Source organism: Pseudomonas sp. Soil_N_39, from assembly GCF_057655955.1.
On record NZ_JBDGLI010000001.1, the window covers coordinates 446174 to 502959 of the forward strand.

Consider the following 56786-nt stretch of genomic DNA (forward strand, 5'->3'; position numbering starts at 1 on the left):
TGGGCGGCAACACCGGGTCCACTATCGGCGCGGCGCTGGGCGGTGCGGGCGGTAGTGCAGTCGGTGCAGACAAACACAGCCGCGGCGAAGCGGCGATCGGCGGCGCACTGGGCGCAGCCGGCGGTAACGTGGTCGGCCGTAGCGTCGGCGGCAGCACCGGCAGCCTGATCGGTGCGGCAGCGGGCGGTGGTGCCGGTGGTGCCCTGGGTAACTACATGGGCAAGGACGATGACGACGATCGTTATGAAGGTCGTCGTGGCGATCGTCGCTACTATCGCGACGGCCATCCGGGTCGCGGCCATGCCTATGGGCATCGCAAGCACAAGCATAAGCATCGCTATCACGATGACTGACCGCTGGCTTTAACTACCCGCCGGTAAAAGATCGCAGCCTACGGCAGCTCTTCCCAGAGTCTGACCGAAGGCTGCGATTTTTCGTTTCAGACCACCAACTGCTCCAATGCCCCGCGCAGCCGATCCGGAATCGCCACCGGCCGATTCGTTGCCCGATCCACGAATACGTGAACAAAACGCCCCGCCGCGCAAGCCTCCTCCTCGCCCGCCTTGAACACCGCCAGCTCATACTGCACCGAACTGCTGCCCAGCTTGCCGACCCGCAGGCCGATTTCAATCCGGTCCGGAAAGGCGATCGAGGCGAAGTAGTCGCAGGCCGAACTCACCACGAACCCCACCACGTCTCCATCATGGATATCCAGGCCGCCGACTTCGATCAGGTAGGTATTCACAGCGGTATCGAAAAAGCTGTAGTAGGTGACGTTGTTGACGTGACCGTACACATCGTTGTCGTGCCAGCGCGTGGTGATGGGCTGCAGGTGTGGGTATTCGTTGCGTTGGGGCATCAGGTGTCCTTTACGGTTGTTCAATGATCTTAGCGTGGCCAGGCCTTAGGCCTGCGCGAATCCCTTGCCCCGCGCCGCCAGCTCGCCGATCAGCCGCGCGGGCTTCCACTGGTCGCCCTGCTTCGTTTCGAGCGCCAGCAGTCGTGCGTGGATGGCTTCCAACCCCTGCCCGTCAGCCCAGGCCATCGGCCCGCCCTTGTCCGCAGGGAAGCCGTAGCCGTTGAGGTAGACCAGGTCGATATCGTGGGCCGACTCGGCAATGCCTTCCTGCAGGATCTTCGCCCCCTCGTTGACCAACGCCAGCAAGCAGCGCTCAAGGATTTCCTCCGGGCCGATCTCGCGCCGCTGGAAACCCAGCGTTTCACTGACCCGCAGCACCAGCGCATCGACCTCGACATCATGCTCGGCCTGTCGACTACCCGGCTCGTAGTGATAATACCCATTGCCGCTTTTCTGGCCGAACCGTCCCAGCTCGCACAAACGATTGTCCACCTGCACCTCGGGCGCATCCTGGCCCTGGCCCGCCAACTCACGGGCGCGCCACTCCAGGTCGATGCCCACGACGTCGTACATGCGAAACGGCCCCATGGCGAAGCCGAAACCTTGCAACGCCGCATCCACCTGATGGGGGAACGCCCCCTCCAGCAGCATCTTGCGCGCTTCCAACACATAAGGATGAAGCATCCGGTTGCCGATGAAGCCATGGCAGTTGCCCGATATCACGCTGACCTTACCCATGCGCTTGCCCAGCACCAGGGCCGCATCCAGCACCGCTTTGGAGGTGTGTGCGCCGCGAACGATCTCCAGCAGCTTCATGATGTGCGCCGGGCTGAAGAAATGCAGGCCCAGAACCTGAGCTGGCCTGCGCGTGACGGCGGCGATGGCATCGATGTCCAGCGCCGACGTGTTGCTCGCCAGGATGGCCTCGGGCTTGAGCAGGCCGTCCAGCTCGCGAAAGATTTTCTGTTTGAGTTCCAGGTTTTCGTAGACCGCTTCGATCACCAGATCCACGTCACGGATCGCCGCATAATCATCCGCCCGTGTCACCCGGGCGATCCGCGCATCGGCCTCACCCTGGTCGATACGGCCCTGGCGTACGCCATGGGCATAGGTCTCGGCCACGGCGACCAGTGCCTGCTCGAGCATCTGCGGATTGTTGTCGACCCACTGCACCGCCACGCCGGCGTTGGCCAGGCACATCACGATGCCCCGCCCCATGGTGCCTGCACCGACCACCGCGGCGCGCTGAATATCGAAAGGTGTCTGGCTCATGTTGGCTCTCTTATTGGCGATCCGAAGACAGCCTTCACCTTAGTCAGCCGCCGAATGTTTTTGAAATTTATTCGTGTGATGAGGGGCATTCAGCGGATGGATGCAGCTCACAGGTGCGCTTGGGCCCATTGGCGAACCTCAGCGTATGGATACGCTTCCAGTGCGGCATACCCAGGGATCTTCCGCGCCTTCAATCGGGTAAACAGCGGCACGCTGATCCCGCACAGGAAGCGAGTCAGGCGCTCGGCAGACGGCACGTTGCCGCTGTGCTGCTCATGCTTGTGGATAAAGTCGCCACACAGCGCCTCGAAATTTTTATCCACAAGCGCCGGCAACGCAGGCGGCTCCGGCAGGCGAGCGACATGCCCATGGCACACCGAACAATGGCCACACGGGCGTGGCGCATTGTCGTCACCGAAATACTGCGCCAAGCGATGACCCAGGCAACGGTCGGTGGCGAACAATTCGAGCATGGCGTGGATCCGCGCGATTTCACCCTGTTCATGCCGAGAGAAATAAGCATGTAGCTCGGCGCTCAAGACCGGCACATCCAGGTCCGCTTCCAGCACGCTGTACACCTCGGTCATCTGCTTGCTTTCCAGCTCGATCCAGCCTTTTTCCTGGAAATAATCCAGCGCCTTGACCACGCGATTACGCTCAGCGTGATACTGCTGGTACATCCCATCGAAATCCACCGTGGCCCAGGCCCGGGCGCGACTGGAGGTCTGGATGATGGCCGCGACAAAGTCCCTTCGCTCACCTTCGAAGCGCTCCAGCAGCTCGTGCGGCTCGGTCAGGTACTTGAAGCGATACTCCGCGAAATAGGCATAGCGCGGCGCGATCAACCGGCGCAACTCCAACTGGACCAACAACGTCTTGAGCGGCAATTGCCGGACGTTGCTCTGATCCGCCAGCGGGCCCAGCAAGAACTCCCATTGCCCATCGGCGGCGGCAGCCTTCAGTTCATCGAGCACGCAACGAATACCTGCAAGCTCCGGCGTATCGCCATACACAAAATTTTCCAGCACATTGAGGCTGTCGCGGTTGGCCAGCACCAGGCAATCGGACGGCTGCCCATCCCGTCCGGCACGGCCGATCTCCTGGCTGTAGTTTTCGATGGACTTGGGCAGGTCGAAGTGCACGACGTTGCGAATGTCGCTCTTGTCGATGCCCATGCCGAAAGCGATGGTCGCGACGATGCAATTGGATTGCCCACCCATGAATCGCCGCTGGATGGCTTCACGTTGGTCATGGGGCAAACCGGCGTGATAGGCCTCGGCCTCGATACCGTGCCGGCCCAGGTGTTCGGCGATCTGCTCGGCGGTTCGCTGCAAGGTGACGTAGACGATGCTCGGCTGCCCGGTACGCTCGCCCAACCACTGCACCAGCCGTTCGCGCTTATCGGCACCCCGCACGGGCTCGACCAGCAGATTGAGGTTCGGTCGGTAGAAGCCGGTCGTCACCACATCGGCGGCGGCAATGGCGAATTTCGCCTGCATGTCAGCGATGACCTTGGGTGTCGCGGTAGCCGTCAGCAGCAATACCTGGGGAATGTTGAACTGGTGCTGGTAATCGGGGAGCTTGAGGTAGTCAGGTCGGAAGTTATGCCCCCATTCCGAAATACAGTGGGCCTCGTCCACCACCAACAACGAGATCGGCACCTGCTGCAGGAAATTGCGAAAACGCTCGTTCTTCAGGCGCTCCACGGAAATCATCAGGATTTTCAGCTCACCCGAACGGGCCCGCGCCATGGCGTCGTTGGTTTCGTCACGGCTCTGGGCCGAATCGATACTGGCCGCCGCGATGCCGTGGCGCTTGAGGAACGCCAACTGGTCCTGCATCAACGCCAGCAGTGGCGAAACCACCAGGGTCAGGTGCGGCAGGAGTAAGGCTGGCAATTGATAACACAGGGACTTGCCCGAGCCGGTGGGGAAGATGGCCGCCGCCGACCGACCGGCCAGTACAGCGCCAATGGCTGCCTCCTGACCGGGACGAAACTGTGGATAACCGAAAACCTGTTCCAGGGTGCTGTGCATGCGCGGTCGCTCCTTTGACTGCTGCGATGCCCAAAGCCTAGCGGGACAACGCAGCGAGTCGAGAAAAGGTCGGGGTCAAAAACGATACCGGATGATACAGCCTCGGCGTCCTTGCGCCCTGCCACGAAGTGATACAAACCCGGGCACTTTGATGCCTCGTTCCCCTTCCGTTTGCAGTTTAAGGTTCGCGTCCAACTCATGCGTTACATCGAGGCCAGGAGGCCTGGTGCTCAAGACGATGTTCAAGGAACGAACGATGCCATACCCAATTTCCGCGCTGCGCGCCCTGGCGATAACCTCGGTCTCACTACTGGTCGGTTGCTGTCCATTCCCGAACGACCCGGCGTAGAACCGGCGGTGTTCGAAACCCCGGAATATCACGCGCAGCGAGGCTTGGCCGTGGTCAAGGCTTCGGCGTTGTATGCACGCGGCGGCACGGGCCAGGACGTGACCGTGGCGCTGATCGACTCAGGGCTCAGCACCGGCCTGAAGGAGTTCGAAGGCCGGCTGAGTGATCCGGGATTCGATTACGTCGAGAACCGTCCCGGCACGGTTGACCGCGTTGGTCATGGCACGCAAATGGCCGGCATGGCCGAGGGTTGATGGACCTTGAGGCGGCTTCGCGGCATGCTCCTGGGCCCATGGTTGACTGAGTCGTTGCATGGGGTCGGAGCAGGGGAAAAATATTCATCGTTGCGTTGAGGATTGGGTGCAAGTTTGGTGGTTACCAAACATCCCGATAATCAAAAGACACTTGATAGTCATACATTGATAAATCCAACGAACCTCTCCCAACAATTTTCACTGCGTGTAATCATTGCAACTAATTTGAAAAATGTAGTCAGGATCGTAAATACGCTTTCCTAAAATTCCTTCCAATTCATTAAGCTGTGAGTTTGTGAGGTCATAGCCCTCCCAGCCCTGCTGTTCGTTAGTCCACCCCATAATCTTCTTTAGATGTTCGTCATGCCCCTCCGGTAACCGTTCCTCAAAAGCGAGGAATCCGGTTTTTTTCTCAAAGGCTTCAATTATATAAATCATGGCTCAACGCTCCTGGTTTTATCTGCGGGCTTGGTTTGTTCTCCTGTAGTCGGATCATACTCACCGAGATGTAATCCACGCTTGTTATACATCTCGACTGTTCCGTGCTGTGAATCCCATTCAAGAATAGTTCCCTTAAGTGTTTTCCAGCGTTTTCTGAGGGCGCCACCACCTTTAACCCGAGTTTTACGGTCGGTGCGCACAGCATCAGGAAAGGCAATCAATTTTTCTGGAGCTTTATAATATTTATGATCCCCCGGAAGATTTAAAACAATATAAAGCGGCGAAACCCCAGAATCCGCCGGAAACACAAGAATGAAATCCTTGTACTCAGGTGGATAAATCGGGTTTACGATGATGCTGTCCGCCGCAAGCGTTGGCGGAAAAATCCAGATATGGGGAGCCTGTGGCGCGGCCTCCAGCGCTGGGATGCCCAACGTCGCGGAAGGGTCGATCGCCGGCGTCCAGATCAACTCCACCCCATCGCCAAAGTCCGCCACTTGCTGATCGCCGCGAGCCTGGAACGTCACGACGGGAATCATTTCCCACTCACGTCGCGTCTGGGTGTTGTAGCCGTATCCCTTGAGCGTGCCATCAGCCTGGGTTTCGACATGCAACCGAACCCGCGTACGAGCCTGCTCCAAGGAGCGCAGTTGCTCTTCGGTGTACAACGAACCGTCACCTAGGTTGGTGGGCATCAGCAATCCCACCAGGCCGATCAGTACACCCGCCGCCACCGGCGCCGTGACCGCGCCAGCAGCCCCGGCCGCCGCACTATAGCCGGCCGGCATCGTCCTACCCAAGACAAACGTGCCGAAACTTGCCGGCAACGACCCGCTGATGCGCTTAAGTTGAATGAGCTCTGAGTCGTCGGTCTGACGCCCACCCAACAAGGTAAATTGGCCGTACTCCCTCAGGGCTTCAGTCGGGATGTAACCGGTCGGGTTGTGGTAGTCGATCACCGAATCAGGCAGCTTGCAGGACTTGGCAAATACGCAGCCCTTCAAGTCTGAAGGTGGCGCTTCGCGAACCTGGACCAGACGCTTGCGCATGTACGCCGCTTGCCTGGCGAGCATGTCCTCATAGGCCTGTTGATCGGCGTCTCTTTTCTCCAGTTCACTCGGGGTCATGTCCCGCAGGATCCTGTAGCCCCGATCACCACCGTAATGCTCCCAGACCTGCGGAACACCAGTCTTTCCTTTTGTCATGCTTCGCCCTTGCTCGGTCGTCTTTAACCCATTGAAAGGGCGTGGCAAACCTTACCGGGCGACTAAAGGTTTACTCAGCAGACGGTTCCTAGACGGCTGTGAGATCTTTCTTCTTTTCCAATGAGCAACGATTTCCCCCTAAACTTTCCCTCCAGACGGACGCGCACCAATACCCCGGAACCCTCGCCATGCACCTCGCCCCAGACTTCCCCGACGATCACACCATGCGCCAGCTCATGGAACTGCTGCACGAAGAGATCGGCCTACCGGAGCGCAAGACGATCCGCCTGGGCACCGCGATCAATCTCGACTTGGGTTGCGATGGCGCGGATGCCCGCCACTTGATGGAGGCATTGGAGGAACGGTTCGCCATCGAGCTCATCGACTACGACGCCTACCGCTATTTTCAACCTGAAGGGTTCGATGTGTTTCAAAAACGCAGGGCCAAGGGCCGGGGGAACAAGATGCCACTGACCATCGGCATGCTTTACAAGGCAATCAAGGCGCAGAGATGGGACACGCGGGAAGTGGAGGAGAATGAGGTGACTTGAGCACCTTAAGTGGCATTATTCTGGCTGTCTGGGTCGATTTTCAGCTGGAATAATGGCAGTTTCCAGCCCTGCACACATAACTAACCGCCCATAAAAAACCGCCCATAAAGGGCGGTTTTTCATTCAACAACCAAGCCTTACAGCTGCGGACCCGCAGCCTTGATCGCGTCGCTCACGTCGAACTTCTTGAAGTTCTCGGTGAACAGACCGGCCAGTGCCTTGGCCGCTTCGTCGTAGGCGGCTTTGTCGGCCCAGGTGTTGCGTGGGTTCAACAGGCCAGTCTCGACGCCCGGAACAGCCAGCGGCACGTCCAGATTGATGATGTCCAGGTGTTCGGTTTCAGCACCGATCAGCGCGCCGCTCTGGATGGCTGCGATCACCGCACGGGTGGTCGGGATGTTGAAGCGCTTGCCAACGCCGTAGCCACCGCCGGTCCAACCGGTGTTGACCAGGTAGACCTTGGAGCCGAAACCGCGGATGCGCTTGATCAGCAGCTCAGCGTACTCACCGGCTGGACGCGGGAAGAACGGGGCGCCAAAGCAGGTGGAGAAGGTCGACTTGATGCCGCTGCCCGAACCCATTTCGGTCGAGCCCACCAGTGCGGTGTAGCCGGACAGGAAGTGGTAGGCGGCTTGTTCTTCGCTGAGGATCGACACCGGCGGCAGTACGCCGGTCAGGTCGCAGGTCAGGAAGATCACGGCGTTTGGCTCGCCACCGAGGTTCTTCGGTGCGCGTTTTTCGATCAGCTCACGCGGGTAGGCGGCGCGGCTGTTCTGGGTCAGGCTATCGTCGGCGTAGTCGGCTTTCTTGGTGACCGGGTCCAGGACAACGTTTTCCAGTACGGCGCCATGCTGGATGGCCTTCCAGATGACCGGCTCGTTCTTCTCGGACAGGTCGATGCACTTGGCGTAGCAGCCACCTTCGATGTTGAAGACTACGCCCACGCCCCAGCCGTGTTCGTCGTCACCGATCAGGTAACGGCTTTCGTCGGCGGACAGGGTGGTCTTGCCGGTGCCCGACAGGCCGAAGAACAGGGTCACGTCGCCCTCTTCGCCCATGTTGGCAGCGCAGTGCATCGGCAGCACGTCAACCGCTGGCAGCAGGAAGTTCTGCACGGAGAACAGGGCTTTTTTCATTTCACCGGCGTAGCGCATGCCGGCGATCAGCACTTTCTTGGCCGCGAAATTGATGATCACGGTGCCGTCGGAGTTGGTGCCGTCGCGCTCAGGCTCGCAAACGAAATTCGGCGCGTTGAGGATCTGCCACTCGTCCTTGCCGCCGGCGTTGTATTGCTCGGGGTTGATGAACAGGCAGCGGCCAAACAGGTTGTGCCACGCCGTCTCGGTGGTCATCTTGACCGGCAGGTAGTGCGCAGGATCGGAACCTACATGCACGTGGGAGACAAAACGCTCGCGCTCGCCCAGATAGGCTTCGACGCGGTTCCACAGGGCATCGAATTTGTCGGCCGGGAACTTGCGGTTGATCGGGCCCCAGGCGATGGCGTCCTGGGTGGTTGGCTCTTCCACAATGAAACGGTCGACTGGCGAGCGACCGGTACGATGACCGGTACGAACAACCAGCGCGCCAGTATCGGCAAGCTCGCCTTCACCGCGATTCAGGGCTTCTTTGACCAGTTCATCGACACTCAGATCGGTGTACACGGCGTTATTGGCTTGCGTCATGAGATTCCCCGTCGGCCCGTGGCCGAGTGCTCCAAACGTTTTGTAGTAGGAAGTCGCGCACTACTACCCGAAAAAAGTGGGCCGGATTATGCCAGAAAAGCCCAAAAAAAGTAGGGCCCTCCCGTCAGTACGGCGTAAATCCGGCGTTTGCCAGGAGATTTACCTGCGCTGAACCGTTTTAGTGTCGAGTATCTGACGGTGTGTCGACACCCGCACCGGCGAACAATTGAGCGATGTCGGCCGCGTCGAACAGGTAGCGCTCGTTGCAAAACTGGCAGTCGACCTCGATGGCGCCACCATGCTCGATCACCAGTTGCTGCGCATCTTCCAGACCCAGACTGACCAGCGCATTGCCGGAACGTTCACGAGAGCAGCTGCATTGGAAGCGCAACGGCTGGCCGTCGAACAAGCGTACCTGCTCCTCGTGATAGAGGCGATGCAACACGGTTTCGTTGTCCAGGCTCAGCAGCTCATCGGCGCTCAAGGTACTGGCCAGAGCGGTGATGTGCTGCCAGCTGGCGTCACGTTCTTCCGGGTCGCGCAGGCGATCGGCGGGCAGTTGTTGCAACAGTAAACCCCGCGCGCGCCGCCCGTCGGCGTAGAGCCAGAACCGGGTATTGGTCTGCTGGGACATGACGAAGTAGTTGGTGAAGCAATCGGCCAGGGTTGCGCCGTCCAGATCGACGATGCCCTGGTAACGCTGGCCTTGGGTCGGATCGACCGTCAGGGCCAACACGCCATTGGGCATCATGTCGGCCAGGGTCGCGTCGGGCGCGATCTGTTCGGCGTCATAACGGGCCAGGCCGCGGATTTCGCGCTCGCTGGAGCACTCGATCATCAGCAACGGCACCGGGCCATCGGAGCGGGCCTGAAGAATCAACAAGCCATCGAACTTCAAGGTGCCCACCAGCAACGCCGCAGCCGCCATCAGCTCGCCGAGCAGCTGTGCGACCGGCTCCGGATAGGGGTGCTTGGCAAGGACTTCGGCGTAGCTACGCTCCAACGCCACTAGCTCGCCACGGGCGTCGCTGTCATCGAAGATGAAACGTTGGGTGAAGTCAGTATCCGGTAAATCAGTCATAAGGTCTGGTATCTGAGGTGATGACAAATGATGGCGGGCATTTTATGGCCATTCCGGGTGGGTTCCAAGCAAGGCGGGGTTTTCTGACGGGAAGGCGCTGCCAACTCATCTGAATGTGTGGCCTGACACATTGTGGCGAGGGAGCTTGCTCCCGCTGGGCTGCGCAGCAGCCCCAAAATCTTACGGTCGCTACGCAACCGAGTGGGAGCAAGCTCCCTCGCCACGGATGATCTCCAATGGCCGGTGCCTTATTCGCTGTTGCTGCCATGAAACTTGAACAGGTCCCGGCGCTGCTTCTTGCTCGGCTTGCCGTCAGTGCTGACACCCAGGGCGCCGGCCTTGCGTTGCGCGGCGGCGGTTTCGCGCTTGGCGATGCTGGCCTCGGTTTCGCGATACAGCGCCTGCGCTTCAGGTGCACCGCGACGCACGATCGACAGGGCCTCGACCACCACGGTCTTTTCATCGAACCCGGTGCGGATGACGAACTCATCGCCGATGCGAGGCTCCTTGCCCGGCTTGCAACGCTCTCCCCGGTGATGGACCTTGCCGCTTTCGATGGCGGTCTTGGCCAGGGCCCGCGTCTTGTAGAAGCGCGCCGCCCACAACCATTTATCGAGACGAACCTTGTCGTCCTCTTCCTTTTTTTGTGCCACTGCCATTCCTCTTTCTGCCGATAGCCGGAACTGTACTACCGTTTTTGTCGGGCGCACGAATCCGGCCCGACGGATAGAATGCCCGCCAAACCGACGCCACACCTATCGCCTGGGTCGGAATCGGTTACAAGCACACACAAGTGCGTAGATAACTGTCGCCATTTTGTGATTATTCTGCGTGAATACCGCGATTCGCGGAGTCCACGATCCGATGCACTGATCGCAGGTTTTTTTATTGAAGACTTTTGACCATTTGACCGTTGTCGGTCTGCGCGAGTGGGTGGCGCTCCCGGACCTGGGAGTCGCGGGCCTGCGGGCAAAAATCGACACCGGGGCCAGCACCTCCAGCCTGCATGCCACTGACATCGAGCCGTTCGAGCGCGATGGCGAAAAGTGGGTGCGCTTCACGGCGCACCTCGGCACGGTGGTGCAGTTGCGCCATCGTCGCTGCGAAGCCCCGCTGGTGGCGCGCAAGACCATAAAGAGTTCCAACGGCCACGCTCAGGTCCGCTACGTGATCAGCACCACGTTGGCGCTGGGTGACAGGGTCTGGCGGGTCGAGTTCACCCTCGCCTGCCGCAAATCCATGCGATATCGCCTGTTACTGGGTTCCAAAGCCTTGATCGACGGCCAACTGGTGGTCAATCCGGGTACCAAATACGTTCAAGAAAAGCCGGTATTCCCGGTGTCCACTACCTCTGCCACAGGTGTTGCATGAAGATCGCTGTGCTGTCGCGTAATCCGCGTCTGTATTCCACTCGTCGCCTGGTTGAAGCCGGGACCGAACGAGGCCACGAAATGGTGGTGATCGATACCCTGCGCGCCTACATGAACATCGCCAGCCACAAGCCGCAGATCCATTATCGTGGCAAGCCGCTGGAAGGGTTCGACGCGGTGATCCCCCGCATCGGCGCATCGGTGACGTTCTATGGTTGCGCGGTGTTGCGCCAGTTCGAAATGATGGGGGTGTTTCCCCTCAACGAGTCGGTGGCCATCGCCCGCTCCCGGGACAAACTACGCTCGCTGCAACTGCTGTCGCGGCGCGGGATCGGCCTGCCAGTCACCGGTTTCGCCCACTCCCCCGACGACATTCCCGACCTGATCGCGATGGTCAACGGCGCACCGCTGGTGATCAAGGTGCTGGAAGGCACCCAGGGCATCGGCGTGGTCCTGTGTGAAACCGCGACGGCGGCGGAGTCGGTGATCGAAGCGTTCATGGGTCTGAAGCAGAACATCATGGTCCAGGAATACATCAAGGAAGCCGGTGGCGCGGATATTCGCTGCTTCGTGGTCGGCGACAAAGTGATTGCCTCGATGAAGCGCCAGGCCAAGCCCGGTGAGTTCCGCTCCAACCTGCATCGCGGTGGTAGCGCCAGCCTGATCAAGATCACCCCGGAAGAACGCATGACCGCCCTGCGGGCCGCAAAAGTCATGGGCCTTGCCGTGGCCGGCGTGGATATCCTGCGCTCCAATCACGGACCGCTGGTGATGGAGGTCAACTCCTCGCCAGGCCTGGAAGGCATCGAGACCACCACGAGCAAGAACGTGGCGGGGATCATCATCGAGCACCTGGAAAAGAATGGCGGGCCGAACATGACCCGGACCAAGGGCAAGGGCTGACTCAATACAAGACCCTGTGGGAGCGAGCTTTTGTGGGAGCCGAGCTTGCTCGCGATGGCGGTGAATCAGTAAAGTTGATCTTGACTGACACACCGCCATCGCGAGCAAGCTCGGCTCCCACAGGGCCCGCTCCCACAAAGTTCTCTGTCTTACTTGAGAGAGATCGCTACACCGCATCCCGAGGCAGCATCAAGCCCAACGGCAACCGTACCCGAGCCTCCAACCCGCCACCGGCGCGGTTGCGCAGCTCGACATTGCCGCCGTGCATCGAGGCGATGCGCTTGACGATGGCCAGGCCCAGCCCCGTGCCTTTCCCACCCCGGGCGCGATCGCCCCGGGTGAAGGGGTTGAAAATGGCTTCCAGCTCCGAGGGATCGATGCCGGCGCCACGGTCCATGACGCTTAGCACCACGTAAGGCGCGCTGGTGTCGCCGGAGACATAGGCCGCGACTTCGACGCCAGCACCGGCATGGTTCAGGGCATTGCCGATCAAGTTGTTCAGCAAACGTTTCATCGACACCCGGCGCAACGGGAACGGCTGGATCGGCTCCAGGCGCAGGTGCACTTTCTCGTCGTTCTGGTTATAGGGCGCAACCACTTCCCGCACCAGCTCGCTGAGGTCCACCTCCTCCACGGATTCATCACGACCGTCGCGAATGAACGCCAGGAACTGGTCGAGAATCGCGTCCATGTCCTCGATGTCGCGGACCATCTCGTCGGTCAGGTCGGTATGTTCGCCCATCAACTCCAGCGACAACCGCAGCCGGGTCAGCGGCGTGCGCAGGTCATGGGAGACGCCCGCGAGCATCAGTTCGCGCTCCCGCCCGGCCTGTTCCACATCCTCGGCCATCTGGTTGAAGGCGCGGTAGACCTCGGTCATCTCGCTGGGCGTATCGCTGATGGGCAGTCGCACGCTGCGTCCCTGACCCAGCTGGCGGGCAGCGTAGACCAGGCGTTTCAACGGTTGGTTGAGCTGGCTGACGAAGATCCACGCCGACGCCGTCGACAGCAGGCCGATGGCCAGGAACCAGCCAAGCACGTTCCAGATTTTCTGGCCGCGCAGCGGATGCGGGTACAACGGCACTTTCAGCCAGCCGTCCCCCAGGCTCGGGGCCCGCACCCAAAGCGCCGGCGGCGAGTGCATGCGCAATCGCACCTCGGTATCGGCGCCCAGTTCGGCCTGCATCTGGCGTTGATAAATCTCGCTGTAGGGCCAGTGCTGCTCACCCTCCGGCACGCCGGCGCCAACGACACGGATCAGCGTCGCCGCCTCGGCAATTTTCGCCCGGTTGGTTTCGTCCGCCGCCCAATACGCCCGCAGGGTCAAGGCAACGCCGTGGCTGTACTGCCGGTCCACGAGCACGTCCTCGTTCATCAGCAGGTACACCAACGTCAGTGCCTTGGAGAAGAGCACGACGATCAGCACCAGCCAGAGGGTGCGGGAGAAGAAACTCTGGGGGAACCAAACGGGGGTTTTCATGAATAACCGCTACACACTTGCAGGAGCGAGCGATGCTCGCACAATGACAGACCGCGAGTCGCCTGGAAGAAGACATTTCAACCGGCCAGACCACCCGCTCCTACAAATCGCCGATCACTTGCTGGCGGCGCCATCCGGCACGAACACGTAACCCACGCCCCACACGGTCTGGATATACCGCGGCTTGGAAGGATCAGGCTCGATCATCCGGCGCAGGCGGGAAATCTGCACGTCGATGGAACGCTCCAGCGCATCCCATTCACGACCACGGGCCAGGTTCATCAGCTTGTCGCGGGTCAGCGGCTGACGGGCGTTCATCACCAGGGCCTTGAGCACGGCGAACTCACCGGTGGTGAGCATGTGGACCTCATCGCCGCGCTTGAGCTCGCGGGTGGCCAGGGACAGTTCATAGTCGCCGAAGGTCACGCTTTCGTCTTCGCTGCCCGGCGCGCCAGGCACCGGCGCCGACTGACGACGCAGCACCGCCTTGACGCGGGCCATCAGCTCGTCGGGGTTGAACGGCTTGGCCAGGTAATCGTCGGCGCCCAGTTCAAGGCCCTTGATACGGCTCAACTCGTCGCCCTTGGCGGTGAGCATGATGATCGGGATCTGGTTGTTGGCACCGCGCAGGCGGCGGCAGGCGGTCAGGCCGTCTTCACCGGGCAGCATCAGGTCGAGTACCACCAGGTTGAACACTTCACGGGCCAGCAACCGATCCATTTGCTCGGTGTTCGGTACGGTGCGGGCGCGGTAGCCCTTGCTGACGAAAAAGCGTTCCAGCAGGCTGCTCAGCCCCGGATCGTCGTCAACAATAAGAATTTTTTCGCCTTCAGCAGTTTGTGCTGTGCTGCTCATAGGAAGCTCCTTTGATCTCGGCGCGCATTATGGCCTAGCTGCCGTTATACGCACCGTGTGCATTGTTAGCAGATTTTTCCTCTATCTCCACAAATCCGGGTATCAAGCCTACAGACCCTGTCACCCCCTCAGGACGGAACGCTGGTTATAATGCCCGGCCTTTTGTGCCAGGGAATGCCGGATCGTGATCCCGGCGTGCCATTTTTTAGCGTTGGCCAGGCAGTACTTTTTGAATTTCGCGGGTCAACAAGCAGCCTTTTGACCCAGGCAGCGGCGCACGCCAGGCCGCTCAACCAGTCTCGCCGAGCCCGGTTTCTGTGGTGGCGAGCCTGATTTCACAATTTTTCAGGTGGTTTTATGGACAGCATCAACAGCCGCATCGCCGAGGAACTCGGTGTACGCCCACAACAGGTCGAAGCGGCCGTCGCGCTACTCGATGAAGGTTCCACGGTGCCTTTTATCGCCCGTTACCGGAAAGAAGTGACCGGCAGCCTCGATGACACCCAATTGCGGCATCTGGAAGAGCGCCTGCGCTACCTGCGAGAACTCGACGAACGGCGCATCAGCATCCTGGCCAGCATCCAGGAGCAAGGCAAGCTGACCCCGCAACTCGAGCGCGACATCAAGTTGGCCGACACCAAGACCCGCCTCGAAGACTTGTACCTGCCCTACAAGCAAAAGCGCCGCACCAAGGGCCAGATCGCCCTGGAAGCCGGCCTCGGCGAGCTGGCCGACGGCCTGTTCAACGACCCGACCCTGGCCCCGGAAACCGAAGCCGCGCGCTTCGTCGATGCCGAAAAAGGCGTGGCGGACGTGAAGGCGGCGCTGGAGGGTGCCAAGTACATCCTCATGGAGCGTTTCGCCGAGGACGCCAACCTGTTGGAAAAACTGCGCAACTTCCTCAAACAGGAAGCCATCCTCAGCGCCCGGGTAATCGCCGGCAAGGAAGAGGAAGGCGCGAAGTTCCGCGACTACTTCGAACACGACGAACCGCTCAAGAGCATGCCGTCCCACCGCGCACTGGCGATTTTCCGCGGACGCAACGAAGGCATCCTCAGCTCCGCGCTGAAGGTCGGTGAAGAATTGCCCGGCACCATGCACCCGTGCGAAGGCATGATCGGCCAGCAGTTCGGCATCCAGAACCAGAACCGCGCCGCCGACAAATGGCTGGCTGAAGTGGTGCGCTGGACTTGGAAGGTCAAGCTCTACACCCACCTGGAAACCGACCTGCTGGGCGAGTTGCGCGACAACGCCGAGACCGAGGCGATCAACGTATTCGCCCACAACCTGCACGACCTGCTGCTGGCCGCACCGGCCGGCCCGCGCGCCACCCTGGGCCTGGACCCGGGCCTGCGCACCGGTTGCAAGGTGGCGGTAGTTGATTCCACCGGCAAACTGCTGGACCACGCCACGGTCTACCCACACGTGCCACACAACAAGTGGGACCAGACCCTCGCCGTGCTCGCCGCCCTGTGCGCCAAGCATTCGGTGGATCTGATCGCCATCGGCAACGGCACCGCCAGCCGCGAGACCGACAAACTGGCCGCCGAGCTGATCAAGAAATACCCGGCCATGAAAATGACCAAGGTCATGGTCTCCGAGGCCGGCGCTTCGGTTTACTCGGCCTCGGAGCTGGCCTCCAAGGAATTCCCCGACCTCGACGTGTCGATCCGTGGCGCGGTGTCCATCGCCCGTCGCCTGCAGGATCCACTGGCGGAGCTGGTGAAGATCGACCCCAAATCCATCGGTGTCGGCCAGTACCAGCACGACGTTTCCCAACTGAAACTGGCGCGCGGCCTGGACGCGGTGGTGGAGGACTGCGTGAACGCCGTGGGCGTGGACGTGAACACCGCTTCGGTGGCGTTGCTGGCGCGGATCTCCGGCCTGAACGCCACGCTGGCGCAGAACATCGTCACCCACCGTGACGAACATGGCGCGTTCAAGACCCGCGCCGCGTTGAAGAAAGTCCCGCGCCTGGGTGAAAAAACCTTCGAACAGGCCGCCGGCTTCCTGCGGGTCATGAACGGCGACAACCCACTGGACTCTTCGGCTGTCCACCCTGAAGCCTACCCGCTGGTGCAACGCATCGCCGCCCAGACCGACCGCGACATCCGCTCGCTGATCGGTGATGCCGCGTTCCTCAAGCGCCTGGACCCGAAGAAATTCACCGACGAAACCTTCGGCCTGCCCACCGTCACCGACATCCTTCAGGAACTGGAAAAACCGGGCCGCGACCCGCGCCCCGAGTTCAAGACCGCCGAGTTCCAGGACGGCGTCGAAGACCTCAAGGACCTGCAACCGGGCATGATCCTCGAAGGCGTGGTGACCAACGTCACCAACTTCGGTGCCTTCGTCGACATCGGTGTGCACCAGGACGGTCTGGTGCACATCTCGGCGTTGTCCGAGAAGTTCATCAAGGACCCGCGCGAAGCGGTGAAGGCCGGCGATGTGGTGAAAGTGAAGGTCATGGAAGTCGACATCCCGCGCAAACGCGTCGGCCTGTCGATGCGCATGAGCGACACACCGGGCGAGAAAATCGACGGTGCCCGCGGTGCGCGCCCTGGCTCGACACCCCGCCAGTCGCAAAACACCGCGCCGCGCAAGGAAACCGCCACGGCGGCCCCGGCCAATAACGCCATGGCCTCGCTGTTCGCCAACGCCAAGCAGTTGAAGAAACGCTGATGGACGCGCCAGCCGGGTTGGTGGAGAGCGCGTTCTTCAAGCTGCTCGGCTGCCGTCTGCAGAGCCTGGGGGACGGGGTGGCGCAAGTCGCCCTGAGCCTTGAGCCGCCGTTGCGCAACCGCGGCGGCAAGCTGCACGGCGGCGCGCTGTTCAGCCTGGTGGACATCGCCATGGGCCTGGCCTGTTCCAGTGTCCATGGCTTTGACCAGCAGAGCGCGACCATCGAATGCAAGATCAACTACATTCGCGCCGTGTCCGACGGCGACGTGTTGTGCACCGCCCGGGTCATCCACCCCGGTCGGCGCACGCTGGTGGTCGAGGCCGAGGTGATGCAAGGCGACAAACTGGTCGCAAAAGCGCAAGGCACGTTCGCTGTCCTATAGCTCCCTGTCATCGATTTGAGTTAATTTCGACGCCATGAATGCGGCATCGAACTTCCCTGTGGGAGCGAGCTTGCTCGCGATAGCGGTATGTCAGTTGGCTCGTTATTGACTGCTCCACCGCCATCGCGAGCAAGCTCGCTCCCACAGTGGGGTTGCGGTGGCGAGTCTTTGGCACGAAAACCAGGCGAAAACGCCAGTTTTAACTTCACCCTTGTAGACCGTCTTGCCCACCCCCATATTGGGGCGACTGACGCGTGAAGGAATTCAACTTGAGCGACCTTTTAAACCGCCGCCTGGCCCTGCTCGGCGAGCGCGCCAACCTCTCCCTGCTCGAACAGTGCCTGCATGGCATCGAGCGTGAATGCCTGCGCGTCACGGACGATGGACGTCTGGCGCAGACCCCGCATCCCAAGGCCCTGGGTTCGGCGCTGACCAACGAACAGATCACTACCGACTATTCCGAGTCGCTGCTGGAGTTCATCACGCCGGCCCTGGCCAACCCGGCCGATACCCTGCGCAGCCTCGACAAGATCCACCGGTTTGCCTACAGCAAACTTGGCGACGAGTACTTGTGGAGCCCGTCGATGCCGTGCCCGCTGCCGGCGGAAGAGGACATCCCTATCGCGTATTACGGCACCTCGAACATCGGCCGGCTCAAGTACGTCTACCGCAAGGGCCTGGCCCTGCGCTACGGCAAGACCATGCAATGCATTGCCGGGATCCACTACAACTTTTCCCTGCCGGAAAAACTCTGGCCCCTGCTCCGCCAGAACGAAGCGGCCGAAGTGAGCGACCGTGACTTCCAGTCGTCGGCCTATATCGCGCTGATCCGTAATTTCCGCCGCTACAGCTGGTTGCTGATGTACCTGTTCGGTGCCTCGCCGGCCCTGGACATCGGTTTCCTGCGGGGCCGCCCGCACCAGTTGGAACAACTGGACCCGGACACCTTGTACCTGCCCTACGCCACCAGCCTGCGCATGAGCGACCTGGGTTACCAGAGCAACGCCCAGGCAGGGCTCACGCCTTGCTACAACGACCTGGCGAGCTACACCGACAGCCTGCGCAAAGCGGTGGCAACGCCCTACGCGCCGTACGTCGAAGTCGGCACTCACCAGAACGGCGAGTGGGTGCAGCTCAATACCAACATCTTGCAGATCGAAAACGAGTACTACTCCAACATCCGCCCCAAACGCGTGACCTACACCGGAGAGCGGCCGATCCAGGCCTTGATGGCCCGGGGTATCCAGTACGTCGAAGTGCGTTGCCTGGACATCAACCCGTTCCTGCCGATGGGCATCGACCTCACCGAGTCGCGCTTCCTCGATGCGTTCCTGCTGTATTGCGGCCTCAATCACAGCCCGCAGCTGGAAAACAACGAATGCGGCAACGCCACGAGCAACTTCCTGACCGTGGTCAAGGAAGGTCGCAAGCCAGGCCTGCAATTGCAGCGCCAGGGTCAAGCGGTGGACATGCAGGCCTGGGCCGTGGAATTGCTGGAAAAAATCGCCCCGCTGGCCTCGCTGCTCGACCAGAGCCAAGGTGGCGATGCCCATCGCCAGGCGCTGGACGCGCAATTGGCGAAAGTCCGCGATCCGTCCCTGACGCCCTCCGCCCAGGTGCTGGCCGCGATGGCCGAACACCAGGAAAGCTTCGCCCAGTTCTCCCTGCGCCAAAGCAAGGCCCACGCCGAATTCTTCCGCGCCGAGCCGTTGCCTGCCCAGGAGCAGACAGCCTTCGAAGCAACCGCCCGGGAATCACTGGTCCAGCAAGCCGAGCTGGAGCAGAACGAGGTGGGGGATTTCGATGTGTTCGTGGGTTCGTATCAGGCGAGCATCCTGGCGATCAGTAACTGATCAAGCATTCCCATGGCCCCGCATGGGAGTGCAGCTTTGTGGCGAGGGGTTTAGCGAAACGTCGCACCGCCCCGCCGGGTTGCGAAGCGACCCCAAAACGGCGGGAAGTGATCTGTCTGACACACCGAAGAAGAGCTTTAGGGCTGCTACGCAGCCCAGCGGGGATAAATCCCCTCGCCACAAAAGCCATGTACAACTCCCATTTCTGCCCCTCGCATAGAATTTTTCGAAAATAAGCTCATTCGAAAAAGTTATTTATTTTCCAATTCTTAGATCATTTAGTCTCCTTCAACGCCGAACATCCGGCGGCCTGTTGAGGAGATTTTCCATGTCTTTGCGTTTCCCCCTTCGCCTTCTCGCGGCCGCCTCCCTGGCCGCAACGAGTCTTTTTGCCCAGGCGGTCGACCTGACCGTCGCTTACCAGACCACCGTCGACCCGGCCAAAGTCGCCCAGGCCGATGGCGTCTATGAAAAAGCCACCCAAGCCAAGATCGACTGGCGCAAGTTCGACAACGGCGCCGATGTCATCAGCGCCATCGCCTCGGGCGACGTGCAGATCGGCTACCTCGGCTCCAGCCCATTGACGGCCGCAATCACCCGCCAGGTCCCGGTGGAAACCTTCCTCATCGCCACCCAGATCGGCGCCGCCGAGGCCTTGGTGGTTCGTGATGGCTCCGGCATTAATTCCCCGCAAGATCTGATCGGCAAGAAGATCGCCGTGCCGTTCGTGTCCACCGGGCACTACAGCCTGCTCGCCGCGTTGAAGCATTGGAACATCGACCCGTCGAAAGTCACCGTGCTCAACCTGGCGCCACCGGCCATCATCGCCGCCTGGAAGCGCGGCGACATCGATGCCACGTACGTCTGGGACCCGGCCCTGGGCGTGGCCAAGGAAAACGGCAAGGTGCTGATCACCTCCGCGGAACTGGCCAAGTTCGGCGCACCAACCTTCGATGCCTGGATCGTGCGCAAGGACTTCGCCCAGAAGCATCCTGAAATTGTCACCGCCTTCGCCAAAGTGACCCTGGACGCCTACGCCCAATACCGCAAGGACCCACAAGCCTGGCTGGCCGATGCGTCCAATGTCGACAAACTGGTGAAGCTCTCCGGCGCCAAGGCCAGTGATATCCCGCTGTTGCTGCAAGGCAACGTCTTTCCCCTGGCGGCCGATCAGGTCGTGAGCCTCGGCACACCGACTACCCAAGCCATCAGCGACACCGCCGCGTTCCTCAAGGAGCAGGGCAAGGTCGACGCCGTACTGCCGGACTACGCGCCTTACGTCAGCGCCAAATACATCACTCACTGATCAAAAAAAGGGAGACAGGCGATGGCCTTGCTACAGCTGGAGCGCATCAGCGCACAGTACCCCGGCGCGGCGGAACCGGTGCTGGCGGATATTTCCCTGACCCTGGGGCCGAAGCAGTTGCTGGTTGCCCTTGGCCCGTCCGGCAGTGGCAAGACATCGCTGTTGAACCTGATTGCCGGGTTCGTCGAGCCCAGCGCCGGGCAGATCACCCTCGACGGTACGCCGGTCAAGGGCCCGAGCGCCGAGCGCGGCGTGGTGTTCCAGGATGATGCGCTGCTGCCCTGGCAGGACGTGCTGGCAAACGTTGGGTTCGGCCTGGAACTGGCCGGGGTCGCCAAGCAAAAGCGTGAGGCTCGCGCCCGGGAAATGCTTGCCCTCGTGGACCTGGCCGGTTTCGAGCAACGCCGCGTCTGGCAGCTCTCCGGCGGCCAGAAGCAACGCGTCGGCCTGGCCCGGGCATTGGCGGCCGACCCGCGTGTGCTGTTGATGGACGAACCCTTCGGTGCGCTGGACGCCTTCACCCGTGAGCAGATGCAGGAACTGTTGCTGCAGGTCTGGCAGCGCACCGCCAAGCCGGTGTTTCTGATCACCCATGACATTGAAGAAGCCGTCTTCCTTGCCACTGACTTGATTCTGCTGGCACCGAACCCGGGGCAGATCGTCGAGCGCCTGAGCCTGGATTTCGGTCAGCGCTACGAGGCAGGGGAGTCGGCGCGGTCGATCAAGTCCGACCCGCGCTTCATCGAAACCCGCGAGCATGTGCTCGCCAAAGTGTTCTCCCAACGCAGCGCCACTCGACCCCAGGAGCGCGCATGAGCAGCTACGAAATTCCAGCCGTGATCCGTGATGCGGCGAACAAGCCCACGGCCAGCGACTTGAGACCCCATCTGAGTACGCGCTGGATCAGTGGCTTGACCTTGATCGCCTTGCTGGCAGCCTGGTGGGCCGTCACCGCCAGCGGTCTGATCGAACCACTGTTCCTGCCCCCGCCGTCGGCCGTGCTGCAAAAAGGCTGGTTGCTGGTGACCCATGGCTACATGGACTCCACTCTCTGGCAACACTTGGCCGCCAGCCTTGAACGCATCGGCCTGGGCCTGTTGTTCGCAGTGCTGACGGCGGTGCCGGTGGGCATCGCCATTGGCGCCAACCGCATCGCGCGCGGCGTGCTCGATCCGTTGATCGAGTTCTACCGGCCGATTCCACCGTTGGCGTACCTGCCGTTGATCGTGATCTGGTGCGGCATCGGCGAGTTGTCGAAGGTGCTGCTGATCTACCTGGCGATCTTCGCCCCAATCGCCATTGCCACCGCCACCGGCGTGCGCACCGTCGACCGGGCCAAGCTGCGCGCGGCCCAATCGCTGGGCGCCACACGGGCACAGTTGATTCGCCATGTGATCGTGCCCAGTGCCCTGCCGGACATCCTCACCGGTATTCGCATTGGCCTGGGCGTAGGTTGGTCGACGTTGGTGGCCGCCGAGCTGATTGCCGCCACCAGCGGCCTGGGGTTCATGGTGCAGTCAGCGGCGCAGTTCCTGGTCACCGATGTGGTGGTGCTGGGGATCCTGGTGATCGCACTGATCGCCTTCGCCATGGAAATGGGCTTGCGCGCCCTGCAACGCAAACTGGTGCCCTGGCACGGCCAGACCCATTGAGACCCAATGACCACGCCGTCCATTCGGCGCCCCACCGCGAGAACACGACAATGAGCCGCCCGATCATTACCCCTTTGAGCATCGCCCTTGGCGCGCAGATCAGCGGGATCGATATTAGCCAGCCACTGAGCTCGGAACATCGTGATGTCATCGAGCAGGCCCTGCTTGAGCATCAGGTGCTGTTCTTTCGCGACCAACCAATCGAGCCGACGCAGCAAGCGCGTTTCGCCGCCTATTTTGGTGACCTGCACATTCACCCGATCTACCCCAACGTGCCGGAGCAGCCTGAAGTATTGGTGCTCGACACCGCCGTCACCGATGTCCGCGACAACGCCGTGTGGCACACCGACGTGACCTTCCTCCCGACGCCCGCCCTGGGCGCGGTGCTCAGCGCCAAACTGCTGCCGACGGTGGGCGGCGATACCTTGTGGGCCAGCGGCATCGCCGCCTACGAAGCCTTGTCGACACCGTTGAAACACTTGCTGGAAGGCCTGACGGCGACTCATGACTTCACCCGTTCCTTTCCATTGGAACGGTTTGGTAACACCGCCGAGGACCTGGAACGCTGGGAACAAGCACGACGGAAAAACCCGCCGCTGTCCCACCCGGTGATCCGCACCCATCCGGTGAGCGGGCGTCGGTCGCTGTTCGTCAATGAAGGCTTCACCACGCGCATCAACGAACTGTCGGAGACCGAAAGCGAGGCGATCCTGAAACTGCTCTTTGCCCACGCCACTCGCCCGGAGTTCACCCTGCGCTGGCGTTGGCAGGTCAACGACGTGGCGTTCTGGGACAACCGCGTCACCCAGCATTTTGCCGTGGACGACTACCGCCCCGCCCGGCGGGTAATGCACCGGGCGACGGTGTTGGGGGATGTGCCGTTTTTCAAGTAAGGCACTGAATCTGAATTGCTCTTGTGGCGAGGGGATTTATCCCCGCTGGGCTGCGAAGCAGCCCTAAACCTGAGCATGCGGTGTATCAGGTTGATCCAGTTGGCTGCTTGGGGGGGGCCGCTTCGCAGCCCAGCGGGGATAAATCCCCTCGCCACAGATCATCTCCAGTCACAGGATTGTATGTTCAGCCGAACATCGCTGATCGGCTGATTCATTACTCCGCCGACGAAGGTTTCTCCCAAAGATTGATCCCGCCTTCCTGGGCAAACCGGTCGATCTCGGCCAGTTCTTCGGCGCTGAAGTTCAGGTTCTGCAAGGCGGCGACGTTCTCGATGATCTGCTCCGGCCGACTGGCGCCGATCAGGGCGCTGGTCACGCGGGGATCGCGCAAGGTCCAGGCCAGCGCCATCTGGGCCAGGCTCTGGCCGCGACGCTGGGCGATCTCATTGAGCGCACGCACGTGGGCGAGGTTCTCCTCTGACAAGTGCGAAGCCTGCAACGAGCCACCGCCCGGACGATTCACCCGCGCGTCGGCCGGAACGCCCTTGAGGTACTTGTCGGTCAGCAGGCCTTGGGCCAGTGGGGTGAAGGCAATCACACCGGTACCCAATTCGTCGGTGGCGTCCAGCAGGTCTTTTTCCACCCAGCGGTTGAGCAGGTTGTAGGCCGGCTGGTGGATCAGCAGCGGGACTTTCCACTCCTTGAGCAGCGCCGCCATTTCCCGGGTCTTCACCCCGGAATACGAGGAAATACCGATGTACAACGCCTTGCCCTGCTGCACCGCAGTGGCCAGCGCACTGGCGGTTTCTTCCAGTGGCGTATCGGGGTCGAAACGGTGGGAATAGAAGATATCCACATAGTCCAGCCCCAGGCGTTGCAGACTCTGGTCGAGGCTGGCCAGCACGTATTTGCGCGAACCACCGCCCTGGCCGTAAGGCCCCGGCCACATGTCCCAACCGGCCTTGCTGGAGATGATCAACTCATCGCGGTACTGCTTGAAATCTTCGCGCAGCAATCGGCCGAAATTGATCTCGGCGCTGCCGTAGGGCGGGCCGTAGTTGTTCGCCAGGTCGAAGTGGTTGATCCCCAGGTCGAACGCCGTGCGCAGCAAGGCGCGCTGGGTGTCGATGGGCGTACTGTCGCCAAAGTTGTGCCACAACCCCAGCGACAACGCCGGCAGCACCAGACCGCTGCGACCGACGCGGCGGTAAGGAATGGACTCGTAGCGGTTTTGCGCAGCGGTGTAGGTCATCGAAAAGGCTCTCTGTTCGGACGGCTGGTGGCAGAAGCTAACATTTCACAGACGCCTCGGTCAGGCTGAAAGTTCGCATATCAGGTGTGGGAGCGGGCTTGCTCGCGAAAGCGGTGTGTCAGTCAGCACAAATTTCGAATTTGCCGACGCATTCGCGAGCAAGCCCGCTCCCACAGGGTTTTGCAGTGCCAGGAAGTCGGAGGGCACACTAACGCGCCTGCGCAAACACCTCCGCCACCCAATCCACGAATACGCGAACCCGTGGCGACATGAGTCGGTTGTGCGGATAAAGCACCGAGACCGGCATGGACGGTGGTGGGGTGGCAGGGAGGACTTCCTGGATCAGGCCCTGCTGGATCTGCTCTTGCATTCGGTAATGCGGGCATTGGATCAGGCCCAGGCCGGCGATGGCCGAGGCGGCATAGATTTCGGCGCCGGACACCGACAACGAGCCCCCGATCGGCACCTCCTTGAGTTCGCCATCGACCATGAACTCAAACGGATAGAGCTTGCCGGTGGTCCGCGAGACGTAATTCACCGCCCTGTGATGTTTCAAGTCATCGAGGCTTGTCGGTACGCCGTGCTGGCGCAGGTAACCGGGACTGGCACAGGTGATTTGCCGAAGGTTGGCGACACGCCGGCCGATCAATGACGAGTCCGTCAGCGCACCGGAGCGCAGCACGCAATCGACGCCCTCGGCAATCAGGTCGACAAACCGATCCGCCTCGCTGATGAACAGTTCTATTTCGGGGTAGCGGGCCATGAATTGTGGTAACGCCGGAATGACGAAATACCTGGCCTGGGTGCCGTGCAGGTCTACTCTCAGTTTGCCTTTGGGCGCCACGCCGCGAAACGCCAGTTCGGCTTCTTCGAGCTCCGCCAGCAATTGCACGCAGCGTGGGTAGTAGGCTTCGCCATCGAGGGTCGGGCGCACCTTGCGAGTGCTGCGCTCCAGCAAACGAACGCCCAGCCAGGCTTCGAATTGATTGAGCGTGTGGGTCAACGTGGCCCGGGGCATGTTCAAGTCTTCAGCGGCCAGGGTGAAGCTGCTGCGCTCGTAGATGCGGACAAACACCCTCATCGCCTTGACTTGGTCCATCTGAGCCCCACGCACTGATTGTTGGAAAAAATTGAACAGTCAAGGCAACTCTCGTGCATTTATCGCCAAGAGTAAACATGTGAATCTGGCCTCAACGGATCCCAACCCCTCAACCTCAAAGGAACCCTCACATGACTGTTCAAAACTCGAAAGTTGCCATCGTGACCGGCGCCTCCCGCGGCATTGGCGCCGAAATCGCCAAGCAACTGGCCAGCGATGGTTTTGCCGTTGTCGTCAATTACGCCAACAGCGCCAGCGAGGCGTCCAGGTTGGTGGTGCAATTGCGCCAGGCTGGCCACCAAGCCATAGCGGTCAAGGCGGACGTATCTTCCGCCGCCGATGTGCGGCGGATGTTCGATGAAACCGAAGCGCAGTTGGGCAAGGTCGATGTGTTGATCAACAACGCTGGCATTCTCCAGGTGATGCCCCTGGCGCAGCACAGCGACGAGCTGTTCGAGCAGACGTTCGCCATCAACACCCGTGGCACCTTCAACACCCTGCGCGAAGCCGCGACCCGGCTGAACGACGGCGGCCGGATCGTGAATTTTTCCAGCAGTACCGTAGGCCTGAACCTACCCGGCTACTCGGTGTACATCGCCAGCAAGGCGGCGGTGGAATCCCTGACCCAGGTGTTTGCCAAGGAACTGCGCGGGCGCCAGATCACGGTGAATGCCGTGGCCCCCGGCCCGGTCGCCACTGAACTGTTCATGCACGGCAAGAGCGAAGAACAGGTGCAGCACTACGCCAAGATGCCGCCCCTGGAACGCCTCGGCCAGCCCCAGGACATTGCCAGCATCATCGCGTTCCTGGTGAGCCCGGCCGCTGGCTGGGTGAATGGGCAGATCCTGCGGGCCAATGGCGGGCTGGTCTGAGGCTTCGTTCTGCGTCGCCAGTCAAACCGCTATCGCGAGCAAGCTCGCTCCCACAAGGAAATCACTAGCCCTGTAGGAGAGAACCACTTAACCCTGTGGGAGCGAGCTCGCTCGTGATGAGGCCGTGAAGATAGAAAAACCAGGACCTCTGTCAGCGCACCAAATGCAGGAACTGCAAATGCCGCTCGTACTGGTCGAGGATGTCGTTGATGACTTGCTCCTTGGTATAGCCCACCAAATCGTAATCCTGGCTGCCTTCACTCAAGTGCACCTCGGCACGGTAGTAGCGTCGGTTGTTGAGCTCCTTCGAGCCCATGCCGCCGCGGGCGAAGGACGGCGTGAAGTAGCCGCGCATCTGCACCTGGTAAATAAACGGATGCTGCTCCCCGTGGCCGATCTCCAGGCTGACGCTGTCGTTGGCCGGGTCAGGCTGGGTCACCACCGTCAGGCCCTTCTCGACGAACACCGCGGTCACTTCTTCAATGGCCGGGCGCACCGTCGTGTCGAGGAAACGGTACACCTCATCACGGGACGGAAAATGCACCGCCTGGCTCAAGCGCTGGCGCCAGCCGCCCGTGCCCCGGCGCGCCCCCGACACCGGCGCCAGGGAATGCAATTGCGCGATCTGCTTCTGGGACTCCAGGTAAAACGCCTTGTGCAGGCCCCACATCATCAACAGCAAAATCAACGAGAACGGCAGGGACGTCAGCACCACCGCCGACTTCAAGGCATCGATGCTGCCGGAGAACAACAACGCACTGGTCACCAGGGCCGTCATCGCGCCCCAGAACACCCGCAGCCATTTCGGCCCGTCCTCATCGGGGTTGCCGCCCTTGGCCGACAACGTCGACAGCACCACCGTGCCCGAGTCGGCAGACGTGACGAAAAACACGAAGCTGATGAACACGGTGACCGCGATGACGGTCTTGCTCCAGGGATAGGTTTCCAGCAGCAGGTAAAGGCTCATCGATGGGTTTTCCAGGGCGGACATGCCCAGGGCGCTCATGCCGTGGTTCAACACTTGGTCGATGGCGCTGTTGCCGAAGATCGACATCCACGCCAGGGTGAAACCCAGGGGGATCAGCAACACGCCAAACACGAATTCACGGATGGTGCGACCACGGGAAATCCGTGCGATGAACAGCCCCACGAACGGCGACCACGCGATCCACCAGGCCCAGTAGAACACCGTCCAGCCGCCCAGCCAGTCGCTGGGTTTGTTGTAGGCGTACAGGTCGAAACTCTTCATCGGCAGCGCGCCGAGGTAATCGCCGATGTTCTGGATCAAGGTGTTGAGCAAATGCTGGGTGGGCCCGGCGAACAGCACGAACAGCAACAATGCACAGGCCAACAGCATGTTGATGTCGGACATGACCCGCACGCCCTTGTCGACACCGGCCACCGCCACGAGGATCGCCGCCCCCATCATTAGCACGATCAGGCCGACCTGAATCCACTGGGTGTGGGCGATGCCGAACAGGTAGTCGAGCCCGGAATTGAGGTGCAGCACACCAAAGCCCATGTCCGCGCCGAGGCCGAACACCGTCGCGATAATGCCGAAGCCGTCCACGGCGTAACCGATGGGGCCGTTTATGCGCTTGCCGATCAACGGGTACAACGCCGAACGCAGGGCCAGCGGCAGATTGTGCCGATAGGCGAAGTACGCCAAGGCCATACCGACGAACGCGAAAACGCCCCAGCCGTGCAGGCCCCAGTGCAAGAACAGGATCTGCATGGCCTGGCGCGCCGCCTCGGCGGTACCGGCCTCGCCCTGGGGCGGTTGCACCATGTGGGTCAGCGGCTCGGAAACGCAGAAGAAAAACAGCGTGATGCTGATGCCGGCGGCGAACAGCATGCCGGCCCAGGACAGATAACTGAATTCGGGCTCGTCGTGGTCGGCACCGAGCTTGATCTTGCCGTAGCCGGACAAGGCGGTGACCACCACGAAGACCAGATACAGCGTCATCGCCAGCATGTAGTACCAGCCGACCGTATTGGCCGCCCAGTTCTGCGCGGCCAGCAACCAGGCGCCGGCTTGCGCGGGCATGGCAATCACCACCAGGCCGAACAGCAGGATAAAGGTCGCGGCGAAGTAAAAGACCGGCGGGTTCATGCGGACCAGGCCGCTGGGTGGCAGGGACGAGGCACTCATGAACGAAGCCCCCCGGGGAGCAAAAGGGTGGCAATGGAATACGGACTCGGCAAAGGCAAGCCTCCTGTTGTGAGCGGGCAGCAAACCGACGGTTTAACTTGAATGAACGTTCAAGTTAAACATGAATAGCCAGCTAAGGACTAATCGCAGGGCTCGACGGTACGTTTCCTACGCGAGCCCGTGGGAGGGTAGACGCTGCCTGGTATGTATTCGTTCAGTGTTCAACAGACACCACACAGCCCCTGTGGGAGCGGGCTTGCTCGCGATGGCGGTAGGTCAGTAAATAAATAGGCCAACTGACCCACCGCTATCGCGAGCAAGCTCGCTCCCACAGGTTTTTCGGCGATCACCCATCATTCGCCACCCCGTTTACACCCCGCCCCATGATTGCCGGTTGCCCCTGAATATCGGCGTGCCTATAGTCCAGACATCGCCTACAACCAGTACGGACTCATGATCAAAGAACAGTTGTCTCGCTTTAACCGTCTCGACCTGCTCGACCATCCGACACCGCTGGAAAAACTCGACCGCCTCTCCACCTGGCTCGGCCGGGACATCTATATCAAGCGCGACGACCTGACGCCCCTGGCCTTGGGCGGCAACAAACTGCGCAAGCTCGAATACCTGGCCGCCGATGCCATCGCTCAGGGTGCCGATACCCTCATCACGGCCGGGGCGATCCAGTCCAACCACGTTCGCCAGACCGCCGCCCTGGCCGCGAAGCTCGGCCTGGGTTGTGTCGCCTTGCTGGAAAACCCCATCGGCACCGAAGACAGCAATTACCTGGGCAACGGCAACCGGCTGTTGCTGGAGCTGTTCGACGCCAAGGTCGAGCTGGTGGACAACCTGGACAACGCCGACGAGCAATTGCAGGCCCTCGCCGCTCGCTTGCGCAGCAATGGGAAAAAACCCTACCTGGTGCCGATTGGCGGCTCGAACGCCTTGGGCGCGCTGGGGTATGTGCGTGCTGGCCTGGAACTGGCCGAGCAGATCAAGGACACCGGGATCGAGTTCGCTGCCGTGGTACTGGCCTCGGGCAGTGCCGGGACCCACAGCGGCCTGGCGCTGGCGTTGAGTGAAAGCCTGCCGGCGCTTGCGGTCATTGGCGTCACGGTTTCCCGCAGCGAGGAGGACCAGTTTCCGAAGGTCCAGGGCCTGGCCGAGCGCACGGCAGCGTTGCTGGACGTCGCCCTTCCAGAAGCGTTCAAGGTGAACCTGTGGGATGAATACTTCGCCCCTCGCTACGGTGAACCGAATGCCGGGACACTGGCGGCGGTCAAGCTGCTGTCCAGCCAGGAAGGCCTGTTGCTCGATCCGGTCTACACGGGCAAGGCCATGGCCGGCCTGCTCGACGGCATTGGCCGCGACCGTTTCGACGAAGGCCCGATCATCTTCCTGCACACCGGCGGCGCACCGGCGTTGTTTGCCTACAGTGCGGCGTTCCAGGCTTAGTGAAGACTTCGGTGGAAGCCTTCTGTGGGAGCGAGCTTGCTCGCGATAGCGGCATGTCAGCTGCATAAATTTCTGCTGATCCACCGCGATCGCGAGCAAGCTCGCTCCCACAAGTTGTCATTCCAAATAAACATATGCGTTTTATTTAATATTATTTTCCAATCTATAAAAGCCAACTTATAGTCTCGCCGCAGGCGCATTTGCCGCGAGACGCCCAGGCTGCTTTAAGGCAGGATGTGGCAATCTTTTCGGATCGCGGCTACGCCTTATCTCAGCCAAAATAACCTCTTCATAAGAAAACACAGGGGCTTGTCATGAATTTTTCCGCATTACGTCGCAACCTGTTGGTGGGTTCGCTGGGCCTGGCATTGAGCGCCGGGCTGCTGGGGCAAGCAGTTGCCGGTGAGCAACTGCAAGCAATCAAGGACAAAGGCGAAATCAAGATCGGCTTGGAAGGTACTTATCCACCGTTCAGCTTCGTTGATGACAGCGGCAAGCTGACCGGCTTCGAAGTGGAATTCTCCGAAGCCCTGGCCAAGGAACTGGGGGTGAAGGTCAAGCTGCAGACGACCCCATGGGCCGGCATCCTCGCGGCGTTGGAATCCAAGCGTCTGGACGCCGTGGTCAACCAGGTGACCATCTCCGAAGAACGTAAGAAAAAGTATGACTTCTCCGAGCCGTACACCATTTCCGGGATTCAAGCGCTGGTACTGACCAAGAAAGCCGACGAGCTGAACATCAAGAAGGCCGCTGACCTGAACGGGAAAAAAGTCGGCGTGGGCCTGGGCACCAACTACGAACAGTGGGTAAAAGCTGAAGTACCGGGCGCCCAAGTCAAAACCTACGATGACGACCCAACCAAGTTCCAGGACCTGCGTGTCGGCCGTATCGATACCATCCTGATCGACCGCCTGGCCGCGCTGGAATACGCCAAGAAAGCCAAGGACACCACCGTCACCAGCGAAGCCTTTTCGCGTCAGGAGTCCGGTATTGCCCTGCGCAAAGGAGAGCCTGAGTTGCTGGCGGCCGTGAACAAGGCCATCGAGAAACTGCGCGCCGACGGTACGCTGAAAAAGCTTTCGGAAAAATACTTCAGCGCTGACGTTACCCAATAATGGAAGCAGCTCTTCAACTCGCACTGGACTCCGCGCCCTTTTTGCTCAAGGGCGCGTATTACACGGTCATCCTCAGCCTGGGCGGCATGTTTTTCGGCCTGCTGCTGGGGTTCGGCCTGGCGCTGATGCGCTTGTCGCGCTTCAAACTGGTGAACTGGATCGCCCGCATCTACGTGTCGTTCTTTCGCGGCACGCCGTTGCTGGTGCAGTTGTTCGTGATCTATTACGGGTTGCCGCAACTGGGCATCGAGCTGGATCCGCTGCCCGCGGCCCTGATCGGTTTCTCGCTGAACATGGCCGCCTATGCGTGTGAAATCCTGCGGGCCGCCATCAGTTCCATCGAGCGCGGCCAGTGGGAAGCGGCGGCGAGTATCGGCATGACCCGCGCCCAGACCCTGCGCCGGGCCATCCTGCCGCAAGCCGCACGTACGGCCCTGCCGCCGTTGGGCAACAGCTTCATTTCCCTGGTCAAGGACACCGCGCTGGCGGCGACCATCCAGGTGCCGGAGCTGTTCCGCCAGGCGCAGCTGATCACCGCACGAACCTTCGAAATCTTCACCATGTACCTTGCCGCCGCGCTGATCTATTGGGTTCTTGCCACCGTGCTCTCGCACCTGCAGAACGTCCTGGAAGCCCGGGTCAATCGGCATGACCAGGAGTCCTGACCCATGATTGTCGTGGAAAAACTGACAAAGCAGTTCAAGGGTCAGGTGGTGCTCAACGGCATCGACCTGAAGATCGAAGAAGGCGAAGTGGTTGCGATCATCGGCCCTAGCGGCTCGGGCAAGACGACGTTCCTGCGCTGCCTGAACTTCCTCGAAGAGCCTTCCAGCGGCCGGATCAAGGTCGGCGACATCGAGATCGATGGCAGCCGCCCGCTGAACCAGCAACAGGGCCTGGTGCGCCGTTTGCGCCAGCAGGTGGGCTTCGTGTTCCAGAACTTCAACCTGTTTCCCCATCGCACCGCGCTGGAGAACGTGATCGAAGGCCCGCTGGTGGTGAAAAAGACTCCACGCGCAGAAGCCGAGGTCCTGGGCCGCAAGCTCTTGGCCAAGGTCGGCCTGTCCGGCAAGGAAGACGCCTACCCACGACGTCTTTCCGGTGGCCAGCAACAGCGCGTGGCGATCGCCCGGGCGTTGGCGATGGAACCGGCGGTGATCCTGTTCGACGAGCCGACCTCGGCCCTCGATCCGGAGCTGGTGGGCGAGGTCCTGGCAACCATTCGCGGCCTGGCCGAAGAAAAACGCACCATGGTCATCGTGACCCACGAAATGGGCTTCGCCCGGGACGTGGCCAACCGTGTGGTGTTTTTCGACAAAGGCGTGATCGTCGAACAAGGCGAAGCCAAGGCTTTGTTTGCAGCCCCCAAGGAAGAACGTACGCGACAGTTCCTCAGCAAGTTTCTCTCTGCCGGACACGACAGCCAGTAAATCAGCGTTATCACTTCCAGGGATGGAAGTTAGGCCGTCGCACAACTAATACGCCATCGCTATTCACTTCACCCGAACGACACAACTTGCAACTTCCGCCCTACTAACTTCTTCAATTGCTCTATATAGACAGCAGTCTGTATAGACCTCTCGTAACATATCCCTGCAGCCCACCCCTTTAAAGCCTAGTTGCCATACACTGTTTCGAGCCCTTGTCGGAAAACCGACAAGCCTAGGAAATTTGCCTGCCCCGCCGCGCATTCTTAACACGCACGCGTAGGATGTTTCTGAAGCCTTTCACAATGAGTTATTAGGCAAGTGCCTCTATTGACACTGAAACTATTGACCCTTTATCTAGTGCCCAACAGGCAACGCACATTATTTGATGTTTGCGCAGTGACTAGACGCAGACAGCCCATAGGGCTGCGCAAATAAAAATATGTCGCGATGATCCATCGCCTTTTGATCTTCCCGAAACGGACTTAGTTTTCAAGCATCAAGGAGAACACCATGACATGTAAGTCGAAGAGTCCTGAACTGGCCGCCCCCACCCTGGCCAATGCCCACCCTACTGGCATCAATATCGCCAACGCCGCTCACTTGGAGGTGATTATTGCGCCTTACCCCGGCATGGACGTGGGCGATCTGATCGAACTGTTCTGGGACAACTGCTACGTCGGCTCGCGCGTGCTGTCGCAGGCCGATGTGTCGGACCCCATCACCCTCCGCGTCCCGGAGAGTTTTATCGTCAACGGTACCTCGCGCATCCATTATCGGGTAATGCAGGTTGGACGCGGGCCGGCGCTATCGGCCAAGCAACAGGTGCAGGTGAAGCTCGATTGTCCCGGCGGCCAACCGTCAGCCCAGAGCGGCGACGAGAACCAGAGCCTGGCGCCGGTGCGCATTCCCGCCACCATCCGGCGCCAAGGGGTGAACCCGAACCAGATCAAGCGCGGCGTACCGCTGACCATCGAGCCCTACCGGAACATGGCCGCCGGCGATGCCGTGACCCTGCGCTGGGGCGATGTGCGCATGGACTTGCCTGCGCTCACCACCAGCGAAGTCGGCCAGCCGATCAATATCTGGGTCCCGCCGCAGATCATCCTGGAGGCGGGAGAAGACCTGCGCCTGGAAGTGACCTACTGCATCCTCGACCGCGTGGGCAACAACTCCCACTGGGCACCGCCACGGACGTTGAAGATCGGTTGCGCCAATCCGTACTTGAGCACGTCACCGAAACCGGCGTTCATGGCCGCCGAAACGCGCCGCCGAGAGCCATGATGCAAACGTTTCGGCGATACACATACTTTTGTGGCGAGGGAGCTTGCTCCCGCTTGGGCTGTGGGAGCAAAGCTTGCTCGCGAAACAGGCGCCTCGATTCTGCAAGACCGCATCCTGTCCATCGCGGGCAAGCCTTGCTCCCACATAGCGGGAGCAAGCTCCCTCGCCACGAAAAGCGGCTTCGCCCCTAAGCGAGCATACGGTCCTCCATTTAAAACCAACCTATATATATTCCTAAAAGTTAGTTCAAAAATAAATTACACACGATTAGGGTATATAAACCGGACCACCGGACATTCTTGATTTTTGCTCGCCGCCTTCATCGCGGCGTTTCTTGAGATGTGAGGTGGGTATGGAACGGAACACAATCACCCCAGTGCAGTATGCCAAGGCACTGCCCGCAGCCACGGAGTGGCTGTAATGTCGGATCTGGCGCAAGCAAAGGTCCAGAGCGACCAGGACATCGCTCCGCTGTTGTTGCCCGCACAGGTGTTGCGCAACGATGCCGAGGCGATCAAAGCCGCCCATGAACTGGCACAAGTCGCCCGTCAGCAAGCGGCGCGTCGTGACCAGCAACGCAAGCTGCCCTGGGCGGAAATCGAGCAATTCACCCGCAGCGGACTGGGCAGCATCGCCATCCCCCGGGCCTACGGCGGCCCGCAGGTTTCGTTCGTCACCCTGGCCGACGTGTTCGCAATCATTTCCGCCGCCGACCCGGCCCTGGGACAGATCCCGCAAAACCAGTTCGGCGTGCTCCAGCTGATTCTCGGTACCGGCACCGAGCGGCAGAAAAAAATCCTCTTGCAGAGCGTGCTCGAAGGCTGGCGCATCGGCAACGCCGGGCCCGAGCGCGGCACCCGCAATACCCTTGAACTCAAGGCGCGGATCACCGCCGACGGTGACGGATTCGTTATCAATGGCCAGAAGTTCTATTCCACTGGCGCGCTGTTTGCCCACTGGGTGGCGGTCAAGGCGCTGAATGACGAGGGCCGGCAAGTACTGGCGTTCGTACGGCGCGGCACCCCTGGCCTGCGGATCGTCGACGATTGGTCAGGCTTCGGCCAGCGCACCACGGCCAGCGGCACCGTGCTGTTGAACAATGTGCGGGTGGATGCCGAGCTGGTCCTGGAGAACTGGCGCATCAACGAAACGCCCGGCGTGCAAGGGGCGATTTCCCAACTGATCCAGGCCGCCATCGATGCCGGCATCGCCCGTGGCGCCATCGACGATGCCATCGCCTTCGTGCGCGAACGGGCCCGGCCCTGGATCGACGCCAAGGTCGAGCGGGCCAGTGATGACCTCTACGTGATCGCCGACATCGGCAAGCTGAAAATCGAGTTGCACGCCGCCGAAGCGTTGCTGCGCAAGGCCGGACAAGTACTGGACCAAGTCAGTGCCGCGCCCATCACAGCGCAATCTTCCGCTCGCGCCTCGATTGCCGTGGCCGAAGCCAAGGCACTCACCACCGAGATCGCCCTGCAGGCCAGCGAAAAACTGTTCGAGCTGGCCGGCAGCCGCGCCACCCTCGCCGAATTCAATCTCGATCGCCACTGGCGCAACGCACGGGTCCACACCCTGCACGATCCGGTGCGCTGGAAGTATCACGCGGTAGGCGCCTACCACCTGAACGGCACCTTGCCGGCCCGGCATTCCTGGATCTGACGACCCGACCTCTGGAGCAGTACATGACGCTTTCCCAACACGTCGCGGTGATCACCAGCGATGAACAAGCCCTGATCGTGGCCAGCGACCTGGCCGATGACTTCAAGCGCGACAGCGCCCTGCGCGACCGCGAGCGCCGCTTGCCGTACCCGGAGCTGGAGGCCTTTTCCCGCTCCGGCCTGTGGGGCATCAGTGTGCCCAAGGCCTACGGCGGAGCCGGGGTGTCCAACGTCACCCTGGCCAAAGTCATTGCGCTGATTGCTCAGGCTGACGGCTCTCTGGGGCAGATCCCACAAAACCACTTCTATGCCTTGGAAGTGCTGCAGGTGAACGGCAGCGAGTCGCAGAAACAACGCCTGTACGCCGAAGTATTGGCCGGCCAGCGTTTTGGCAATGCGTTAGCGGAGCTCGGCACCAAGACCGCCCACGACCGCATCACCCAACTGCGCCGTGACGGCGAGGGCTATCGCATCAACGGCCGCAAGTTCTACGCCACGGGGGCAATCTATGCCCAGCGCATCCCCACATCAGTGGTAGATGAAAACGGCGTGCAACAACTGGCGTTTGTTCCTCGCAACAGCAAAGGCCTGACGGTGATCGACGACTGGAGCGGTTTCGGCCAGCGCACCACGGGCAGCGGTTCGGTGGTGTTCGAAGATGTCTATGTCACCGCCAACGACATCGTGCCCTTCCAGAACGCTTTCGAACGTCCCACTCCGGTGGGGCCGCTGGCGCAGATTCTTCACGCCGCCATCGACACCGGCATCGCCCGCGCCGCCTATGAAGACGCCCTGCATTTTGTTCGCAGCAAAACCCGCCCCTGGATCGACGCCACCAGCGACGTCGCCACCGAAGACCCGCACACCCTCAAGAGTTTCGGTCAACTGAGCATCCGCCTGCATGCCGCCGAAGCCCTGTTGGAACGCGCCGGTGAATTCCTCGACCGGGCCCAGGCCGACACCCAGGCCGACACGGTCGCCGCCGCCTCGATTGCCGTGGCCGAAGCCCGCGCCATCAGCACCGAAATTTCCCTGGCCGCCAGCAGCACGCTGTTCGAACTGGCCGGCAGCCAGGCGACCCTGGCCGAACATGGCCTCGACCGTCACTGGCGCAACGCCCGGGTGCACACCCTGCATGACCCGGTGCGCTGGAAATATCACGCGGTGGGCAACTTCTACCTCAACGATGAAAAACCGCCGCTGCGGGGGACGATCTGATGGCGGCCGGCAAGAAAAAAATTCTCCTCAATGCCTTCAACATGAACTGCATCGGGCACATCAACCATGGCCTGTGGACCCATCCCCAGGACACCTCGACTCAGTTCAACACCCTCGAATACTGGACCGCCCTGGCGCAATTGCTCGAGCGCGGGTTGTTCGACGGGCTGTTCATCGCCGACATCGTCGGGGTCTATGACGTGTACCAACAGTCAGTGGACGTCACGCTCAAGGAGTCGATCCAACTGCCGGTCAATGACCCGCTGTTGTTAGTGTCCGCGATGGCCGCCGTGACCAAAAACCTCGGCTTCGGCCTCACCGCCAACCTGACCTACGAACCGCCCTACCTGTTTGCCCGACGCATGAGCACCCTCGACCACCTGAGTCGCGGCCGGGTCGGCTGGAACATCGTCACCGGCTATCTGGACAGCGCCGCCAAGGCCATGGGCCTGACGGCGCAAGTCGAGCATGACCGCCGCTACGACCAGGCCGATGAATACCTGCAAGTGCTCTACAAATTGTGGGAGGGCAGCTGGGAAAACAACGCGGTCATCAACGACCGCGAGCAACGGATTTATGCCCAGCCGGAGAAAGTGCACAAGGTCCGGCACCAGGGCGAGTTCTATCAGGTCGAGGGCTATCACCTGTGCGAACCGTCGCCCCAACGCACCCCGGTGCTGTTCCAGGCCGGCAGTTCCGAGCGCGGCTTGTTGTTCGCCGGGCGGCATGCCGAGTGCGTGTTCATCAGCGGCCAGAACAAACCGGCGACCAAGGCCCAGGTGGACAAGGTTCGCGCCAGCGCCGTCGAGGCCGGGCGCAACCCTGGGGACATCAAGGTGTTCATGGGCTTGAACGTGATCGTCGGCGAGACCGAAGCGGCCGCCTGGGCCAAGCATGCCGAGTACCTGGGCTACGCCAGCGCCGAGGCCGGGGTGGCGCATTTTTCCGCGTCGACGGGGATCGATTTCTCCCAGTACGAACTGGATGAGCCGATCCAGTACGTCAAGAGCAACGCCATCCAATCGGCCACCAAGACCCTGCAGAACAACGATTGGACCCGGCGCAAATTGCTGGAGCAACACGCCCTGGGCGGTCGCTACATCACCCTGGTCGGATCGCCCGAACAGGTGGCCGATGAGTTGGAATCGTGGATCGCCGAAACCGGCCTCGACGGCTTCAACCTGACCCGTATCGTCACGCCGCAAAGCTACGTGGACTTCATCGACCTGGTGATCCCCGAGTTGCAGCGACGCGGCTCGTACAAGACCGAATACGACAACGGCACCCTGCGCGAAAAGCTGTTTCACGCAGAGGCCCATTTGCCCGAACAACACACCGGCTCGACCTACCGGCACTGACCCTGGGGCTACCGACACTGACCCTGTGGGAACAAGGCACTGTGGGAGCAAAGCTTGCTCGCGATGCGGACACCTCGGTTTTTGAGAGACCGCATCAACTTCATCGCGGGCAAGCCTTGCTCCCACATCGCTCTGTTCACCACAAAAAATATGCACCGCCTCCTAAAATGACTGGAACAACTGACATGACCAAGCACCTCCTCACCCTGCCAGTCAAAGCACTGGCCCTGGCCCTCGGCCTGTTCAGCTCGGCGCTGTTTGCCGCCGACGCACCGTTGAAGATCGGCACCACCGCCGCCTTCGCCATTCCCCTGGAAGCAGCCGTCGAAGAAGCCGGCAAGCAAGGCCTGAAGGTCGAGCTGGTGGAGTTCAGCGACTGGATCGCGCCCAACGTCAGCCTGGCCTCGGGCGATATCGACGTGAACTACTTCCAGCACATCCCGTTCCTGGAAAATGCCAAGGCCGCCGCCGGGTTCGACCTGGTGCCGTTTGCGCCGGGGATCATCAACAACGTCGGTCTCTATTCGAAAAAATACAAAAGCTTCGACGAACTGCCCGAAGGCGCCAGCGTCGCCATTGCCAACGACCCGATCAACAGCGGTCGCGGCCTGCAACTGCTGGCCAAGGCCGGGCTGATCAGCCTCAAGCCGGGCGTCGGCTACAAGGCCACCGAAGATGACATCGTCGTCAACCCGAAAAAACTCAAGATCCTCCAGGTCGAAGCCGTGCAACTGGTGCGCGCTTATGAAGATGCCGACCTGGTACAGGGCTACCCGGCCTACATCCGCTTGGCGAAAACCTTCGATGCCACGTCGGCCTTGCTGTTCGATGGCCTCGACCACAAGGAATACGTGATTCAGTTCGTGATCCAACCCAAGAGCAAGAACGACCCGCGGCTGGCCAAGTTCGTCGATATCTACCAGCACTCGCCCGCCGTGCGCGCCGCCCTGGACAAGGCCCACGGCAAGCTCTACCAAGCCGGTTGGGAAGGCTGACATGAACGCCGTCAACACTCGACTCCGCCATGACGCCCCCGCGCCGCAAAGCGCCGACCAGACCGAACTGCACCCAGAGCTGAACCGCGCCCATGTGCGCTTCATCGGCCTGGGCAAGACCTACAACGGCAGCCAGGGCCCGGTGGCCGCGCTGCAAGGCATCGACCTGGCGATTCAGCGCGGCGAGGTGTTCGGCATCATCGGCCGCAGCGGCGCCGGAAAATCATCACTGATCCGCACCATCAACCGCCTCGAGCAACCCACCAGCGGCCGGGTGTTGATCGACCGGGTGGACATCGGCGAGTTCGATGAAGACCGCCTGGTGGAGCTGCGCCGGCGCATCGGCATGATCTTCCAGCACTTCAACCTGATGTCGGCCAAGACCGTGTGGCAGAACGTTGAACTGCCCCTGAAAGTCGCCGGTGTGCCCAAGGAACAGCGCCAGCGCAAAGTCCGCGAGCTGCTGGAACTGGTGGGCCTGGATGGCAGGCACCAGGCCTATCCGGCGCAGCTTTCCGGCGGGCAGAAGCAACGGGTGGGGATTGCTCGGGCGCTGGTGCATGACCCGCAGATATTGTTGTGCGACGAGGCCACCTCGGCCCTGGATCCGGAGACCACCCAATCGATCCTCGGCCTGCTGCGCGAGATCAACCAGCGGCTGGGCCTGACCATCGTCTTGATCACCCATGAGATGGCGGTGATTCGCGAAGTCTGCGACCGGGTCGTGGTGCTCGAGCAGGGGCGAATCGTCGAGCAAGGACCGGTCTGGGAAGTCTTCGGCAACCCACAACACGAGGTCAGCCGGACGCTGCTGGCACCGTTGCAACACGCCATCCCGGAAGAACTGCAAAGTCGCTTGCAGGTACAGCCGGCGTCGGCGGATGCGGCGACGGTGCTGCGCCTGCAATTCACCGGCATAGAGCGTGAGGAACCGGATCTCGCCGCCTTGTTCAGCGCCCTCGGTGGGCGGGTGCGATTGCTGCACGGCGGCATCGAACGGATTCAGGGCCACGGGCTGGGGCAACTGCTACTGGCCGTGAGCGCCTCGTCGTGGGGCGCCGAGGAACTGCGTCAACGGGCGGGCAATTGGGCGCAACGGGTGGAGGTACTGGGTTATGTGGTTTGATCGGTTGTTGCAGGGGTTCATCGACACGTTCCTGATGGTCGGCGTGTCGTCGTTGATCGCGTTGCTGGCGGGCATACCGCTGGCGGTGATCCTGGTCACCAGCGGCAAGGGCGGGATCTATGAAGCGCCGACCTTGAACCGGGCCCTGGGCGCGTTCGTGAACCTGTTCCGCTCGATACCGTTCCTGATTCTGATGGTGGCGCTGATTCCGTTCACCCGGCTGATCGTCGGCACCACCTATGGCGTGTGGGCCGCGGTCGTACCGCTGACCATCGCCGCCACGCCGTTCTTCGCCCGTATCGCCGAAGTCAGCCTGCGGGAGGTCGACCATGGCCTGATCGAAGCGGCCCAGGCCATGGGTTGCCGACGTTGGCACATTGTCTGGCATGTGCTGCTGCCCGAAGCCCTGCCGGGCATCGTCGGCGGTTTTACCATCACCTTGGTGACCATGATCAACTCCTCGGCCATGGCCGGAGCGATCGGCGCCGGCGGCCTGGGCGACATCGCCTACCGCTATGGCTACCAGCGTTTCGACAGCCAGATCATGCTCACGGTGATCGTGTTACTGGTCGCGTTGGTCGCCGTGATCCAATTGGGGGGTGACCGCCTGGCGCGCGGCCTGAACAAACGCTGACCTATGGGAGCAGTTGCCCTGTGGGAACAGTTGACCTGTGGGAGCAGTTGACCTGTGGGAGCAAAGCTTGCCCGCGATAGCAGTATTCCATCCAACATGGATGCCAACTGGACGACTGCAATCGCGAGCAAGCTTTGCTCCCACAGGCAGATCAGCGGGCTTGCGGTATAGTCGGCTGACACTCCTCACCCAAGCCCCACACCCATGAAACACACCGCCGACGACCTGCACGCCATCACCGCCACGACCCTGAGCCATTACAACGCCGTGGCCGAGAGCTTTCGCGAAGGCACCCGCGACCACGATGTCAGCCAGAACATCGACGCCCTGCTGCGCCACATCCAGGGCCAGGCCCCACTGCACATCCTGGATTTCGGCTGCGGCCCGGGGCGCGACCTGCGCACATTCACGGCCATGGGCCATGTCGCGGTCGGCCTCGACGGTTCAGAGGAATTTGCCCGGATGGCGCGCCAGGACAGCGGTTGTGAAGTGTGGCAACAGGACTTCCTGGAACTCGACCTGCCGGCCGAGCGCTTTGACGGGATTTTCGCCAACGCGGTGCTGTTTCATGTCCCCGTCCAGGAACTGCCGCGGGTGCTCAAGCAACTGCACACCACGCTCAAGCCTGGCGGCGTGCTGTTCAGCTCCAACCCTCGGGGGGAAAACCAGGAAGGCTGGAACGGCCAGCGCTTCGGCGCCTACCACGACCTCGCGGCCTGGCGCACCTTGCTCACGGAAGCGGGCTTTGTAGAGCTGGAACATTACTACCGACCGGCGGGACTGCCGCGAGAGCAGCAGCCTTGGTTGGCGAGTGTCTGGCGTAGACCTGCTTAGGATTTGAGGACGCCATCGCGAGCAAGCTCGCTCCCACATTGGAACTGCGGTGCTCACAGATTATGAGTTCACAACTGATCAAGTGTGGGAGCGAGCTTGCTCGCGATAGCGGTGCAACAATCAATGAAGCTCGATGGTTTGGCCTCATCGCCTGGAAGCTTCACTCCTGTTTTTTCAACCACTTCTGCGACAACTGCTCCAGCCTCCCGTCATCCTTGATACGCGTCAGGGCGTTGTCCAGGCTGGCCTTGAACGCCGGATTGCCCTTCTGGAACGGAATCACCAGGCTCGGCGGCGGGCCGCTCTTTTCTTCCGGCTGGAACGACTGCGCCATGACCAACGGACGCTGCGGCTCCTCCTTGCTCGCCAGCAGTTGCGCATCCGGACGACTATAAGCGGCACTGAGGTCGAAACGTTCGGCCAGTTCCAGGGTCATTGCTATGTGGTTGATGGCGACGTCGTACTTGCCGCTCTCCACACCGGGCAGCAGATCCGCGGCATCGGTGACCACAAAATCGGGGCGTACATCGAGTTCAGCCGCGAGCATTTCACCCAGTTCCACTTCGAAGCCGGTGAGTTTGCCGTCTTCCTTGAAGTTGAAGGGCGCGGTGTTGGCCTCGAGGGCGATGCGCAGTTCGCCACGGTCATTGATGTCGTCGATCAGTTCGGCATGAGCCAGGGGGCTCAAAAGGGGTAGCAGGCAAATCAGGCCAGGCAGAAAGCGCATGGTCACTCCTTTGTATTTATACAAGCGACGCTCATTTCAGGCTCGCTTTGCTATGGTTGTTGCAGGCTTCGACAACGATTGGTCATGAAGTTGTGATGGCCAGGCGGATTTCATGGAAAAACTGGAGAAAAAAATGAAAAGCTTTATGTCTCGTGCCGCGTTGGCCGGTCTGTTATTGGGCGCTTCGATGCTGGCAAGCGCCGCGACACCGGCGCCCAAAGGTGCTGAAGTGTTCATCGTTTCCCCGGAAGACGGCGCCACCGTTGCCCAGGAATTCAAGGTCAAGTTCGGTGTCAAGAATATTGCCCTGGCTCCGGCGGGCGATGTGACCAAGAACACTGGCCATCACCATTTGCTGATCGATGTCGACAAGCTGCCTGCCGCCGGCGCGCCGATTCCAACCGACGCCAACCACGTGCACTTCGGCAAGGCACAAACCGAGACCACCATCAAACTGGCCCCAGGCAAGCACACCTTGCAATTGATTCTGGGCGACACCGGCCACATGCCGTTCGACCCGTCGATCGTGTCCAAGAAAATCACGGTGAATGTGAAATAACGGCACTCACTGAAGAACCGCAAAACCCTGTGGGAGCGGGCTTGCTCGCGAAGGCGGTGTATCAGCCAGAAATACATAGACTGACACACCGCCTTCGCGAGCAAGCCCGCTCCCACAGGTTATGTGTACGACAGAAAAAACGGGAGCCCCTTGCGAGGCTCCCGTTTTTATTCGGCTAGTAGCTCGTTACTGCGCCTTAGAACAACACCCGGCAACGAATCGTGCCATTGATGTGCTGCAGCTTCTCTTGCGCCAGGTCCGAGTATTCGGCGTCGACGTCGATCACGACGTAGCCGACTTTCTCGTTGGTCTGCAGGAACTGACCGGAAATGTTGATGCCGTTTTCGGCGAAGACCTTGTTGATCTCGCTCATCACACCCGGGATGTTCTCGTGGATGTGCAACAGGCGGTGCTTGCCAGGGTGGGCCGGCAGGGCCACTTCCGGGAAGTTCACCGACGACACCGACGTACCGTTGTCGCTGTACTTGACCAGTTTCTCCGCCACTTCCAGGCCGATGTTGGCTTGGGCTTCAGCGGTGGAACCGCCGATGTGCGGGGTCAGGATCACGTTGTCCAGGCCACGCAGCGGGCTTTCGAAGATGTCGTCGTTGGAGCGAGGCTCCACCGGGAACACGTCGATGGCGGCGCCGATCAGGTGCTTGTCCTTGATCGCGTCGGCCAGGGCATCGAGCTTGACCACGGTGCCACGCGCGGCGTTGATCAGAATCCCGCCCTTCTTGATGGCACGGATTTCCTTCTCGCCGATCATCCACTGGGTGGCGGCGGTTTCCGGCACGTGCAGGGTCACGATGTCGGACATGCCCAGCAGCTCGTGCAAGTCGTTGACTTGGGTGGCGTTGCCCAAGGGCAGCTTGGTCACGGTGTCGTAGAAGTACACTTGCATGCCCAGGCCTTCAGCCAGGACCGACAACTGCGTGCCGATCGAGCCGTAGCCGACGATACCCAGCTTCTTGCCACGGATTTCGAAGGAGTTGGCCGCGCTCTTGATCCAGCCGCCACGGTGGCAGGAAGCGTTCTTCTCAGGGATGCCGCGCAGCAACAGGATCGCTTCGGCCAGCACCAGCTCGGCAACGGAACGGGTGTTGGAGTACGGCGCGTTGAACACTGCGATACCGCGCTCGCGCGCCGCGTTGAGGTCAACCTGGTTGGTGCCGATGCAGAAGCAGCCGACCGCCACCAGCTTCTTGGCGTGGTCGAAGATCTCTTCGGTCAGTTGAGTACGGGAGCGAATACCGATGAAGTGAGCATCGGCGATCTTTTCCTTGAGCTGGGCTTCCGGCAGAGAACTGGTGATGTACTCGATGCTGGTGTAGCCCGCCGACTTGAGGACGTCGACAGCCGATTGGTGGACGCCTTCGAGAAGAAGGAACTTGATCTTGCTCTTATCGAGAGAAGTCTTGCTCATCTGCGTAAACCTGTGTCCCGGAGAAAAATGGCAGGGAATCGGACAGCGCATGCTGGCCCGACCGGCGTGACAGCCGTCGCCGCAGAACAGCCGTTGGGCACTACGCTGCGGGGTCGGTATGCTAGCATACGCACCCCGCAAACACTCATTCCTGCGACGTGAAGCGTTCTCAGGATGACCATGAATTGTTCGAGAGTTCTGTCGATGACCCATCCTGCCGTGATAGATGAGCTGAAGACCCTGGTTGAGCCTGGCAAGGTCTTGACCGATGCCGACTCCCTGAACGCTTACGGCAAGGATTGGACCAAACATTTCGCCCCGGCGCCCTCGGCCATTGTCTTTCCCAAGACCACCGAACAGGTCCAGGCCATCGTGCGCTGGGCCAATGCGCACAAGATCGCGCTGGTGCCATCGGGCGGGCGCACCGGGTTGTCCGCCGCCGCTGTGGCCGCCAACGGCGAAGTGGTGGTGTCATTCGACTACATGAACCAGATTCTCGACGTGAACCTCACCGACCGCACTGCCGTGTGCCAGCCGGGCGTGGTCACCGAACAGCTACAGAACAAGGCTGAAGAACATGGCCTGTACTACCCGGTTGACTTCGCTTCGGCCGGTTCCAGCCAGATTGGCGGCAATATCGGCACCAATGCCGGCGGAATCAAGGTCATTCGCTACGGCATGACCCGCAACTGGGTGGCGGGCATGAAGGTCGTCACCGGCAAGGGTGACCTGCTGGAGCTGAACAAGGACCTGATCAAGAACGCCACCGGCTACGACTTGCGGCAGCTGTTCATCGGCGCCGAAGGCACCCTGGGCTTCGTGGTCGAGGCCACCATGCGCTTGGACCGTGCGCCGAAAAACCTCACCGCCATGGTGCTCGGCACCCCGGATTTCGATTCGATCATGCCGGTGCTGCACGCCTTCCAAGGCAAACTGGACCTGACCGCCTTCGAATTCTTCTCCGACAAGGCCCTGGCCAAGGTCCTCGGTCGTGGCGACGTACCGGCACCGTTCGAAACCGACTGCCCGTTCTACGCCCTGCTGGAATTCGAAGCCACCACCGAAGAAGTCGCCAACCAGGCCTTGGAAACCTTCGAGCACTGCGTGGAACAAGGCTGGGTGCTGGACGGCGTGATGAGCCAGAGCGACACTCAGCTGCAAAACCTGTGGAAGCTGCGCGAGTACATCTCAGAAACCATCTCCCACTGGACGCCGTACAAGAACGACATCTCGGTGACCGTCTCCAAGGTTCCAGCTTTCTTGCAGGAAATCGACGCGATCGTCGGCGAACACTACCCGGACTTCGAAATCGTCTGGTTCGGTCACATCGGCGACGGCAACCTGCACCTGAACATCCTCAAGCCGGAAAACCTGAGCAAGGATGAGTTCTTCGCCAAATGCGCCACCGTGAACAAATGGGTCTTCGAAACCGTCGAGAAGTACAACGGCTCGATTTCCGCCGAACACGGCGTGGGCATGACCAAGCGCGACTACCTGACCTATAGTCGCTCGCCCGTGGAAATTGAATACATGAAAGCCGTGAAGGCCGTCTTCGACCCGAACGGCATCATGAACCCGGGCAAGATTTTCGCGATTTGACGCCTAAAACACCTGATGCCCCCCAAAAGCAGGAGTCGGTAATGAGCTATCAGCACCAGTATGTCGACGGTACACGTATTCATTTTCCACTAGGGAAAGTGGTGTGTATTGGCCGTAACTACGCCGAACATGCAAAGGAACTGGACAACCCGGTGCCCACCGAACCTTTGCTGTTCATCAAGCCGGGCAGTTGCGTGGTGCCGCTGGAAGGCGGCTTCAGCATTCCCGCCGACCGTGGCTCGGTGCACTACGAGGCGGAAATCGCCGTGCTGATCGGCAAGCCATTGTCCACCAAGCCCAGCGTTGAAGAAGTACTGGACGCGATCTCCGGCTTCGCCCCAGCCCTGGACCTGACCCTGCGGGACAAACAGGCCGAGCTCAAGGGCAAGGGCCTGCCATGGGAAGTGGCCAAGTCCTTCGACGGCGCGGCGGTGATCGCTCCATTTGTCTCGAAAGATACCTTTGCCGACCTGACCGACATCCCCGTGCGCCTGACCATCAACGGTGAAGTGCGCCAGGACGGCAACAGCAGCCTGATGCTCAACCCCATCGTGCCGATGATCCAATACATGGCCGGTTGCTTCTCGCTGCAGGCCGGCGACGTGATCCTCACCGGCACTCCGGCGGGCGTCGGGCCGCTGAATGCGGGCGATGAACTGGTCCTGGAACTGCCAGGGGCGAGCCGCTTCGAAAGCAGCGTTCGCTAACAGCTACACCTATGCCCCCCTGTGGGAGCGAGCTTGCTCGCGATAGCGGCATGTCAGCCAACCTCAATGTTGGAAGTGATGACCTCATCGCGAGCAAGCTCGCTCCCACAGGTGTATAGGGCGCCTATCCGATCATTTACCGTTTTTTTCACATGCCATCCGGATAATTCCAAGGAATGCGGCATCTGAGCCAGCCACTCCCTAGCCGAACTTTTTCTGGAACGCATTCCCCGATGGCCAAAACCCAAGCACTGCCTGCCACCAAACCTGCCCGCCGCTCGCGCTTCGCCCTGCCCTGGTATGCCTGGTCGCTGCTGGCGGTGGCCGCCGCCTATGGCCTGGCGTTTGCGATGCATTGGGACGACCGTGGCCTGCTTTGGCTCTCGGAACACTTCCAGAGCCCGGCCCAGCGCCAGGAAAGCATTTGGTTGCCGAACTACCGCGCCGTGATCGACGCCAAGCCGCTACCGGGCATGGAGAAGGACGAGGCGTCCGATGTGACCTACAACCCGCAGACCAAGACCCTGTTCGCAGTCATGGGCAAGAAGCCGTTCCTGGCGGAACTGACCCTGCAAGGCGACGTGCTGCGCAAGATGCCCTTGGTGGGTTGGAGCAATCCCGAGGGCGTGGCTTATATGGAGAACGGCCTACTGGCCATCACCGACGAGCGAAGTCACACCCTGACCATCGTCCACGTCGATGCCGATACCCGCGAACTGAACAATGCCGACTTCCCCCACTATGATCTCGGCCCATCCAAGAACCAGAACAAAGGGTTCGAAGGGATCGCCTGGGACCCGCGCAACCAGCAGTTGATACTCGGCGAAGAACGCCCACCGGCACTGTTTACCTGGAAAAGCGACGGCAGCCAACAGCTCAAGGGCGACAAGCAGATCCATGTCAGCAATGAATTGGACCTGCGCAACCTCTCGGCCTTGGCGATCGACCCGCGCACCGGCCATACACTGGTGCTTTCGGCCGACTCCCACCTGCTGCTGGAACTGGACGAAAAGGGCGAGCAGGTCAGCTTCATGACCTTGCTGGGCGGCTTCAACGGCCTGAAAGACACGATCCCTCGCGCCGAAGGCGTCACCATTGATGAGGCCGGCAACCTGTACGTGGTCAGCGAGCCGAACCTGTTCTATCGTTTCGAAAAACAGCGCTGACAGCACTAACTCTGTAGGATAAGTCCTCCTTCGTTGTAGGGTGTGGCACACAGCCATTAAGTTTCAGTTCAGGCAGCCGTGGTATTTCCACCCACCTGTTCTTATCCGAGCCCACCCCAACATGCGTCGACTCGCCCGCCCCAAGCCCTTGATCCTGATACTGCTGACGCTGGTGCTGATCCTCCTGATCGCCGCCGGCCAGCACCTGCGCTTGTTCGAGCGCGCCTGGTTCAACCTCAACACCTATTGGAAACCCACCAGCGAAGAGACCATCGCCCTGGACCAATACCGGGTCACGGTGGAGGCTCAAGTGATCGACGGTCTGGACGATGACGTTTCCGCGCTGACGTTCGATCCGATCCGCAAGAGCCTGTTCACCGTCACCAATAAAAATGCCGAACTGATCGAATTGTCGTTGGACGGCAAGATTTTGCGGCGCATCGCCCTGATCGGTTTTGGCGATCCTGAGGCGGTGGAATTCATCAGCGAAGACACTTACGTCATCACTGACGAGCGCCAGCAGCGCCTGATCAAGATTCACCTGGAAGACGACACCCAATTCCTCGACGCCGCCGACGCCGAGCAGATGACACTTGGCGTGCACATGAGCGGCAACAAGGGGTTCGAAGGACTGGCGTACGACTCGGTGGGCAAACGCCTGTTCGTGGCGAAAGAGCGCGACCCGATGCTGATTTATGAAGTGCATGGCTTTCCCCATCACAATCCGGAAAAGTCCTACGCGGTCCATGTGATCAACAACCCCAAGCGAGATGCCGGGCTGTTCGTGCGCGACCTTTCAAGCCTGCAATACGACGAGCGCAGCGGTCATTTGCTGGCACTGTCCGATGAGTCACGGTTGATTATCGAGCTGGATATCGACGGCCGGCCGTTGAGCACGCTGTCGTTGAGCAAGGGCGGCCAGGGCCTGCAAAAAACCGTGCCCCAGGCCGAAGGCCTCGCCATGGACGACGATGGCAACCTGTACCTGGTGAGCGAGCCGAATCTGTTCTATGTGTTCAAGAAACCGCAGCCTTGATGCACCACAAACCTAATGTGGGAGCGAGCTTGCTCGCGATGGCGGTATGTCAGCCAACATCAGTGTGTCGGATAGACCGCCATCGCGAGCAAGCTCGCTCCCACAGGGTTGGGTGTTGAATCAATAACTGATTGCCCGACCTATTCAGCCCGCAGGGTCTTCACCCCTTCAGCAGTCCCCAGCAACAGCACATCCGCCGGACGGGCAGCGAACAAACCATTAGTGACCACGCCAACGATGGCGTTGATCTGGCTTTCCAGTTCTACCGGGTTGGTGATCTGCAGGTTATGCACGTCCAGGATGATATTGCCGTTGTCGGTCAGCACGCCTTCGCGATACACCGGGTCGCCGCCCAGCTTCACCAGTTGCCGGGCCACGTGGCTGCGGGCCATGGGAATGACTTCCACCGGCAACGGGAAGGCGCCGAGCACGGGCACCAGTTTGCTGGCGTCGGCGATGCAGATGAAGGTCTTGGCCACCGCCGCGACGATCTTCTCGCGGGTCAGGGCCGCGCCGCCGCCCTTGATCAGGTTCAGGTGCTCGTCGCTTTCGTCGGCGCCGTCGATGTAGAACTCCAGGTCGCTGACAGTGTTGAGCTCGTACACCGGGATCCCGTGGCCCTTGAGCCGCGCGGCGGTCGCTTCGGAGCTGGCGACGGCGCCGTCGAACGCGCCCTTGTGTTGCGCCAGCGCATCGATGAAGCAATTGGCCGTGGAGCCGGTGCCGACCCCGACGACGCTCTTGTCATCCAGTTTCGGAAGGATGAGGTCGACGGCGGCCTGGGCCACGGCCTGTTTGAGTTGATCCTGGGTCATGCGGGCTCCGAAGGTGCCGAGAGGGAACGAAAGGCCGGCATTATAGGCGCCGAAAGGGTCCCGGTCATTGCCTGAATAGCACCGATCCAGTGTGGCAAGGGAGCTTGCTCCCGCTCGGCTGCGAAGCAGGCGTGATTGATCTCTCCCGTATATCGATGGGGGACCGCTTCGCGATCCAGCGGGAGCAAGCTCCGTCGCCACAGGGGTTCGGTGCCCTCAAACCACTTAATTCGTGTGGTCGCCCAGCCAAAAGCCGGGTTAGACTCCTTGGCCCTGCCCAACCCGCTCAGTGATGCTTTCCGATGCTTGAACAGTACGTCAAAAAGATCCTCACCTCGCGCGTTTACGACGTTGCCGTAGAAACCCCGCTGCAGACCGCTCGCCAGCTCTCCGAGCGGCTGGGCAACAGCATTTTGCTCAAGCGTGAAGACTTGCAGCCGGTGTTCTCGTTCAAGATTCGCGGGGCCTACAACAAGCTGACCCAGCTCAGCGACGAAGAGCGCGCCCGCGGCGTGGTCACGGCTTCGGCGGGCAACCACGCCCAAGGGCTGGCCCTGGCGGCCAAGGTGTTGGGGGTCAAGGCCACCATCGTGATGCCCAAGACCACCCCGGAAATCAAGGTCGAAGGCGTGCGCTCCCGTGGCGGCAAAGTGGTGCTGCACGGCGACTCGTTCCCCGAAGCCCTGGCCTATTCGCTGAAACTGGTGGACGAAAAGGGCTACGTCTACATCCACCCCTATGACGATCCCCACACCATTGCCGGGCAGGGCACGGTGGCGATGGAGATCCTGCGCCAGCACCCCGGGCGCCTGGATGCGATTTTCGTCCCGGTGGGCGGTGGCGGGCTGATCGCCGGGATCGCGGCCTACGTGAAATACCTGCGCCCGGACATCAAGATCATCGGCGTCGAACCGGACGACTCCAATTGCCTGCAAGCGGCCATGGCCGCGGGCGAGCGCGTGGTGCTGCCGACCGTGGGGCTGTTCGCCGACGGCGTTGCCGTGGCGCAGATCGGCCAGCACACCTTTGATATCTGCAAGCACCACGTGGACGAAGTGATCACCGTCAGCACCGACGAGATCTGCGCCGCCATCAAGGATATCTACGACGATACCCGCTCGATCACCGAACCTGCCGGCGCCTTGGGCGTGGCCGGGATCAAGAAGTACGTCGAGTCACGGGGCATCAGCGGCCAGACCCTGGTGGCCATCGACTCCGGCGCCAACGTCAACTTCGACCGCTTGCGCCACGTCGCCGAGCGCGCCGAGCTGGGCGAAGGCCGCGAAGCCATTATCGCCGTGACCATCCCCGAGAAGCCGGGCAGCTTCAAGGCGTTCTGCGAAGCCGTCGGCAAGCGCCAGATCACCGAATTCAACTATCGCTACAACACCGGCAGCGAAGCGCACATTTTCGTCGGCGTGCAGACCCACCCGGAAAACGACCCGCGCAGCGCGCTGATCGCCAGCCTCACCGAACAAGGCTTCCCGGTGCTGGACCTGACCGACAACGAACTGGCCAAGTTGCACATCCGCCACATGGTCGGCGGGCATGCGGCCCATGTCATCGACGAAGTGGTGCTGCGCTTCGAATTCCCGGAACGCCCGGGCGCGCTGTTCAACTTCCTCAACAAGCTGGGTGGGCGCTGGAACATCTCGATGTTCCACTACCGCAACCATGGCGCGGCGGACGGCCGCGTGGTCGCGGGGCTGCAAGTGCCTCACGATGAACGCCACCTGGTCCCCGCCGCCCTGGAAGAAATCGGCTATCCGTACTGGGATGAAAGCGATAACCCGGCGTATCAGCTGTTCCTGGGATGAACCCCATAGTCGCGCCCCGTGGCGAGGGGATTTATCCCCGTTGGGCTGCGTAGCAGCCCCAAAAAGGCTGAATGAGGTCTGCCTGAAACACCACAGGGCCAGGCTTCAGGGCCGCCTCGCCACAGGGGCTAAGCTGTAGCGCAAGTCATAAGGAAATCGAACGATGGAAACGTTAATCACGCTGAAAATTGCTCACGTCGTCGCCACAGTGTTGCTGTTGGCAGGAGCCCTGGGGCTGGCCATCTGGGTCTGGCGCACGCGCCGCAATGGCGATGCCACGGCGGCCGCGCGCACGCTGCAACGTCCGCGGCTGTTCATCTGGCTGGTGATGATCCTGGCACTGGCGAGCCTGCCCTTCACCGGCTGGTGGATGGTTCATCAAGTCGGCTGGCCGCTGGGCCAGACCTGGCTGCTGGCTTCCAGCGTGCTCTACACCTTGGCGGCGCTGGCGGGGTTCTGGCTGGTGGTGCGGCTGAACAAACTGCGCAAGGCGCCAGCGGTGGGCGCCGGGAAGTTTACGTTTGCCTTGGCGCTGTTCAGTGTTGTCTGCTTTATCGCCATTGCGGGGTTGATGGGGGCCAAGCCGGTTTAAGGCTTGGGACCGCGGCGCTTTCATCGCGAGCAAGCTCGCTCCCACAGGGGATTTGTGTCGATCACGCAACCTCTGTGGGAGCGAGCTTGCTCGCGATGACGATTTCAGCCACGCAACGAAATCACCGGCCAACCACGCCTCTGGGCCTCGGCCCGAAGGTTCGGATCCGGATCCACCGCCACCGGATGCGTCACCACCTCCAGCAACGGCAAGTCGTTCATCGAGTCGCTATAGAAATAGCTGCCGTCGAGGGAATACCCGGTTTCTTCCAGCCAACGGTTCAAGCGAGTCACCTTGCCCTCGCGAAAACACGGAATATCGATGCTGCGCCCGCTGTAGCGCCCGTCGACCATCTCGCACTCGGTGGCAATCAGGGTCTCCACACCCAGGCGCTCGGCAATCGGCGCGGTGACGAAGCGGTTGGTGGCGGTAATGATCACCAGCTTGTCACCGGCGTCACGGTGTTTTGTCAGCAGTTCGATGGCCTGGGGCAATACGATCGGCTCGATGCAGTCGCGCATGTAATCCAAGTGCCACTGGGCCAGCACGTGCATTTCGGTACGGCCGAGGATTTCCAGGCAAAAATTCAGGTACTCGGCGTTGTCGAGCTTGCCGGCCAGGTAATCCTGGTAGAACGCGTCGTTACGCGCTTTATAGGTAACAGCATCCAGGAAACCGCGCTCGCACAGGTAATCGCCCCACGCGTGGTCGCTGTCGCCGCCCAGCAATGTGTTGTCCAAGTCGAATAAAGCCAGCCGCATTGCAGTTACTCGCTGAAAAATCTGAAGAAAGGCGTCCAGAATACGGACTTTTCACAAGAGTGCACATAAGCTAGGGGCGCTCGTTGCTGCTTTCACAACCTTTGTGGAACAATGCGGCGACATGCGTTTGCGAGGTTGTTGCCGTGATCGATCCCGATGGTTTCCGTCCCAATGTGGGGATCATTCTTACGAATGATGCTGGGCAGGTGCTATGGGCTCGCCGTATCAATCAAGACGCCTGGCAGTTTCCCCAGGGTGGGATCAACCCCCAGGAGACGCCGGAAGAGGCCTTGTACCGCGAGTTGAATGAAGAAGTGGGGCTTGAGCGAGAAGATGTCGAAATACTCGCCTGCACCCGAGGCTGGTTGCGCTATCGTTTGCCGCAACGCCTGGTCAGGACGCACAGCCAACCGCTGTGCATCGGCCAGAAGCAGAAATGGTTTCTCCTGCGCCTGATCTCCAACGAGCAGCGGGTGCGGATGGATTTGACCGGTAAACCGGAGTTCGATGGCTGGCGCTGGGTCAGCTATTGGTATCCGTTGGGCCAGGTGGTGACATTCAAGCGCGAAGTGTATCGACGCGCTCTCAAAGAGCTTGCCCCGCGCCTGCTGACGCGCGACTGACGACGGAGTTCGACCCCGAGCCATGCTCAATACGCTGCGCAAGATCGTCCAGGAAGTTAACTCCGCCAAGGATCTCAAGGCGGCGTTGGGGATTATTGTATTGCGCGTCAAAGAGGCCATGGGCAGCCAGGTCTGCTCGGTCTACCTGCTGGACCCCGAGACCAACCGTTTCGTGCTGATGGCCACCGAGGGCTTGAACAAGCGCTCGATCGGCAAGGTCAGCATGGCTCCCAATGAAGGCCTGGTCGGCCTGGTCGGCACGCGCGAAGAACCCCTGAACCTCGAAAACGCCGCGGATCACCCGCGCTACCGCTACTTTGCCGAAACGGGTGAAGAACGCTACGCCTCGTTCCTTGGCGCACCGATCATCCACCACCGCCGCGTCGTCGGCGTGTTGGTCATCCAGCAAAAAGAACGCCGCCAGTTCGACGAAGGTGAAGAAGCCTTCCTCGTGACCATGAGCGCGCAACTGGCGGGGGTGATCGCCCACGCCGAGGCCACCGGCTCGATCAGTGGCCTGGGTCGCCAGGGCAAGGGCATCCAGGAAGCCAAGTTCGTCGGTGTGCCGGGTTCGCCGGGCGCGGCGGTGGGCACGGCGGTGGTCATGTTGCCGCCCGCCGACCTCGATGTGGTGCCGGACAAGACCATCACCGACATCAATGCCGAGCTGGGCTTGTTCAAGACCGCCATCGAAGGCGTGCGGGCTGACATGCGGGCCCTGTCGGCCAAGCTGGCGACGCAGCTGCGCCCCGAAGAGCGCGCGCTGTTCGACGTTTACCTGATGATGCTCGACGATGCCTCCCTGGGCAGCGAAGTGACCACCGTCATCAAGACCGGCCAGTGGGCCCAGGGCGCGCTGCGTCAGGTGGTGACCGACCACGTCAACCGCTTCGAACTGATGGACGACGCCTACCTGCGCGAGCGCGCCTCGGACGTCAAGGACCTCGGCCGCCGCTTGCTGGCGTACTTGCAGCAGGAGCGCCAGCAGACCCTGGTCTACCCCGACAACACCATCCTGGTCAGCGAAGAACTGACCCCGGCCATGCTCGGCGAAGTGCCCGAAGGCAAGCTGGCGGGGCTGGTCTCGGTATTGGGCTCGGGCAACTCTCACGTGGCGATCCTGGCCCGGGCCATGGGCATCCCGACGGTGATGGGCCTGGTGGACCTGCCGTACTCCAAGGTCGACGGCATCCAGATGATCGTCGATGGCTACCACGGCGAGGTCTACACCAACCCCAGCGACGTGCTGCGCAAGCAGTTTGCCGATGTGGTGGAGGAAGAAAAACAACTGTCCCTGGGCCTGGATGCGCTGCGGGACCTGCCGTGCATAACCCTCGACGGCCACCGCATGCCGCTGTGGGTCAACACCGGCCTGCTGGCCGACGTCGCTCGGGCGCAGAAGCGTGGTGCCGAGGGTGTGGGGCTGTACCGCACCGAAGTGCCGTTCATGATCAACCAGCGCTTCCCCAGCGAAAAGGAACAGCTGGCGATCTACCGCGAACAACTGGCCGCGTTCCACCCGCAACCGGTGACCATGCGCAGCCTGGACATCGGCGGCGACAAGTCCCTGTCCTACTTCCCGATCAAGGAAGACAACCCGTTCCTCGGCTGGCGCGGCATCCGCGTGACGCTCGACCACCCGGAAATCTTCCTGGTCCAGGCCCGCGCCATGCTCAAGGCCAGCGAGGGCCTGAACAACCTGCGCATCCTGTTGCCGATGATCTCCGGCACCCATGAACTGGAAGAAGCCCTGCACCTGATCCACCGGGCCTGGGGCGAAGTCCGCGACGAAGGCACCGACGTGCCGATGCCGCCGGTGGGGGTGATGATCGAGATTCCGGCGGCGGTGTACCAGACCAAGGAACTGGCCCGGCAGGTGGACTTCCTGTCGGTGGGTTCCAACGACCTGACCCAGTACCTGCTGGCGGTGGACCGTAACAACCCACGGGTTGCCGATCTGTACGATTACCTGCACCCAGCGGTGCTGCAAGCTTTGCAGAACGTGGTGCGTGATGCCCATGCCGAAGGCAAGCCGGTGAGCATCTGCGGCGAAATGGCCGGCGACCCGGCGGCGGCAGTGCTGTTGATGGCGATGGGGTTCGACAGCCTGTCGATGAACGCCACCAACCTGCCGAAAGTGAAGTGGATGCTGCGCCAGATCAACCTCAGCAAGGCCCAGGAGTTGCTGGCCGAGGTGATGACCATCGACAACCCGCAGGTGATCCACAGCTCCCTGCAACTGGCGCTGAAGAACCTTGGGTTGGCGCGGATGATCAATCCGGCTTCGAACAAGACGCTCTGAACCTGCGGCGCCCCAATCGCGAGCAAGCTCGCTCCCACAGGGGATCTCGGTTGTTCACAAAATATGTGTTCACCGCAGATCCATTGTGGGAGCGAGCTTGCTCGCGATTGGGCCAGACCTGATACCACAAAAGCTAGATCCTGATCTCCACCTCCCCCAAATGCCCCCCATGCGGCCCGAAACTGCGCTCGACCATCTGCCGCGTACCATCGGCATGGACAATCAACGCCGTACTCGCCCGTGTTCCATAAGCCGGGCTGGCAATGAACACACTCGATAGCAGCATCTCGGTCGCCAGGCCCACCCCCGTGTCCGGCAGTTCCGCCACCGGCGCGGGTTGTGGGTCGTTCAGCAGCGCCAACAAGGCCTCAGGCTGCGGATCGTCCAGCACCTCGCCCAGGGCCGCCCGAGCCTTGAGCAATTTGGGCCATGGCGTGTTCAGCCCAGCGTTCGACACACCATAGACCCCTTCGGCCAGCCGCTGGGGCTGGGTATCGCGGGCGTTGTGGTGCCACAGCTCAGTGCCATCGCCGAGCAGCAGGTTGAAGCCACCGTACTCGCCGGCGCGGGGCACGACTTCGCTGAGGTAATCGGCAATCGACAGATTCCCGGTCAGGAACCGCGCCACCAGCTCACCGCGCGACTTGAAGGCCGGCACCTGGCCCGGGTCGCGGATGTTGGTCAACGCGGCAAAGCGGCCCTCGGCGCCGATGCCGAGCCAGGTGCCACCGGCTTCGAGATCGCGCCCGGCATGGACATGGGGCGCGTCAGGCCATTGGGCCAGGGGCAAGGTCGGCCGAGCGTAGAACTCGTCGCGGTTGGCCGCCACGATCAGTGGCTGGGCGTGGTTGGGGCGCCAGGCAAATATGATCAGGCACATCAGGTAGTCCCGTTAGTAATGCCAATCCGCTGAAAGAATAAAGCCAGACAGTTTTTGTGGGAGGCACTGTGTGGGAGCAAAGCTTGCTCGCGAAACAGGCGCCTCGATTTCTGAAAGACCGTAGCGCCGCCATCGCGGGTAAGCCTTGCTCCCACAAAGCGGGGCGACATTTCGCTAAATCCCCTCGCCA

At 61.2% G+C, this 56786-nt stretch carries 51 protein-coding genes and 1 pseudogene (1 of these 52 cut by a window edge); 34 read left to right on the forward strand and 18 right to left on the reverse strand.

The features are described 5' to 3' along the window. Nucleotides 1–353, forward strand: the 3' portion of a protein-coding gene (locus AC3A5O_RS01905) for a glycine zipper domain-containing protein (RefSeq protein ID WP_122565198.1). It extends 130 nt beyond the left edge of the window; 353 of the gene's 483 nt are visible here — the last part of the coding sequence; its start codon lies beyond the left edge, outside the window; its stop codon occupies nucleotides 351–353. 86 nt (nucleotides 354–439) lie between these two features. Here the strand turns inward: AC3A5O_RS01905 and AC3A5O_RS01910 are convergent, their stop codons facing one another. The 3 genes from AC3A5O_RS01910 to AC3A5O_RS01920 all read right to left on the reverse strand — a co-directional run bounded on the left by AC3A5O_RS01910 (nucleotide 440) and on the right by AC3A5O_RS01920 (nucleotide 4167). Then, nucleotides 440–859, reverse strand: coding sequence for an acyl-CoA thioesterase (locus AC3A5O_RS01910; protein WP_122565197.1), 420 nt, complete (start codon nucleotides 857–859; stop codon nucleotides 440–442). 45 nt (nucleotides 860–904) lie between these two features. Next, nucleotides 905–2131: a 3-hydroxyacyl-CoA dehydrogenase gene (locus AC3A5O_RS01915; protein WP_305469230.1), complete on the reverse strand. Its 1227-nt coding sequence runs from the start codon at nucleotides 2129–2131 to the stop codon at nucleotides 905–907. A gap of 107 nt (nucleotides 2132–2238) precedes the next feature. Then, nucleotides 2239–4167, reverse strand: coding sequence for a RecQ family ATP-dependent DNA helicase (locus AC3A5O_RS01920; RefSeq protein WP_305469229.1), 1929 nt, complete (start codon nucleotides 4165–4167; stop codon nucleotides 2239–2241). A 318-nt stretch (nucleotides 4168–4485) separates the two neighbouring features. Here AC3A5O_RS01920 and AC3A5O_RS01925 point away from each other — a divergent pair. Continuing rightward, nucleotides 4486–4758 (forward strand): annotated as a pseudogene (locus AC3A5O_RS01925) (serine protease); the annotation flags it as partial. Between the two features lie 210 nt (nucleotides 4759–4968). On the opposite strand, the gene AC3A5O_RS01930 reads toward AC3A5O_RS01925, so the two are convergent. Further along, a complete protein-coding gene (locus tag AC3A5O_RS01930) occupies nucleotides 4969–5208 on the reverse strand; it encodes a DUF7683 domain-containing protein (protein WP_305469227.1) in 240 nt (79 codons plus the stop codon). Continuing rightward, nucleotides 5205–6416, reverse strand: coding sequence for a colicin E3/pyocin S6 family cytotoxin (locus AC3A5O_RS01935; RefSeq protein WP_305469225.1), 1212 nt, complete (start codon nucleotides 6414–6416; stop codon nucleotides 5205–5207). Before AC3A5O_RS01935 ends, AC3A5O_RS01930 begins: the two co-directional genes overlap by 4 nt. A 188-nt stretch (nucleotides 6417–6604) precedes the next feature. On the opposite strand from AC3A5O_RS01935, the gene AC3A5O_RS01940 reads away from it, so the two are divergent. Then, nucleotides 6605–6967 (forward strand): DUF1493 family protein, encoded by a 363-nt coding sequence (locus tag AC3A5O_RS01940; RefSeq protein WP_122565194.1) that lies wholly within the window; start codon nucleotides 6605–6607, stop codon nucleotides 6965–6967. Between the two features lie 137 nt (nucleotides 6968–7104). On the opposite strand, the gene AC3A5O_RS01945 is transcribed toward AC3A5O_RS01940, so the two are convergent. The 3 genes from AC3A5O_RS01945 to AC3A5O_RS01955 all read right to left on the reverse strand — a co-directional run bounded on the left by AC3A5O_RS01945 (nucleotide 7105) and on the right by AC3A5O_RS01955 (nucleotide 10383). Continuing rightward, nucleotides 7105–8649: a phosphoenolpyruvate carboxykinase gene (locus tag AC3A5O_RS01945; RefSeq protein WP_122565193.1), complete on the reverse strand. Its 1545-nt coding sequence runs from the start codon at nucleotides 8647–8649 to the stop codon at nucleotides 7105–7107. 178 nt (nucleotides 8650–8827) lie between these two features. Next, the gene (hslO, locus tag AC3A5O_RS01950; protein WP_122565192.1) at nucleotides 8828–9730 is read right to left on the reverse strand and encodes an Hsp33 family molecular chaperone HslO; all 903 of its coding nucleotides are present in this window, start codon (nucleotides 9728–9730) and stop codon (nucleotides 8828–8830) included. A 248-nt stretch (nucleotides 9731–9978) separates the two neighbouring features. Next, on the reverse strand, nucleotides 9979–10383 hold the full coding sequence (locus tag AC3A5O_RS01955) for an RNA-binding S4 domain-containing protein (RefSeq protein ID WP_122565368.1): 405 nt from the start codon (nucleotides 10381–10383) through the stop codon (nucleotides 9979–9981). 235 nt (nucleotides 10384–10618) lie between these two features. On the opposite strand from AC3A5O_RS01955, the gene rimB reads away from it, so the two are divergent. Continuing rightward, nucleotides 10619–11101, forward strand: a complete 483-nt coding sequence (rimB, locus tag AC3A5O_RS01960; RefSeq protein ID WP_122565191.1) for a retropepsin-like aspartic endopeptidase RimB — start codon at nucleotides 10619–10621, stop codon at nucleotides 11099–11101. Continuing rightward, nucleotides 11098–12003: a 30S ribosomal protein S6--L-glutamate ligase gene (gene rimK, locus AC3A5O_RS01965; RefSeq protein WP_003196697.1), complete on the forward strand. Its 906-nt coding sequence runs from the start codon at nucleotides 11098–11100 to the stop codon at nucleotides 12001–12003. The genes rimB and rimK overlap by 4 nt, the downstream gene beginning before the upstream one ends. A 166-nt stretch (nucleotides 12004–12169) precedes the next feature. On the opposite strand, the gene AC3A5O_RS01970 is transcribed toward rimK, so the two are convergent. Both AC3A5O_RS01970 and ompR read right to left on the reverse strand, forming a co-directional pair. Further along, nucleotides 12170–13483, reverse strand: a complete 1314-nt coding sequence (locus AC3A5O_RS01970) for an ATP-binding protein (RefSeq protein WP_060739672.1) — start codon at nucleotides 13481–13483, stop codon at nucleotides 12170–12172. A gap of 114 nt (nucleotides 13484–13597) precedes the next feature. Beyond that, complete coding sequence (ompR, locus tag AC3A5O_RS01975) at nucleotides 13598–14338, reverse strand: osmolarity response regulator transcription factor OmpR (protein ID WP_003196691.1); 741 nt, start codon at nucleotides 14336–14338, stop codon at nucleotides 13598–13600. A gap of 357 nt (nucleotides 14339–14695) precedes the next feature. On the opposite strand from ompR, the gene AC3A5O_RS01980 reads away from it, so the two are divergent. From AC3A5O_RS01980 to tauD, 7 genes are all read left to right on the forward strand, one after another. Beyond that, the gene (locus AC3A5O_RS01980) at nucleotides 14696–17020 is read left to right on the forward strand and encodes a Tex family protein (protein WP_122565190.1); all 2325 of its coding nucleotides are present in this window, start codon (nucleotides 14696–14698) and stop codon (nucleotides 17018–17020) included. After that, a complete protein-coding gene (locus tag AC3A5O_RS01985) occupies nucleotides 17020–17403 on the forward strand; it encodes a PaaI family thioesterase (protein ID WP_122565189.1) in 384 nt (127 codons plus the stop codon). The genes AC3A5O_RS01980 and AC3A5O_RS01985 overlap by 1 nt, the downstream gene beginning before the upstream one ends. A gap of 269 nt (nucleotides 17404–17672) precedes the next feature. Further along, a complete protein-coding gene (gene gshA, locus AC3A5O_RS01990) occupies nucleotides 17673–19256 on the forward strand; it encodes a glutamate--cysteine ligase (protein ID WP_487752799.1) in 1584 nt (527 codons plus the stop codon). A 328-nt stretch (nucleotides 19257–19584) separates the two neighbouring features. Beyond that, complete coding sequence (gene tauA / locus AC3A5O_RS01995) at nucleotides 19585–20562, forward strand: taurine ABC transporter substrate-binding protein (protein WP_487752800.1); 978 nt, start codon at nucleotides 19585–19587, stop codon at nucleotides 20560–20562. A gap of 21 nt (nucleotides 20563–20583) precedes the next feature. Then, the gene (tauB, locus tag AC3A5O_RS02000) at nucleotides 20584–21378 is read left to right on the forward strand and encodes a taurine ABC transporter ATP-binding subunit (protein ID WP_122565186.1); all 795 of its coding nucleotides are present in this window, start codon (nucleotides 20584–20586) and stop codon (nucleotides 21376–21378) included. Beyond that, complete coding sequence (gene tauC, locus AC3A5O_RS02005) at nucleotides 21375–22214, forward strand: taurine ABC transporter permease TauC (RefSeq protein ID WP_122565185.1); 840 nt, start codon at nucleotides 21375–21377, stop codon at nucleotides 22212–22214. Before tauB ends, tauC begins: the two co-directional genes overlap by 4 nt. Nucleotides 22215–22264: 50 nt before the next feature. Further along, nucleotides 22265–23107, forward strand: coding sequence for a taurine dioxygenase (tauD, locus tag AC3A5O_RS02010; RefSeq protein ID WP_122565184.1), 843 nt, complete (start codon nucleotides 22265–22267; stop codon nucleotides 23105–23107). A gap of 214 nt (nucleotides 23108–23321) precedes the next feature. Here tauD and mgrA read toward each other — a convergent pair whose 3' ends face one another. Both mgrA and AC3A5O_RS02020 read right to left on the reverse strand, forming a co-directional pair. Further along, nucleotides 23322–24359, reverse strand: coding sequence for an L-glyceraldehyde 3-phosphate reductase (mgrA, locus tag AC3A5O_RS02015; protein ID WP_122565183.1), 1038 nt, complete (start codon nucleotides 24357–24359; stop codon nucleotides 23322–23324). Nucleotides 24360–24567: 208 nt separating this feature from the next. Further along, the gene (locus tag AC3A5O_RS02020; RefSeq protein ID WP_305469214.1) at nucleotides 24568–25458 is read right to left on the reverse strand and encodes a LysR family transcriptional regulator; all 891 of its coding nucleotides are present in this window, start codon (nucleotides 25456–25458) and stop codon (nucleotides 24568–24570) included. Nucleotides 25459–25589: 131 nt separating this feature from the next. On the opposite strand from AC3A5O_RS02020, the gene AC3A5O_RS02025 reads away from it, so the two are divergent. After that, nucleotides 25590–26330, forward strand: coding sequence for an SDR family oxidoreductase (locus tag AC3A5O_RS02025; protein ID WP_305469212.1), 741 nt, complete (start codon nucleotides 25590–25592; stop codon nucleotides 26328–26330). A gap of 151 nt (nucleotides 26331–26481) precedes the next feature. Here AC3A5O_RS02025 and betT read toward each other — a convergent pair whose 3' ends face one another. Beyond that, on the reverse strand, nucleotides 26482–28443 hold the full coding sequence (gene betT, locus AC3A5O_RS02030) for a choline transporter BetT (protein WP_163006691.1): 1962 nt from the start codon (nucleotides 28441–28443) through the stop codon (nucleotides 26482–26484). A 492-nt stretch (nucleotides 28444–28935) separates the two neighbouring features. Between betT and AC3A5O_RS02035 the strand changes: the two genes are divergently transcribed. The 12 genes from AC3A5O_RS02035 (at nucleotide 28936) to AC3A5O_RS02090 (ending at nucleotide 41586) form a co-directional block, all read left to right on the forward strand. Continuing rightward, nucleotides 28936–29934 (forward strand): D-cysteine desulfhydrase, encoded by a 999-nt coding sequence (locus tag AC3A5O_RS02035; protein WP_305469210.1) that lies wholly within the window; start codon nucleotides 28936–28938, stop codon nucleotides 29932–29934. A gap of 314 nt (nucleotides 29935–30248) precedes the next feature. Continuing rightward, nucleotides 30249–31049, forward strand: coding sequence for a cystine ABC transporter substrate-binding protein (gene tcyJ, locus AC3A5O_RS02040; protein WP_487752801.1), 801 nt, complete (start codon nucleotides 30249–30251; stop codon nucleotides 31047–31049). After that, nucleotides 31049–31714 (forward strand): cystine ABC transporter permease, encoded by a 666-nt coding sequence (gene tcyL, locus AC3A5O_RS02045; protein ID WP_163006689.1) that lies wholly within the window; start codon nucleotides 31049–31051, stop codon nucleotides 31712–31714. The genes tcyJ and tcyL overlap by 1 nt, the downstream gene beginning before the upstream one ends. A 3-nt stretch (nucleotides 31715–31717) precedes the next feature. Further along, the gene (gene tcyN, locus AC3A5O_RS02050; protein WP_122565176.1) at nucleotides 31718–32479 is read left to right on the forward strand and encodes an L-cystine ABC transporter ATP-binding protein TcyN; all 762 of its coding nucleotides are present in this window, start codon (nucleotides 31718–31720) and stop codon (nucleotides 32477–32479) included. Nucleotides 32480–32989: 510 nt separating this feature from the next. Next, nucleotides 32990–33760 (forward strand): hypothetical protein, encoded by a 771-nt coding sequence (locus AC3A5O_RS02055; RefSeq protein WP_487752802.1) that lies wholly within the window; start codon nucleotides 32990–32992, stop codon nucleotides 33758–33760. 420 nt (nucleotides 33761–34180) lie between these two features. Next, on the forward strand, nucleotides 34181–35422 hold the full coding sequence (locus tag AC3A5O_RS02060; RefSeq protein ID WP_305491504.1) for an SfnB family sulfur acquisition oxidoreductase: 1242 nt from the start codon (nucleotides 34181–34183) through the stop codon (nucleotides 35420–35422). Nucleotides 35423–35445: 23 nt separating this feature from the next. Next, entirely contained in the window at nucleotides 35446–36639 is a 1194-nt protein-coding gene (locus AC3A5O_RS02065; RefSeq protein ID WP_487752803.1) for an SfnB family sulfur acquisition oxidoreductase, read from the forward strand. Continuing rightward, nucleotides 36639–37997 carry an LLM class flavin-dependent oxidoreductase gene (locus tag AC3A5O_RS02070; RefSeq protein ID WP_487752804.1) on the forward strand — a complete coding sequence of 453 codons (1359 nt, stop codon included), beginning with the start codon at nucleotides 36639–36641 and terminating at the stop codon, nucleotides 37995–37997. The genes AC3A5O_RS02065 and AC3A5O_RS02070 overlap by 1 nt, the downstream gene beginning before the upstream one ends. 185 nt (nucleotides 37998–38182) lie before the next feature. Further along, the gene (locus AC3A5O_RS02075) at nucleotides 38183–38992 is read left to right on the forward strand and encodes a MetQ/NlpA family ABC transporter substrate-binding protein (RefSeq protein ID WP_305469201.1); all 810 of its coding nucleotides are present in this window, start codon (nucleotides 38183–38185) and stop codon (nucleotides 38990–38992) included. A 1-nt stretch (nucleotide 38993) separates the two neighbouring features. Continuing rightward, nucleotides 38994–40118, forward strand: a complete 1125-nt coding sequence (locus tag AC3A5O_RS02080) for a methionine ABC transporter ATP-binding protein (protein WP_487752805.1) — start codon at nucleotides 38994–38996, stop codon at nucleotides 40116–40118. Further along, nucleotides 40108–40752 carry a methionine ABC transporter permease gene (locus AC3A5O_RS02085; protein ID WP_122565169.1) on the forward strand — a complete coding sequence of 215 codons (645 nt, stop codon included), beginning with the start codon at nucleotides 40108–40110 and terminating at the stop codon, nucleotides 40750–40752. The genes AC3A5O_RS02080 and AC3A5O_RS02085 overlap by 11 nt, the downstream gene beginning before the upstream one ends. Nucleotides 40753–40956: 204 nt before the next feature. Continuing rightward, the gene (locus AC3A5O_RS02090) at nucleotides 40957–41586 is read left to right on the forward strand and encodes a class I SAM-dependent methyltransferase (protein ID WP_354337976.1); all 630 of its coding nucleotides are present in this window, start codon (nucleotides 40957–40959) and stop codon (nucleotides 41584–41586) included. Between the two features lie 160 nt (nucleotides 41587–41746). Here the strand turns inward: AC3A5O_RS02090 and AC3A5O_RS02095 are convergent, their stop codons facing one another. Continuing rightward, nucleotides 41747–42313 (reverse strand): transporter substrate-binding domain-containing protein, encoded by a 567-nt coding sequence (locus tag AC3A5O_RS02095; RefSeq protein ID WP_487752806.1) that lies wholly within the window; start codon nucleotides 42311–42313, stop codon nucleotides 41747–41749. Nucleotides 42314–42446: 133 nt separating this feature from the next. Between AC3A5O_RS02095 and AC3A5O_RS02100 the strand changes: the two genes are divergently transcribed. Next, nucleotides 42447–42872, forward strand: a complete 426-nt coding sequence (locus tag AC3A5O_RS02100; protein WP_122565367.1) for a DUF4399 domain-containing protein — start codon at nucleotides 42447–42449, stop codon at nucleotides 42870–42872. Nucleotides 42873–43068: 196 nt separating this feature from the next. On the opposite strand, the gene serA is transcribed toward AC3A5O_RS02100, so the two are convergent. Then, nucleotides 43069–44298, reverse strand: coding sequence for a phosphoglycerate dehydrogenase (serA, locus tag AC3A5O_RS02105; protein WP_122565165.1), 1230 nt, complete (start codon nucleotides 44296–44298; stop codon nucleotides 43069–43071). 204 nt (nucleotides 44299–44502) lie between these two features. On the opposite strand from serA, the gene AC3A5O_RS02110 reads away from it, so the two are divergent. The 4 genes from AC3A5O_RS02110 to AC3A5O_RS02125 all read left to right on the forward strand — a co-directional run bounded on the left by AC3A5O_RS02110 (nucleotide 44503) and on the right by AC3A5O_RS02125 (nucleotide 48806). Continuing rightward, entirely contained in the window at nucleotides 44503–45897 is a 1395-nt protein-coding gene (locus AC3A5O_RS02110; RefSeq protein WP_122565164.1) for an FAD-binding oxidoreductase, read from the forward strand. 41 nt (nucleotides 45898–45938) lie between these two features. Continuing rightward, nucleotides 45939–46604, forward strand: a complete 666-nt coding sequence (locus tag AC3A5O_RS02115) for a fumarylacetoacetate hydrolase family protein (RefSeq protein ID WP_122565163.1) — start codon at nucleotides 45939–45941, stop codon at nucleotides 46602–46604. A 233-nt stretch (nucleotides 46605–46837) separates the two neighbouring features. Beyond that, a complete protein-coding gene (locus AC3A5O_RS02120; protein WP_305469189.1) occupies nucleotides 46838–47770 on the forward strand; it encodes an SdiA-regulated domain-containing protein in 933 nt (310 codons plus the stop codon). Nucleotides 47771–47891: 121 nt separating this feature from the next. Continuing rightward, entirely contained in the window at nucleotides 47892–48806 is a 915-nt protein-coding gene (locus AC3A5O_RS02125) for an SdiA-regulated domain-containing protein (RefSeq protein ID WP_122565161.1), read from the forward strand. A gap of 140 nt (nucleotides 48807–48946) precedes the next feature. Here the strand turns inward: AC3A5O_RS02125 and rpiA are convergent, their stop codons facing one another. Next, a complete protein-coding gene (gene rpiA, locus AC3A5O_RS02130) occupies nucleotides 48947–49621 on the reverse strand; it encodes a ribose-5-phosphate isomerase RpiA (RefSeq protein WP_122565160.1) in 675 nt (224 codons plus the stop codon). Nucleotides 49622–49923: 302 nt separating this feature from the next. Between rpiA and ilvA the strand changes: the two genes are divergently transcribed. Both ilvA and AC3A5O_RS02140 read left to right on the forward strand, forming a co-directional pair. After that, nucleotides 49924–51438, forward strand: coding sequence for a threonine ammonia-lyase, biosynthetic (gene ilvA / locus AC3A5O_RS02135; RefSeq protein ID WP_072409243.1), 1515 nt, complete (start codon nucleotides 49924–49926; stop codon nucleotides 51436–51438). Between the two features lie 163 nt (nucleotides 51439–51601). Beyond that, entirely contained in the window at nucleotides 51602–52030 is a 429-nt protein-coding gene (locus AC3A5O_RS02140) for a DUF2269 family protein (RefSeq protein ID WP_354337968.1), read from the forward strand. Between the two features lie 104 nt (nucleotides 52031–52134). Here the strand turns inward: AC3A5O_RS02140 and AC3A5O_RS02145 are convergent, their stop codons facing one another. Further along, nucleotides 52135–52791: a histidinol-phosphatase gene (locus tag AC3A5O_RS02145; protein ID WP_487752807.1), complete on the reverse strand. Its 657-nt coding sequence runs from the start codon at nucleotides 52789–52791 to the stop codon at nucleotides 52135–52137. 143 nt (nucleotides 52792–52934) lie between these two features. Here AC3A5O_RS02145 and AC3A5O_RS02150 point away from each other — a divergent pair, with 143 nt between their 5' ends. Together AC3A5O_RS02150 and ptsP are read left to right on the forward strand one after the other, a co-directional pair. Next, complete coding sequence (locus tag AC3A5O_RS02150) at nucleotides 52935–53414, forward strand: RNA pyrophosphohydrolase (protein WP_003186867.1); 480 nt, start codon at nucleotides 52935–52937, stop codon at nucleotides 53412–53414. A gap of 22 nt (nucleotides 53415–53436) precedes the next feature. Next, the gene (gene ptsP, locus AC3A5O_RS02155; RefSeq protein ID WP_122565156.1) at nucleotides 53437–55716 is read left to right on the forward strand and encodes a phosphoenolpyruvate--protein phosphotransferase; all 2280 of its coding nucleotides are present in this window, start codon (nucleotides 53437–53439) and stop codon (nucleotides 55714–55716) included. A gap of 133 nt (nucleotides 55717–55849) precedes the next feature. On the opposite strand, the gene AC3A5O_RS02160 is transcribed toward ptsP, so the two are convergent. Beyond that, nucleotides 55850–56596 carry an NRDE family protein gene (locus AC3A5O_RS02160; protein ID WP_122565155.1) on the reverse strand — a complete coding sequence of 249 codons (747 nt, stop codon included), beginning with the start codon at nucleotides 56594–56596 and terminating at the stop codon, nucleotides 55850–55852. Nucleotides 56597–56786: the final 190 nt, after the last annotated feature.

Excerpts from the sequence above, each read along its gene's own strand:
- AC3A5O_RS01910 (WP_122565197.1), bottom strand. The coding sequence starts at position 859 with ATGCCCCAACGCAACGAATACCCACACCTGCAGCCCATCACCACGCGC.
- AC3A5O_RS01915 (WP_305469230.1), bottom strand. The coding sequence starts at position 2,131 with ATGAGCCAGACACCTTTCGATATTCAGCGCGCCGCGGTGGTCGGTGCA.
- AC3A5O_RS01920 (WP_305469229.1), bottom strand. The coding sequence starts at position 4,167 with ATGCACAGCACCCTGGAACAGGTTTTCGGTTATCCACAGTTTCGTCCC.
- AC3A5O_RS01930 (WP_305469227.1), bottom strand. The coding sequence starts at position 5,208 with ATGATTTATATAATTGAAGCCTTTGAGAAAAAAACCGGATTCCTCGCT.
- AC3A5O_RS01935 (WP_305469225.1), bottom strand. The coding sequence starts at position 6,416 with ATGACAAAAGGAAAGACTGGTGTTCCGCAGGTCTGGGAGCATTACGGT.
- AC3A5O_RS01940 (WP_122565194.1), top strand. The coding sequence starts at position 6,605 with ATGCACCTCGCCCCAGACTTCCCCGACGATCACACCATGCGCCAGCTC.
- AC3A5O_RS01945 (WP_122565193.1), bottom strand. The coding sequence starts at position 8,649 with ATGACGCAAGCCAATAACGCCGTGTACACCGATCTGAGTGTCGATGAA.
- hslO (WP_122565192.1), bottom strand. The coding sequence starts at position 9,730 with ATGACTGATTTACCGGATACTGACTTCACCCAACGTTTCATCTTCGAT.
- rimK (WP_003196697.1), top strand. The coding sequence starts at position 11,098 with ATGAAGATCGCTGTGCTGTCGCGTAATCCGCGTCTGTATTCCACTCGT.
- AC3A5O_RS01970 (WP_060739672.1), bottom strand. The coding sequence starts at position 13,483 with ATGAAAACCCCCGTTTGGTTCCCCCAGAGTTTCTTCTCCCGCACCCTC.
- ompR (WP_003196691.1), bottom strand. The coding sequence starts at position 14,338 with ATGAGCAGCACAGCACAAACTGCTGAAGGCGAAAAAATTCTTATTGTT.
- AC3A5O_RS01980 (WP_122565190.1), top strand. The coding sequence starts at position 14,696 with ATGGACAGCATCAACAGCCGCATCGCCGAGGAACTCGGTGTACGCCCA.
- AC3A5O_RS01985 (WP_122565189.1), top strand. The coding sequence starts at position 17,020 with ATGGACGCGCCAGCCGGGTTGGTGGAGAGCGCGTTCTTCAAGCTGCTC.
- tauA (WP_487752800.1), top strand. The coding sequence starts at position 19,585 with ATGTCTTTGCGTTTCCCCCTTCGCCTTCTCGCGGCCGCCTCCCTGGCC.
- tauB (WP_122565186.1), top strand. The coding sequence starts at position 20,584 with ATGGCCTTGCTACAGCTGGAGCGCATCAGCGCACAGTACCCCGGCGCG.
- tauC (WP_122565185.1), top strand. The coding sequence starts at position 21,375 with ATGAGCAGCTACGAAATTCCAGCCGTGATCCGTGATGCGGCGAACAAG.
- tauD (WP_122565184.1), top strand. The coding sequence starts at position 22,265 with ATGAGCCGCCCGATCATTACCCCTTTGAGCATCGCCCTTGGCGCGCAG.
- mgrA (WP_122565183.1), bottom strand. The coding sequence starts at position 24,359 with ATGACCTACACCGCTGCGCAAAACCGCTACGAGTCCATTCCTTACCGC.
- AC3A5O_RS02020 (WP_305469214.1), bottom strand. The coding sequence starts at position 25,458 with ATGGACCAAGTCAAGGCGATGAGGGTGTTTGTCCGCATCTACGAGCGC.
- AC3A5O_RS02025 (WP_305469212.1), top strand. The coding sequence starts at position 25,590 with ATGACTGTTCAAAACTCGAAAGTTGCCATCGTGACCGGCGCCTCCCGC.
- betT (WP_163006691.1), bottom strand. The coding sequence starts at position 28,443 with ATGAACCCGCCGGTCTTTTACTTCGCCGCGACCTTTATCCTGCTGTTC.
- AC3A5O_RS02035 (WP_305469210.1), top strand. The coding sequence starts at position 28,936 with ATGATCAAAGAACAGTTGTCTCGCTTTAACCGTCTCGACCTGCTCGAC.
- tcyJ (WP_487752801.1), top strand. The coding sequence starts at position 30,249 with ATGAATTTTTCCGCATTACGTCGCAACCTGTTGGTGGGTTCGCTGGGC.
- tcyL (WP_163006689.1), top strand. The coding sequence starts at position 31,049 with ATGGAAGCAGCTCTTCAACTCGCACTGGACTCCGCGCCCTTTTTGCTC.
- tcyN (WP_122565176.1), top strand. The coding sequence starts at position 31,718 with ATGATTGTCGTGGAAAAACTGACAAAGCAGTTCAAGGGTCAGGTGGTG.
- AC3A5O_RS02055 (WP_487752802.1), top strand. The coding sequence starts at position 32,990 with ATGACATGTAAGTCGAAGAGTCCTGAACTGGCCGCCCCCACCCTGGCC.
- AC3A5O_RS02060 (WP_305491504.1), top strand. The coding sequence starts at position 34,181 with ATGTCGGATCTGGCGCAAGCAAAGGTCCAGAGCGACCAGGACATCGCT.
- AC3A5O_RS02065 (WP_487752803.1), top strand. The coding sequence starts at position 35,446 with ATGACGCTTTCCCAACACGTCGCGGTGATCACCAGCGATGAACAAGCC.
- AC3A5O_RS02070 (WP_487752804.1), top strand. The coding sequence starts at position 36,639 with ATGGCGGCCGGCAAGAAAAAAATTCTCCTCAATGCCTTCAACATGAAC.
- AC3A5O_RS02075 (WP_305469201.1), top strand. The coding sequence starts at position 38,183 with ATGACCAAGCACCTCCTCACCCTGCCAGTCAAAGCACTGGCCCTGGCC.
- AC3A5O_RS02080 (WP_487752805.1), top strand. The coding sequence starts at position 38,994 with ATGAACGCCGTCAACACTCGACTCCGCCATGACGCCCCCGCGCCGCAA.
- AC3A5O_RS02085 (WP_122565169.1), top strand. The coding sequence starts at position 40,108 with ATGTGGTTTGATCGGTTGTTGCAGGGGTTCATCGACACGTTCCTGATG.
- AC3A5O_RS02090 (WP_354337976.1), top strand. The coding sequence starts at position 40,957 with ATGAAACACACCGCCGACGACCTGCACGCCATCACCGCCACGACCCTG.
- AC3A5O_RS02095 (WP_487752806.1), bottom strand. The coding sequence starts at position 42,313 with ATGCGCTTTCTGCCTGGCCTGATTTGCCTGCTACCCCTTTTGAGCCCC.
- AC3A5O_RS02100 (WP_122565367.1), top strand. The coding sequence starts at position 42,447 with ATGAAAAGCTTTATGTCTCGTGCCGCGTTGGCCGGTCTGTTATTGGGC.
- serA (WP_122565165.1), bottom strand. The coding sequence starts at position 44,298 with ATGAGCAAGACTTCTCTCGATAAGAGCAAGATCAAGTTCCTTCTTCTC.
- AC3A5O_RS02110 (WP_122565164.1), top strand. The coding sequence starts at position 44,503 with ATGACCCATCCTGCCGTGATAGATGAGCTGAAGACCCTGGTTGAGCCT.
- AC3A5O_RS02115 (WP_122565163.1), top strand. The coding sequence starts at position 45,939 with ATGAGCTATCAGCACCAGTATGTCGACGGTACACGTATTCATTTTCCA.
- AC3A5O_RS02120 (WP_305469189.1), top strand. The coding sequence starts at position 46,838 with ATGGCCAAAACCCAAGCACTGCCTGCCACCAAACCTGCCCGCCGCTCG.
- AC3A5O_RS02125 (WP_122565161.1), top strand. The coding sequence starts at position 47,892 with ATGCGTCGACTCGCCCGCCCCAAGCCCTTGATCCTGATACTGCTGACG.
- rpiA (WP_122565160.1), bottom strand. The coding sequence starts at position 49,621 with ATGACCCAGGATCAACTCAAACAGGCCGTGGCCCAGGCCGCCGTCGAC.
- ilvA (WP_072409243.1), top strand. The coding sequence starts at position 49,924 with ATGCTTGAACAGTACGTCAAAAAGATCCTCACCTCGCGCGTTTACGAC.
- AC3A5O_RS02140 (WP_354337968.1), top strand. The coding sequence starts at position 51,602 with ATGGAAACGTTAATCACGCTGAAAATTGCTCACGTCGTCGCCACAGTG.
- AC3A5O_RS02145 (WP_487752807.1), bottom strand. The coding sequence starts at position 52,791 with ATGCGGCTGGCTTTATTCGACTTGGACAACACATTGCTGGGCGGCGAC.
- ptsP (WP_122565156.1), top strand. The coding sequence starts at position 53,437 with ATGCTCAATACGCTGCGCAAGATCGTCCAGGAAGTTAACTCCGCCAAG.
- AC3A5O_RS02160 (WP_122565155.1), bottom strand. The coding sequence starts at position 56,596 with ATGTGCCTGATCATATTTGCCTGGCGCCCCAACCACGCCCAGCCACTG.